The sequence below is a fragment of the Sinomicrobium weinanense genome (assembly GCF_018863395.1).
GTDB classification, from domain to species: Bacteria; Bacteroidota; Bacteroidia; order Flavobacteriales; family Flavobacteriaceae; genus Sinomicrobium; species Sinomicrobium weinanense.
In genome coordinates, this window is record NZ_JAHKRR010000001.1 from 1,268,775 (window position 1) to 1,317,652 (window position 48,878).

General features: G+C 45.3%; 42 protein-coding genes, 1 tRNA gene and 1 other RNA gene (1 of these 44 only partly in view). 20 read left to right on the forward strand and 24 right to left on the reverse strand.

Annotation, left to right across the window (positions count from 1 at the left end; genetic code table 11):
• From KN811_RS05445 to KN811_RS05475, 7 genes are all read right to left on the reverse strand, one after another.
• Positions 1 to 95, reverse strand: the beginning of a protein-coding gene (locus KN811_RS05445) for an acetylxylan esterase (protein ID WP_187964825.1). It extends 1,312 nt beyond the left edge of the window; only the first 95 of its 1,407 coding nucleotides appear in the window; it begins with the start codon at positions 93 to 95; its stop codon lies beyond the left edge, outside the window.
• Between the two features lie 304 nt (positions 96 to 399).
• Complete coding sequence (locus KN811_RS05450; RefSeq protein ID WP_187964826.1) at positions 400 to 942, reverse strand: YceI family protein; 543 nt, start codon at positions 940 to 942, stop codon at positions 400 to 402.
• A gap of 42 nt (positions 943 to 984) precedes the next feature.
• Positions 985 to 1,854 carry a pirin family protein gene (locus KN811_RS05455; RefSeq protein WP_187964846.1) on the reverse strand — a complete coding sequence of 290 codons (870 nt, stop codon included), beginning with the start codon at positions 1,852 to 1,854 and terminating at the stop codon, positions 985 to 987.
• 20 nt (positions 1,855 to 1,874) lie between these two features.
• The gene (locus tag KN811_RS05460; RefSeq protein WP_187964827.1) at positions 1,875 to 2,159 is read right to left on the reverse strand and encodes a GNAT family N-acetyltransferase; all 285 of its coding nucleotides are present in this window, start codon (positions 2,157 to 2,159) and stop codon (positions 1,875 to 1,877) included.
• Positions 2,160 to 2,228: 69 nt separating this feature from the next.
• Entirely contained in the window at positions 2,229 to 2,942 is a 714-nt protein-coding gene (locus tag KN811_RS05465) for a pirin family protein (RefSeq protein ID WP_187964828.1), read from the reverse strand.
• A gap of 193 nt (positions 2,943 to 3,135) precedes the next feature.
• Positions 3,136 to 3,996: an AraC family transcriptional regulator gene (locus KN811_RS05470; protein WP_187964829.1), complete on the reverse strand. Its 861-nt coding sequence runs from the start codon at positions 3,994 to 3,996 to the stop codon at positions 3,136 to 3,138.
• Positions 3,997 to 4,187: 191 nt separating this feature from the next.
• Positions 4,188 to 5,651, reverse strand: coding sequence for an aminoacyl-histidine dipeptidase (locus tag KN811_RS05475; protein ID WP_187964830.1), 1,464 nt, complete (start codon positions 5,649 to 5,651; stop codon positions 4,188 to 4,190).
• Positions 5,652 to 5,866: 215 nt separating this feature from the next.
• Between KN811_RS05475 and KN811_RS05480 the strand changes: the two genes are divergently transcribed.
• From KN811_RS05480 to KN811_RS05565, 18 genes are all read left to right on the forward strand, one after another.
• Positions 5,867 to 6,922, forward strand: a complete 1,056-nt coding sequence (locus KN811_RS05480; RefSeq protein ID WP_247716395.1) for a DUF3810 domain-containing protein — start codon at positions 5,867 to 5,869, stop codon at positions 6,920 to 6,922.
• 252 nt (positions 6,923 to 7,174) lie between these two features.
• Positions 7,175 to 10,159 carry an amidohydrolase family protein gene (locus tag KN811_RS05485; protein ID WP_187964832.1) on the forward strand — a complete coding sequence of 995 codons (2,985 nt, stop codon included), beginning with the start codon at positions 7,175 to 7,177 and terminating at the stop codon, positions 10,157 to 10,159.
• Between the two features lie 28 nt (positions 10,160 to 10,187).
• Positions 10,188 to 11,486, forward strand: coding sequence for an amidohydrolase family protein (locus KN811_RS05490; RefSeq protein WP_187964833.1), 1,299 nt, complete (start codon positions 10,188 to 10,190; stop codon positions 11,484 to 11,486).
• A gap of 107 nt (positions 11,487 to 11,593) precedes the next feature.
• Entirely contained in the window at positions 11,594 to 12,571 is a 978-nt protein-coding gene (locus tag KN811_RS05495) for a hypothetical protein (protein ID WP_216334690.1), read from the forward strand.
• Between the two features lie 59 nt (positions 12,572 to 12,630).
• Positions 12,631 to 13,434 carry a TrmH family RNA methyltransferase gene (locus tag KN811_RS05500; protein ID WP_187964835.1) on the forward strand — a complete coding sequence of 268 codons (804 nt, stop codon included), beginning with the start codon at positions 12,631 to 12,633 and terminating at the stop codon, positions 13,432 to 13,434.
• A 102-nt stretch (positions 13,435 to 13,536) separates the two neighbouring features.
• Positions 13,537 to 14,772, forward strand: a complete 1,236-nt coding sequence (locus tag KN811_RS05505) for a M48 family metallopeptidase (RefSeq protein ID WP_187964836.1) — start codon at positions 13,537 to 13,539, stop codon at positions 14,770 to 14,772.
• A gap of 218 nt (positions 14,773 to 14,990) precedes the next feature.
• Positions 14,991 to 17,204, forward strand: coding sequence for a RelA/SpoT family protein (locus tag KN811_RS05510; RefSeq protein WP_187964837.1), 2,214 nt, complete (start codon positions 14,991 to 14,993; stop codon positions 17,202 to 17,204).
• Positions 17,205 to 17,580: 376 nt separating this feature from the next.
• Positions 17,581 to 18,027 (forward strand): Fur family transcriptional regulator, encoded by a 447-nt coding sequence (locus tag KN811_RS05515; protein ID WP_187964838.1) that lies wholly within the window; start codon positions 17,581 to 17,583, stop codon positions 18,025 to 18,027.
• A 133-nt stretch (positions 18,028 to 18,160) separates the two neighbouring features.
• Positions 18,161 to 19,432: an adenylosuccinate synthase gene (locus KN811_RS05520; RefSeq protein ID WP_187964839.1), complete on the forward strand. Its 1,272-nt coding sequence runs from the start codon at positions 18,161 to 18,163 to the stop codon at positions 19,430 to 19,432.
• Between the two features lie 184 nt (positions 19,433 to 19,616).
• The gene (locus KN811_RS05525; protein WP_345725271.1) at positions 19,617 to 21,533 is read left to right on the forward strand and encodes an OstA-like protein; all 1,917 of its coding nucleotides are present in this window, start codon (positions 19,617 to 19,619) and stop codon (positions 21,531 to 21,533) included.
• A gap of 63 nt (positions 21,534 to 21,596) precedes the next feature.
• The gene (locus tag KN811_RS05530) at positions 21,597 to 22,778 is read left to right on the forward strand and encodes an aspartate aminotransferase family protein (RefSeq protein WP_187964840.1); all 1,182 of its coding nucleotides are present in this window, start codon (positions 21,597 to 21,599) and stop codon (positions 22,776 to 22,778) included.
• A 98-nt stretch (positions 22,779 to 22,876) separates the two neighbouring features.
• A complete protein-coding gene (locus tag KN811_RS05535; RefSeq protein ID WP_187964841.1) occupies positions 22,877 to 24,277 on the forward strand; it encodes a tetratricopeptide repeat protein in 1,401 nt (466 codons plus the stop codon).
• A gap of 33 nt (positions 24,278 to 24,310) precedes the next feature.
• Positions 24,311 to 25,321, forward strand: a complete 1,011-nt coding sequence (locus tag KN811_RS05540) for a DUF368 domain-containing protein (RefSeq protein WP_216334691.1) — start codon at positions 24,311 to 24,313, stop codon at positions 25,319 to 25,321.
• Positions 25,322 to 25,383: 62 nt separating this feature from the next.
• Complete coding sequence (locus KN811_RS05545) at positions 25,384 to 26,400, forward strand: DUF368 domain-containing protein (RefSeq protein WP_187967333.1); 1,017 nt, start codon at positions 25,384 to 25,386, stop codon at positions 26,398 to 26,400.
• Positions 26,401 to 26,474: 74 nt separating this feature from the next.
• Positions 26,475 to 27,221 carry a shikimate dehydrogenase family protein gene (locus KN811_RS05550; protein ID WP_187967334.1) on the forward strand — a complete coding sequence of 249 codons (747 nt, stop codon included), beginning with the start codon at positions 26,475 to 26,477 and terminating at the stop codon, positions 27,219 to 27,221.
• A gap of 205 nt (positions 27,222 to 27,426) precedes the next feature.
• Entirely contained in the window at positions 27,427 to 29,436 is a 2,010-nt protein-coding gene (locus KN811_RS05555) for a DUF349 domain-containing protein (protein WP_187967335.1), read from the forward strand.
• A 184-nt stretch (positions 29,437 to 29,620) separates the two neighbouring features.
• A complete protein-coding gene (locus KN811_RS05560; RefSeq protein WP_187967336.1) occupies positions 29,621 to 30,319 on the forward strand; it encodes a DUF2490 domain-containing protein in 699 nt (232 codons plus the stop codon).
• Between the two features lie 48 nt (positions 30,320 to 30,367).
• Complete coding sequence (locus KN811_RS05565) at positions 30,368 to 32,578, forward strand: TonB-dependent receptor (RefSeq protein ID WP_425596683.1); 2,211 nt, start codon at positions 30,368 to 30,370, stop codon at positions 32,576 to 32,578.
• A gap of 6 nt (positions 32,579 to 32,584) precedes the next feature.
• On the opposite strand, the gene KN811_RS05570 is transcribed toward KN811_RS05565, so the two are convergent.
• The 6 genes from KN811_RS05570 to KN811_RS05595 all read right to left on the reverse strand — a co-directional run bounded on the left by KN811_RS05570 (position 32,585) and on the right by KN811_RS05595 (position 36,997).
• Positions 32,585 to 33,466 (reverse strand): cyclase family protein, encoded by an 882-nt coding sequence (locus KN811_RS05570; protein ID WP_187967337.1) that lies wholly within the window; start codon positions 33,464 to 33,466, stop codon positions 32,585 to 32,587.
• A 110-nt stretch (positions 33,467 to 33,576) separates the two neighbouring features.
• Positions 33,577 to 35,139, reverse strand: a complete 1,563-nt coding sequence (gene rny, locus KN811_RS05575; RefSeq protein ID WP_187967338.1) for a ribonuclease Y — start codon at positions 35,137 to 35,139, stop codon at positions 33,577 to 33,579.
• Between the two features lie 48 nt (positions 35,140 to 35,187).
• A non-coding RNA gene (gene ssrS / locus KN811_RS05580) (6S RNA) lies at positions 35,188 to 35,310 on the reverse strand.
• A 56-nt stretch (positions 35,311 to 35,366) separates the two neighbouring features.
• The gene (locus KN811_RS05585; RefSeq protein ID WP_187967339.1) at positions 35,367 to 35,660 is read right to left on the reverse strand and encodes a cell division protein ZapA; all 294 of its coding nucleotides are present in this window, start codon (positions 35,658 to 35,660) and stop codon (positions 35,367 to 35,369) included.
• Positions 35,661 to 35,673: 13 nt separating this feature from the next.
• Positions 35,674 to 35,964 carry a hypothetical protein gene (locus KN811_RS05590; RefSeq protein WP_187967340.1) on the reverse strand — a complete coding sequence of 97 codons (291 nt, stop codon included), beginning with the start codon at positions 35,962 to 35,964 and terminating at the stop codon, positions 35,674 to 35,676.
• Positions 35,965 to 36,103: 139 nt separating this feature from the next.
• A complete protein-coding gene (locus KN811_RS05595) occupies positions 36,104 to 36,997 on the reverse strand; it encodes a DUF72 domain-containing protein (RefSeq protein ID WP_187967341.1) in 894 nt (297 codons plus the stop codon).
• 191 nt (positions 36,998 to 37,188) lie between these two features.
• On the opposite strand from KN811_RS05595, the gene KN811_RS05600 reads away from it, so the two are divergent.
• Positions 37,189 to 37,262, forward strand: a tRNA-Arg gene (locus KN811_RS05600).
• Here KN811_RS05600 and KN811_RS05605 read toward each other — a convergent pair.
• The 10 genes from KN811_RS05605 to KN811_RS05650 form a co-directional block, all read right to left on the reverse strand.
• Positions 37,228 to 38,778, reverse strand: coding sequence for a recombinase family protein (locus tag KN811_RS05605; protein WP_187967342.1), 1,551 nt, complete (start codon positions 38,776 to 38,778; stop codon positions 37,228 to 37,230). The genes KN811_RS05600 and KN811_RS05605 overlap by 35 nt on opposite strands.
• Entirely contained in the window at positions 38,762 to 38,923 is a 162-nt protein-coding gene (locus KN811_RS05610) for a hypothetical protein (RefSeq protein WP_187967343.1), read from the reverse strand. Before KN811_RS05610 ends, KN811_RS05605 begins: the two co-directional genes overlap by 17 nt.
• Before the next feature lie 379 nt (positions 38,924 to 39,302).
• Positions 39,303 to 40,589 carry a relaxase/mobilization nuclease domain-containing protein gene (locus tag KN811_RS05615; RefSeq protein ID WP_187967344.1) on the reverse strand — a complete coding sequence of 429 codons (1,287 nt, stop codon included), beginning with the start codon at positions 40,587 to 40,589 and terminating at the stop codon, positions 39,303 to 39,305.
• Positions 40,577 to 40,966 carry a plasmid mobilization protein gene (locus tag KN811_RS05620; protein WP_187967345.1) on the reverse strand — a complete coding sequence of 130 codons (390 nt, stop codon included), beginning with the start codon at positions 40,964 to 40,966 and terminating at the stop codon, positions 40,577 to 40,579. The genes KN811_RS05615 and KN811_RS05620 overlap by 13 nt, the downstream gene beginning before the upstream one ends.
• Before the next feature lie 451 nt (positions 40,967 to 41,417).
• Complete coding sequence (locus KN811_RS05625) at positions 41,418 to 41,762, reverse strand: hypothetical protein (protein WP_187967346.1); 345 nt, start codon at positions 41,760 to 41,762, stop codon at positions 41,418 to 41,420.
• A gap of 48 nt (positions 41,763 to 41,810) precedes the next feature.
• Positions 41,811 to 43,514: a hypothetical protein gene (locus KN811_RS05630; protein WP_216334692.1), complete on the reverse strand. Its 1,704-nt coding sequence runs from the start codon at positions 43,512 to 43,514 to the stop codon at positions 41,811 to 41,813.
• Positions 43,515 to 43,531: 17 nt separating this feature from the next.
• Positions 43,532 to 45,244: a HEPN domain-containing protein gene (locus tag KN811_RS05635; protein ID WP_187967719.1), complete on the reverse strand. Its 1,713-nt coding sequence runs from the start codon at positions 45,242 to 45,244 to the stop codon at positions 43,532 to 43,534.
• Positions 45,245 to 45,255: 11 nt separating this feature from the next.
• A complete protein-coding gene (locus KN811_RS05640) occupies positions 45,256 to 45,684 on the reverse strand; it encodes a hypothetical protein (RefSeq protein WP_187967718.1) in 429 nt (142 codons plus the stop codon).
• A 111-nt stretch (positions 45,685 to 45,795) separates the two neighbouring features.
• The gene (locus KN811_RS05645) at positions 45,796 to 46,533 is read right to left on the reverse strand and encodes a hypothetical protein (RefSeq protein ID WP_187967717.1); all 738 of its coding nucleotides are present in this window, start codon (positions 46,531 to 46,533) and stop codon (positions 45,796 to 45,798) included.
• A 99-nt stretch (positions 46,534 to 46,632) separates the two neighbouring features.
• A complete protein-coding gene (locus KN811_RS05650; RefSeq protein WP_187967716.1) occupies positions 46,633 to 47,754 on the reverse strand; it encodes a hypothetical protein in 1,122 nt (373 codons plus the stop codon).
• A 297-nt stretch (positions 47,755 to 48,051) separates the two neighbouring features.
• Here KN811_RS05650 and KN811_RS05655 point away from each other — a divergent pair, with 297 nt between their 5' ends.
• On the forward strand, positions 48,052 to 48,321 hold the full coding sequence (locus KN811_RS05655) for a hypothetical protein (protein ID WP_425596687.1): 270 nt from the start codon (positions 48,052 to 48,054) through the stop codon (positions 48,319 to 48,321).
• Positions 48,322 to 48,660: 339 nt separating this feature from the next.
• On the opposite strand, the gene KN811_RS05660 is transcribed toward KN811_RS05655, so the two are convergent.
• On the reverse strand, positions 48,661 to 48,878 hold a 218-nt coding region (locus KN811_RS05660), incomplete at its 5' end, for a transposase (RefSeq protein WP_247716396.1).

Genomic DNA, 48,878 nt, shown 5'->3' on the forward strand with positions numbered 1-48,878 from the left:
GTGCCTTTTTGCAGGCGCAGGTTCTGAGCGTGACCGAAAAAAGACAGTAAAAAAAATAAACAGATAAAACTGTTCTTTAATTGAAGGTTAAGCATATTTCTATCTTGAATAAGTAAGTACAAGATAGCTCAAAAAAGAGGATAAAAAAAATAAGAAGTTGTATTATACTTTCAATTTCTGAATAACTCCCTTCAACTTCCTTATTCCGTATAAATGTATGGAAAAAGGGTGTCTAAAAAACCCTATAACCCGTCATGCTGAACTGTCACCCTGAGCACAGTCGAAGAGTTGTTTCAGCATCCCTTCATGCCGATCGGACCATTGGTATGAGAACCTGAAACGAATTCAGGTTGACGTTAAGATACTTATCAGACACCCTCTATGGTATTTAACCCTAATTTAATTTCTGGCAAACTGCAGGTTTAGCAGCAGTTTCACTTCATCACCTACTACAATGCCCCCGGCTTCCGTAACACCGTTCCATTCCAGGCCGAACTCCTTGCGGTTGAGTTTTCCGGTGATCTCAAACCCGGCCTTGGTATTGCCATAAGGGTCTACCATTGTGCCGCCGTGTTCTGCTTTCAGCACTATGGGTTTAGTGTTTCCCCTGATGGTGATGTCTCCTGTAACTTCATAAGTGTCATCTCCCGTTTTTTTAAAGCCCGTAGAGACAAAAATGAGTTTGGGATGATTTTCGGCATCAAAAAAATCTGCAGATTTCAGGTGATTGTCCCGGTCGTTGTTATTGGTGGAGATACTGTCTATATCCACTTCAAAAACGGCTTTGGCATTGTCAAAACCTTCGCCGTTGGTTTCCAGCCCTCCCGAAAAGGAGGTGAACTGACCGGTTACGGTAGAGATCACCAGGTGTTTTACTTTAAACTGTACTTCGGAATGGGCAGGGTCTATGCTCCATGTTACTTTGTTCGCTGTTGTTTCCATTTTTTAAATTTTTGTTATTTCAATAATTATATTGTTTTTTTATCAGGGTAACGGCACATAGGTGTCGTCTTCCTGAACTTTCGGGAACCGCTTTTCCCGCCAGTTCTCTTTTGCCTTTTCGATCTTTTCCTTGTCAGACGACACGAAGTTCCAGTAGATATACCGTTCTTCTTCAAACGGCGCACCGCCGAACAGTAACAGGTGTGTTCCTTTTTCTACCTGCAGGGCACACTGGTTATCGAGTTTGGAGACCAGCATATTCCCGCCCCCCACTTCCTGACCGCAGGCATTGACCTTGCCCTCCACAATACAGATACCTATCTCCCCTTTGAGGTTTCCGGCAATATCCAGGTTAAAGGATTCTCCTGCTTCTACCGATACCATGAACAGGTCGGAATGGGTGGGTACGGGAGATACTTTACCAAAACCTTTTCCGGCCACCAGGGTAAATTCGGCTCCGTCTTCGGTCCAGGAAGGCAGGTCTTTCCTCGAAATATGATAAAATTCAGGGGCCATATCTTCCAGTTCCTTCGGAAGGGCTATCCATATCTGATAGCCGTGCACGGTAAATTCATGTCCGTTCCTGAGGTCTGCCGGGGTCCTTTCGGTATGTGTCACCCCTTTGCCGGCCACCATGAGATTCACCGAACCGGGATTGATACGCTGTTCGGTGCCTATGCTGTCCTTGTGCATGATCTCCCCTTCCAGGAGATAGGTAAGCGTGGCCAGTCCGATGTGAGGGTGCTGGTCCACATCCATATATTTATCCGGTCCCAGTTTTTCGGGGCCCATATGGTCTATGAATATGAACGGGCCTACCATTCGTTTTTTACGGAAAGGGATCAACCTCCCTACCAGGAAATCACCTATATCCCGGCTTCTTTCTGCTATGATAAGATCTGTATTGGACATCAGTATTTGTTTTAAGGTTTTCAGGCCAGGACATCCTGCCATTCGGTTACTTTTTTAAAGGTGGCATTGGCAAAGGGGCATAAAGGCACCACTTTGATGCCCTTTTCCCTGACATAGCCCACCAGTGTTTCCAGTAGTTTTTTCCCTATACCCTGCCCTTTCAGGGATTCGTCCACCCCGGTGTGCTCTATGATCATTTTTTTCTCCCCGGCCATGACGTAGGTCATTTCCGCCAGGCGCTTTTTATCCACACGCCAGGTAAAAGCGCCTTTTTTATCGTTGTGAATATGCTTTATTTCTCCCATAATATTTTTGTAAGATGATGACATATAAATATAGTAAACTTAGCCCTCTTTTTCAACGTAAATACCTTGTTAAATGGCCATCGGCACATCCATAAGGAGAAACCGGGCATCATTTTCGGCTGTTATGGATATCTTATCGGTATCCCATACGCCATAAGCATCCCGTTTGTCCAGGGTCTGCCCGTTTACACTCACGCTTCCTTCCATAACGAAGAGATATACGCCATTACCTTCCTTTTTCAGGTGGTATTCGCGGGCAGTCCCCTTGTCAAAATCCCCGAGGTTGAACCAGGCATCCTGATGTATCCATGTTCCCTGGCCGTTTACATCGGGCGATACGACCTGGTACAGTTCGTTCTTCTTCCTGTAATCTTCAATGGATATCTGGTCGTAGCGGGGCTCTACATTCCTTTCGTTGGGAAACAGCCATATTTGCAGGAGATTGGTTTCCTGGTCCTTGTTGGGGTTATACTCACTGTGAAAAATCCCCGTACCGGCACTCATCACTTGTATTTCCCCGTTTTTTATACGGCCTGTGTTTCCCATACTGTCTTTGTGTTCCAGGTCGCCCCGGAGCGGTATGGTAATGATCTCCATATTGTCATGGGGATGCATACCGAATCCCATCCCCCCGCTTACGATATCGTCGTTAAGTACCCTAAGGGCACCGAAGTTCATCCTTTCGGGGTTGTAATAATTGGCAAAACTGAAACTGTGATGGGCATTGAGCCACCCATGATCGGCATGTCCCCTTGTATCTGCCCTGTGCAATGTTGTTTTCATAATCGTACTCCTTTTATTTGTTCTGTACAAAGATCCGAACATTAAAGACGCCGGGGAATACAAGAATACGGGAAAGCCTTATAAAAATACGATCCCTCGGCTCCGCTCGGGAACCGGAAGAGATGGAACAAGGAGATTGAGAAAACGGACACCGATCACTGTTTACCGATTACCGAATACCAAAACCCCGGAGTTACTTCCTGAAATCAGACGGGGACATCCCGGTACATTTCTTGAAAAAACTACTGAAGTGGGCCGGTTCCGAAAACCCGAGGGTATAGGCGATCTCTTTCTGGGGCTGACCGGAAAAATAGAGCATTCTCCTGGCTGCAATGGTAATACGGGATTGCAGGTATTCTTTGGCGGTCTTTCCGATAAGGGACTTTACCACCCTGTTGAGATGATCGGGAGTAACGTGCAGGGCATCGGCATATTGCGAAACGAGGTGCCACTCCGTAAAGTGATCTTCCACCAGCTTTTTGTAGTCCTTAAAAAGTGTGCCTCCCGCCTGAAGTTGCTGGGGGTTTTCTCCATGTATGCTGCACAGGTTATTGCAGGAAATGAGGAAAAGCCGTAGTAATGAACCGATACCCTGGGACCGGAACTTCATATGGGTGCGGCTCCATTCCATCATTTGTTCGCAATAGGCCGCTAAGCGTTCTTCCTGTTCTTCATCGAGAGGAAGCGGCGGGGTATCTCCGTAGTCCCGGAAAAGGTTGATGTCTTCGATAAAGCAGGAATCGATCTGGTTCTCCAGCATAAACCGGGAGGAAAACGTAATGACATAACCATACGATTTTTCCTTTTCCACGATCTGGTGCACCTGTCCGGGGCTGATAAAGTAGACCTGTTTCCCGGAAAATTCATATTCGTTAAAGTCTATACTGTGTGTTCCCCTGGCTTTTTTTACGAGCAGCACAATATAATAATCATGCCGGTGCGGTTCGTCCGGTGTCCCTCCCCTTTTTTCATAAATATCTTCCATAGTACGGATACAGAAGGTCATCCGGCTATCGGCAGGGTTTACGTCGTTGTATGTTTTAATGAAATTCACCAGTTTTTAGTAGCTGTTTGTAAAGATAGGGCTTTTGGTGAATATCAGGAGAAAACGGGTATGCATGTAAAATCTAATCAAAACCTTACTTAAAACTAAAAAACAAGGCTCCTCACTTTTGATAAAGGAAGGAGCCTGAAGAACTTCATATAATAATTACTATCCGATACAACTTCCCGGGGGAGGAAAGCCTATTTTTTCTCCGGAATATCTTTTAAGATCTCGCGGAGGAATTTCCAGAATTTCTGTGTGGAGGTGATGCCGGCCCTTTCATCGGGAGAGTGTGCTCCGCGGATGGTGGGGCCAAAACTTATCATGTCCATTTCCGGGTAGTTTTGCCCGAGTATGCCGCATTCCAGTCCGGCGTGGCAGGCAGCTACATCCGGTTTTTCATTGAACAGGGTTTCGTATTTCTCCCGGAGGACTTTAAGTATAGGTGAATTTACATTGGGTTGCCAGCCGGGATAACTTCCGGAGAGCTTCACCTCACAGCCGGCCAGTTCAAATGTGGCACGCAGCGTGTTGGCCAGGTCGGTTTTGGAACTGTCTACGGATGAACGGGTAAGGCAGGATATTTTGATCTCACCATCCTTTATGATCACTCTTGCAATATTATTGGAGGTTTCGGTAAGCCCTTCCATATCGGCACTCATCCTGTACACTCCGTTATGAGCGGCATAGAGCGCTTTGGTTATTCCTTCCTGTACACCCAGTTCCATAACGGCGCCGGGAGTTTCCGCAGGTTCTGCAGCGATGGTCAGTGAAGGTTCCATTGTTTTTAATTCGTTTTTAATGGTTCGGGCAAGTTCATCAAATTCAAATTCAAAGGCCTCCTTACTTACCTTATCTACCACAACCAGGGCAGAACTTTCCCTGGGGATGGCATTGCGCAATCCTCCCCCATCGATCCCGGCGATACACAGGCCGTAATTTTCAAAACCGTCGAACAACACCCGGTTCATGATCTTGTTGGCATTGCCCAGACCTTTATGAATGTCCATACCGCTGTGTCCGCCCTGCAAGCCTTTTACGGTGATCCTGAAAGCCCCGGCACCTTCCGGCACAGGCTCTTCCTTGTAGGTTCTGGTGGCGGTTATATCCACACCTCCGGCACAGCCTATACCTATTTCATTGTCTTCTTCCGTGTCCAGGTTAAGGAGTATCTCTCCTTTCAACACTCCCTTTTCAAGCCCCTGTGCCCCGGTCATTCCGGTCTCTTCATCAATAGTAAACAAGGCTTCCAGGGCTGGATGAGGTATTTCATTGCTTTCCAGTATGGCCATGATCGCAGCTACTCCGAGGCCGTTATCAGCGCCGAGGGTAGTTCCTTTGGCCTTTACCCAGTCGGCAGCGACGTACATTTCTATGCCCTGTGTAGCAAAGTCGAAATCAGTATCGGCATTTTTCTGGTGCACCATGTCCAGGTGCGATTGCAGTACCACGGCTTTCCTGTTCTCCATACCGGGAGTTGCAGGTTTGCGGATAATGACATTCCCGGTATTGTCTTTAAAGGTTTCCAACCCCAGTTTTTTACCGAAATCCAGCATGAAGGCTATGACCTGCTCCTCTTTTTTCGAGGCCCGTGGTACGGCATTGAGGTCGGCAAACCTGTTCCACACTTCTTTGGGTTCTAACGATCGTATCTCTGAATTCATATTCCTGTTTTTTGTTTGTTACAAAACTAAGGGAAACTTTCTTTACAATCAGGGCAAACACATCATAATTGAGTAATTCACCGCTTCAGCACTTCGACCGGAGTCAGAGTAAAAGGTTGCAAGTTGCAATACTCTCACTTTCTCACCTTCTCACCTTCTCACTTTCTCACATCTCTTACAATATATTTTCCTATTTTTAGGCCATGTCAGAAAAGATGAAAAACCTCCTTGCGCTTTCCATTATCCCGCAAGTGATCGGCATAAAGTTGCTGGCCCTGGCCCCGGGCTTTATCGAAAAATATTACAGTAACGGTGTTTATCCGCTGATATCCAAAGGGTCCCGGTATGCTTTCGGATGGGTCCCTTTTTCCGTGGGCGACGTATTTTACGGTATTGCGGGAATCCTTATTCTCCGGTTCCTTTTCCTGAACCTGAGATCTGTGCTTCGAAAGCCCTGGTATTTTTTCCGGGAGGTCCTGATCGTCATATCTTTTGCCTATTTCGCATTTCATGTGTTCTGGGGCATGAACTATTACCGCCCCCCCCTGCACCGGTCTTTGGATATGGACAGCACTTACACCACAGAAGAACTGGTAGATTTTACCAAAAGCCTTATTGCCCGTACCAATGCCATACAACTGGAGATCACAGGAAATGATACCGTTATGGTAGAAATCCCGTATTCCAGAAAAGAAATATACCGTATGTCGGTCTCCGGATATACAGAAACCGCAAAGGAGATGCCCGGGTTTTCCTATGCCCCGAGAAGTGTGAAAAATTCCCTCTTTTCGCTTCCCCTTACCTATATGGGATATAGCGGATACCTGAACCCGTTTACCAATGAAGCCCAGGTAAACGGCCTGAGAGTGGATTACCGCTACCCTATGGTCAGTTGCCATGAAGAGGCACACCAGATCGGGTATTCTGCAGAAAACGAGGCCAATTTTATCGGTTTTCTTGCGGCTACCCGTAATAAGGATATTTATTTCAGGTATTCCGGATATGCTTATATGCTACGGTATTGCCTGAATGAGGCCTACCGCAGGGATCCGGAAACCTTTGAAAAGCTCAAGGAGCAAATGCACAAAGGTATCCTGAAAAACTATACTGATGTGACCTTGTTCTGGCGCAAATACGAGAATCCGGTGGAACCTTTTTTTAAAAACACCTTTAATGCCTATTTAAAGGCCAACAGCCAGGCGGGGGGAATAAAAACGTATAGCTATGTGGTGGCGTTGCTGGTCAATTACCACAAAGAAAATCCGTTATAGATGGCCAATGACCCTATTGGCTTGATCCAATATTCCTAGTCCTCTTAAAGACGCACGGCCGTGCGTCTCAACGTGAGGAAGCTGTGCTCCTCTACGTGATGGGCCATCCGTTCCGGATTTTGTTTAAAATAAAAATTCACCATAATTTATTCAGATACTAGCAGTCAAAAGTTAAAGTTTCCTTAACTAACTCCCGGTTTTTAACAGTTATATTAACTTTAAGCCAACTAAACTCTAATTCAAATTTACGTTATGAGAAAAAGGCTACCCGTATTATTACTGGTATTCCTGTGTTCGATTACCCTGCACGCACAGGAGTATTTTCCAAAGAACGACGGTGTTAAAACCACAGACAACAACTACACGGCATTTACCAATGCCAGGATCTACGTAACTCCCACACAGGTAATAGACAACGGCACCCTTCTTATACAAAAGGGAAAGGTGGTTGCTGCCGGGAACGGGGTCTCTGTCCCGGACAACAGCCAGGTCATTGATCTGAAGGGAAAGCACATTTATCCTTCTTTCATAGACATGTACAGTGAATTCGGTGTACAAAAACCGGCAAAAAAAGGCCGAGGGCGGCGTTCGCCCCAATACGACGCTTCCCGCAAGGGATTTTACTGGAACGACCATATTATGCCGGAAAAAAATGCGGTAGATAAATTCCTTTTCGATACCAAAAAAGCCAGGGAATTACTCCAGGCCGGGTTCGGTACGGTAAACACCCATGTTGCAGATGGCATTGTAAGGGGCACAAGTGTGCTGGTGGCCCTTGATTCTACCGACAACAGTGATATGCGTATCATAGGCCAGAAGGCGGCACAGCATTTCTCCTTTGCCAAGAGTGTAGCTTCTGCACAAAACTATCCAACCTCACTTATGGGGGCTATGGCACTGCTCCGCCAGATGTACCGGGATGCCAAATGGTATGCTGCCGGGCATGCGGAAAACAAGGACATGTCGCTCGAAGCGCTTAATGCCAACAAGGACCTGCCACAAATCTTCGATGCGGACGGTTATCAGAACGACCTCCGTGCCTCCAGGATCGCCAAGGAATTCGGGCTGCAATACATCCTGAAAGGCGGCGGGGACGAATACCAGCGTATCCGGGAAATAAAAGCCACCGGAGCCAGCTTTATCCTTCCCCTGGATTTCCCTGAGGCCTATGATGTTTCCGATCCCAATCAGGCGGGAAAAGTGGCTCTGTCCGATATGCGCCTGTGGAACCAGGCTCCCGGAAATCCTGCAGCACTGGCCAAAAACGATATTCCGTTTGCCTTTACCCTTGCCGGCCTGAAAAAAACAGCCGATTTTAAAGCCAATCTCATGAAGGCCATAGATTACGGCCTGGACAAAACTAAAGCACTGGAAGCCCTTACCACGATTCCCGCGGGACTTTTAGGCAAATCGGAGGTGATCGGTTCTCTGAAAAACGGAAGCTACGCAAACTTCCTCATCACCTCGGGTGATATTTTTGACAAGAAAACCACACTGTACGAGAACTGGGTACAGGGAGACAAACACACCATCAATGATATGAGCCTCATTGACGTCCGGGGCGAATACGATCTTGCCATTGGAGGAAACACCTACAAACTGAAAATCACAGGTGAACCTGCCAAACCCAAGGCCGAATTAAAATCGGATACAACAACATTAAAAACCAAGCTCACTTATAGCAAGGGCTGGTTTAATCTTGCTTTTTCCCCTAAAAAAGAGGGAGACACGGGTTTTGTCCGGCTAAACTCCCTGGTGACCGCCCCCGGTTCCCTGAGCGGAAAAGCCATACTGGCCAATGGAACGGAAAGTACATGGAGAGCCACCAAAAAATCTGACTACGAAAAAAAGGACAAGGACGATAAAAAGGACGAAAAAACTATCCCGGAGATGGTTCCCCTCACCTTTCCTAACAATGGATATGGCTTTGCACAACTCCCCAAACAGGAAAACATACTTTTTAAGAATGCCACGGTATGGACCAGTGAGGATGAAGGTATTCTGGAGAACACGGATGTCCTGGTCAAAAACGGAAAAATAGCCCGTGTTGGCAAAAACCTGTCCGCCGGAGGGGCCAAAGTGATCGATGCAACAGGAAAACACCTCACCGCAGGGATTATAGACGAACACTCACATATAGCAGCGACTTCCATCAATGAATCGGGGCATAATTCTTCAGCCGAGGTGAGCATAGAAGACGTCGTGGATGGCGATGATATTAATATATACAGAAACCTGTCCGGAGGGGTCACTTCCATCCAGATATTGCACGGTTCGGCCAATCCCATCGGAGGGCGTTCGGCTATCATCAAACTAAAATGGGGACTACCTGCGGATCAACTCATTTATGAAAACTCTCCCAAGTTCATCAAGTTTGCCCTGGGCGAAAATGTAAAACAATCCAACTGGGGAGACTTGCAAACCATTCGTTTCCCGCAGTCGAGAATGGGCGTGGAGCAGGTGTATATGGATTATTTCCAGCGTGCCAAAGAATACGATGCCAAAAAGAAAAGTGGCAAACCCTACCGTTTCGACTACGAAATGGAAACCCTGGCCGAGATCATTAATAAAGAACGCTTTATTACCTGTCACTCTTACGTACAGAGTGAAATAAACATGCTGATGAAAGTGGTTGAAAGGTTCGACTTCAACATCAATACCTTTACCCATATCCTCGAAGGATATAAAGTAGCCGACAAAATGAAAGAACACGGCGTCGTGGGCGCTTCCACTTTCTCCGACTGGTGGGCCTACAAATACGAGGTAAACGATGCTATTCCTTATAATGCAGCCATCATGCAAAGCCAGGGACTCAATGTGGCCATCAATTCCGACGATGCCGAAATGTCCAGGAGACTTAACCAGGAAGCCGGAAAAACGGTGAAATACGGAGGTGTTTCGGAAGAGGAAGCCTGGAAAATGGTCACTATCAACCCCGCTAAAATGCTGCACCTGGACCAGAGGGTGGGCAGTATCAAGGCCGGAAAAGATGCCGACCTGGTGTTGTGGAGCGATCACCCGCTGTCTATCTATGCCATTGCCGAAAAGACATTTATCGAAGGGGTTCCTTACTACGATTATGAAAACATGAAACAACGGCAGCAAAGTATTGCACAGGAGCGGAACAGACTCATTAACCAGATGTTAGAGGCCAAGAACAAAGGCGAAAAAACACAGGCTCCGAAAAAGAAAGAGGATAAACATTTCCACTGTGATACTGAAGTATATGGAATTTAATCTTCACAAAATAAAGTTTATGTCTACAATGAAAAACACATTATACATATTAGCCCTGTTTGTAAGTGCTCTCACCTTTGCCCAACAAACCCCGGCGCCAGAACAGACCGAATCCATCCTCATCACCGGGGCTACGGCACACGTGGGCAACGGTAGCGTTATAGAAAACAGTGCCATTGGGTTCAAGGCAGGAAAGATCACCTATGCAGGCCCGCAATCGGGGGCATCGGCCTCTGAATACGACAAGGTCATAGACGCTTCCGGAAAACACGTATATCCCGGGTTTATCGCAGCCAACTCCACCCTGGGGCTGGTAGAAGTCGATGCGGTAAGAGCCAGCAACGACCAGGCTGATACAGGAGAGCTCATTCCTCATGTGAGAAGCCTTATCGCCTATAATGCCGAATCCAAAGTAACAGAAAGCTGCAGGCCCAACGGTATACTCATGGCCCAGGTAGCTCCCCGGGGCGGACTGATCTCCGGGACATCCTCCGTGGTTCAGCTCGATGCGTGGAACTGGGAAGATGCTTCGATAAAGACAGACGACGGTATTCATGTACACTGGCCCAATGCTTTTCAGTCGGCCGGATGGAGCTTTAGCGGCCCCACTGAATTTAAGCCAAACAAGGACTACGACAAGGACGTGGAAAAGTTGAAAAATTTCCTCTCAGGGGCCAAAGCCTACCTCAAGGGAAAACGCTCTCCGAAAAACCTGCCATTCGAGGCTGTCGAAGGTCTTTTTGACGGTTCACAAAAGCTGTTTATCAATGCCGACGGAGCGAAGGAGATCACCGATGCTGTAAACTTCGCCAAGGCCAACGGGATTCAAAAAGTGGTTATCATTGGAGGGAATGAAGCCGATAAAGTGGCCGATCTCCTGGTAAAGCATAATATCCCCGTACTGATCAGCAGGCCACACAGGCTTCCTTCAGGGGAAGACACCGATGTAAAACGACCTTATATGCTGGCCAAAATACTGAACGACAAAGGCATACTGACCGGACTGGAAATGAGCGGTGCCATGGAACGCATGAACAGCCGTAACCTACCTTTCTATGCAGGCACCTGTGCAGCTTACGGACTGGACCGGGAAAAAGCAGTGCAGCTTATCACAGAAAACAATGCCAAAATACTCGGTATAGACGATCTTGCCGGAACACTGGAAACCGGGAAAGACGCCACTTTGTTCATATCGGAGGGCGATGCACTCGATATGCGTACCAATACCCTCTCCCACGCCTTTATCCAGGGCCGGGAAATAAGCCTGGAATCGCACCAGACCGTGTTGTGGAAGCGTTATATGGGTAAATACGAAGCAAAACGTTAACATATGATTCACTATCAAAAGCAGTCGGGGGGGCTATGAAGTAGCTCCTTTCGACTGCTTTCAATTTAACAGCTATAATGACGGAGATAAACGAACAAAAGAATAATTTGGATTTTGAAACCCGGTTAAACAACCTAAGGGCAAATAGCGAATATAGCGAGCTCCTCGATATAGATATTGCCATGTGGCCGGAGGATGCAGTATTCCATGACGACCTTAGTAATAATAAAAAATACAACGATATATTTATCGAGGTATCGGATGATGAATCGGTGAGGGGGGATTACATATTATACATTGTGTTCTTTTTTCATAATTTCGGCCTGATCTTGTTCTTCTATCATCTGATCGCCAATGGTAATTTCTCCTGGGGCTTTTTGTTTCTTCCGGCAATGGCCTGGGGCTTTTTCTTTATATTTTTCTTTGGCATCGGGCAAGGAGGGGTACGTTTTAATCGGCGTGCACAACTACTCCATATAGGAAGGGGAAAGAACAAGGCAGCAACGGTAGCATGGCGGGATGTAAAACCATTTCTTAGCTCCAGCATTGCCGGGCATAACCTGGAATTATTTTTTCCCATTCCAGAAGTGGAAAGAGAAGAGTTTAATGATGACCAATTGAAAAAAATCCATCGTGGCAAACCTTATCTTGTTCAAGGCCATATGGACTGGCGCGACCCGGGAATGTATGGCAGTTTGGGACGTTTGGAATTTTATCGCCGTTATATGGAGCAAGGCTTGGACGCAGTACAACCAGACCCGGACAAGGTTCCTCAGGATGCTATTCGCCCACCCAGCCCCGCGGCACAACGACACCGGGATCAAGGTTTCTTCCTCTATTGGATATTAGACCCGATCAGCAATGTAGGGAAATGGCTGGCAGGTGGCCCGCTCCTCGACAGGGCCTTACGCAAACAGGCAAAAAAGTTTAAATGGCCGGAGGAAGTCGAACATTTGTGTTCGCCGGATGCCGATCTCTCTGACCTGGACACGAGGCCGGTCAAACCACGTAAGGATATATTTTACCGCCCTGGTGGTATCAATGGCATCCACCTGGTCAATGCTAAAGGCCAGCAACTGGTTTAAATGCAATTACTCCCACAACTGCCATAAGATTTCGTATTTTTGCCGGAAAACCTCCGGTATTGAAAACGATCAGCAGTGTCCAAAACCCATTAATAAAACAGGTTGTCCAGCTCAAGGAAAAATCAAGGGCCAGAAAGACTTCCGGGCTGTTTGTCCTGGAGGGTAAAAGAGAACTGTCCCTTGCCCTAAAAGGTAATTATTCCCTTACTTCCGTATTTATCTATCCGGATATCTGTCCTGTTAATGAAATTGAAAGCCTTCTCGACACCACTTCCCCCCGTCCCGAAATCATCAGTATTTCCAAAGAGGTATACCAGAAAATCGCATACCGGGAAACCACAGAAGGTGTCCTGGCCATCGCACGGAGCAGGGGGCATTCCCTCGATACGATCTCTTTTAAAAGGAAGGAGCCGCTTATCCTCGTAGCCGAAGCCCCGGAAAAACCCGGAAATATCGGAGCATTGCTCCGCACGGCCGATGCAGCCGATGTGGATGCCGTGATCATTGCCAATCCCAAAACAGACCTCTATAACCCCAACATTATTCGCTCCAGTGTAGGCTGTGTATTTACCCGAACGATCGCTGTGGGTAACACGGCAGAGGTTATAGGCTTCCTGAAAGAAAAAGGAATAAATATTAATTGTGCGGCGCTCACTGCATCCGTTGACTATCATACCACAGATTTTACGGTTCCGACTGCCATCGTGGTCGGTACGGAAGCCACCGGACTGAGTGACGAATGGTTGCAACATTCCGACCGCAATATCATTATCCCCATGCAGGGCGAGATCGACTCCATGAACGTTTCTGTTAGCGCCGCTATCCTTATTTTCGAAGCGAAACGGCAACGGGGGTTTAAATAAGCATTGTTCCATTCTATCCCTCCCCAGGGATTATTATTTATAGTCTTTGATTATCTGATATACTTTCACGAAGTTTGCCCATCATACCAATCTAAAAAAACGATGACACCGACAACTTTGTTTTACATTATCATCGGCATACTGGTGCTGGAATTTATTATCGACCAGGCACTCGATTATCTCAATGCAAAGCATTATGACGATCCCGTTCCCCCGGAACTGGACGACGTATATGACGAAGAGAAATACGCCAAATCCCAGGCCTACAAAAAGACCAATTATAAATTTTCGGTGGTTTCATCCGTATTTTCGCTAGTGCTTACCCTCGCTTTTTTCTTTCTGGACGGGTTTGAATACGTCGACCACATCGCCCGGGGGATCTCGGACCATCCGATCGTTATTGCCCTGGTTTTCTTCGGTATTATTATGTTTGCCAGTGATATTATTACTACTCCTTTTTCGTACTACCACACTTTTGTCATCGAAGAAAAATTCGGCTTTAACAAAACCACGCGGAAAACTTTTTTCCTCGACAAACTGAAAGGCTGGGCCATGACAGCCGTACTCGGCGGGGGCGTTCTGGCACTTATCATCTGGTTTTACCAGGTAGCCGGAAAACATTTCTGGCTGTACGCCTGGGGCGCCATTGCCATCTTTACCATATTTATGAACATGTTTTACAGCAGGCTTATCGTACCTCTTTTCAACAAACAAACACCCCTGGAAGAAGGCGAGCTCAAAACTGCTATCGAAAAGTACGCTTCCCAAGTGGGTTTTACCCTCGAAAAAATATTCGTTATCGACGGCTCCAAAAGGTCTACCAAGGCCAACGCTTATTTTTCCGGTTTTGGCAACCAGAAGCGGATCACCCTCTACGACACGCTTATAAAGGACCTGGACACCGACGAGATCGTGGCCGTCCTGGCACATGAAGTAGGCCATTACCGGAAGAAACACATCCTTTTCAACATGCTGGCTTCGATATTGCTCACCGGTTTTACACTTTATATATTATCGCTTTGCATCAATATCCCCGAATTGTCTTATGCCCTGGGCGTGCCGCAGCAGAGTTTTCATATCGGCCTGATCGCATTTGGCATCCTGTACAGCCCGGTTTCGGAACTCACCGGGCTTATCATGAATTACATATCACGGAAGTTCGAGTACCAGGCAGACAACTATGCCAGGGAAACTTTTGCCGGTGAACCGCTAATCACCTCCCTGAAAAAACTCTCCCGGAACAGCCTGAGCAATCTCACCCCACATCAGGCCTACGTAAAAATGCATTACTCTCACCCCACCCTTTTACAACGGGTTCAGAACTTAGTTCGGAGTTAAGGAGAGAGAACATCCCCCTGCCCCCCTCAAGGGGGAATTGTTCCTCTTTTTAAAAGAAATAAGGCTCCCCCCTTGAGGGGGGCAGGGGGGGTGTAAAAGGCATGGATTTTGCTATTTAATTATAAAAGTTTTACTAACTTTATATAAGGGCATGGAGCCGGACCGAGAATAACCGGAATGTACGCAAGCCCTGTAACCGATAAAACAACAGCCCAATTATGGCAGTAGTGATTGATACGGAAAAAGAGAACAAGGAAATTGCCAAGCAATATAAAGAACTGCTTCGCATCAGTTATCAAACGCTTACCGATGAAGACAAAAAATTGATCCGGAAAGCGTTTGACACGGCTGTTGATGCCCATAAAAACCAGCGGCGCAAGAGCGGGGAAGCCTATATCTTCCATCCCATAGCCGTGGCCAAGATCGTGGCTTCGGAAATCGGGCTGGATGCCACTTCCATTGCCGCTGCCCTGCTGCACGATGTGGTAGAGGACACCGAATATTCGCTGAAAGACATTGAGGACATGTTTGGTAAGACCGTGGCTATTATTGTTGACGGGCTAACCAAGATCTCCCACCTCAGTAAAGAAAAGGATATTTCCCTCCAGGCCGAGAACTTCCGGAAAATGCTGCTCACGCTGAACGACGATGTAAGGGTAATCATTATTAAGATCGCGGACCGCCTGCACAATATGCAGACCATGGAGGCCATGCCCGAGCACAAACAGGTAAAGATTGCTTCAGAAACCCTCTATATCTACGCTCCCCTGGCCCATCGTATCGGCCTGTACAATATCAAGACCGAACTTGAGGACCTCGGGCTGAAATATACCGAGCCGGAAGTCTATAACGATATCCTCAGCAAGGTAGAAGAAAGCAAGGAAGACCAGAAAGCCTACATCGCCTCCTTTACCGATGTTATTAAAGAAAGCCTCGACAAGGAGGGGCTGAACTACCAAATCAAAGGGCGGCCGAAATCCGTATTTTCAATACGGAGAAAAATGAAGGCCCAAAATGTGAGCTATGATGAGGTCTACGACAAGTTTGCCATCCGGATCATCTACAAATCCGATTCGGCCAACGAAAAGTTCCTCGCCTGGAAAATATATTCCATTGTCACCGATCACTTCCGCCCCAACCCTGTGAGGCTTCGCGACTGGATATCCTCACCCAAATCTACCGGCTATGAGGCCCTGCATATCACGGTAATGGGACCGAAAGGGCGCTGGGTGGAAGTACAGATACGCAGTGAACGCATGCACGAGATCGCGGAAAAGGGTTATGCCGCACATTTCAAATATAAACATGGCGAACAGAAAGAACAAGGCATCGAAGTATGGCTAAACCGCTTACAGGAAGCCCTGGAAAACCCCAATTCGAACGCAGTGGACTTTGTGGAAGAATTTAAATTAAACCTCTATTCCAAAGAAATATTTGTATTTACGCCCAAGGGAGAGCTAAAATCCCTTCCCAAAGGAGCAACGGCACTCGATTTCGCTTTTAACATACATACCGAGATCGGCATGCGCACCCGCGGAGTCAGGGTCAACGGAAAACTGGTACCCCTCAGCTATGAGCTGAAAAGCGGTGACCAGGTAGAGATCATAACGTCCAAACAATCCAAACCCAATGCCAACTGGCTCGATTATGCCACAACCGCCAGGGCCAGGTCCAAGATAAAGACCTCCCTGAAGGAAGACAAGAAGCAGATCGGTGAAGAAGGTAAAGAATTGCTACGCCGTAAACTGAGGCACCTGAAGATCACGCTCAATGAAAAAGTGGTCAACGAACTGGTCAACTATTTTAAACTCAAGACCAGCCTGGACCTCTTTTTCCGTGTAGGTATCGGTACGATTGACAACCAGATGCTTAAAAACTTTGCGGCTTCGCGTACCAATACATTTATCAATTTCTTCAAGAACCGTATCCGTAAAGCTCCTCCAGCCGTCCAGGAAGACCTGAACAAGGAAGAAGTCATTGCAAAGTACGACCTGCTCGTCTTCGGCAGGGAAGAGGAAAAACTCAGCTACAAGCTCTCTAATTGCTGCAACCCCATTCCGGGAGACGATGTCTTTGGTTTTATCACTGTAAACGAAGGCATTAAAGTGCACAAAAAAGACTGTCCGAATGCCATTGCCATGCAGTCTAACTATGCTTACAGGATTATCCCCGCAAAATGGATAGATTCCACACAACAGGAATTCATCGTGATGCTCAACCTCTCGGGAATAGACAATATGGGCCTGGTGAACAATGTTACCAAAGTGATCTCCAACAATATGCACGTCAATATGAAAAATATTAATTTCGACACCAATGACGGGGTGTTTTCGGGCAAGATCACGGTAGTAGTGAAAAATAACACCATTCTCAAAAAACTTATTGATAACCTTAAAAAGGTAAACGGGATCGACAAGGTGTCCAGGATGTAGTCGGTGCTTCGGCCCTGCTCAGCAACCGGGTTGATCGGGATTGATTGTGACTGGTATAAATTTCCGTTAACCTGTTGATGGGAGAGGGAAATACGACTGTCGATCACAATAAAACTAAAGCCAGGGAAACCAAAATCTTTGCGTATCTTTGTACGGCCAATATTCCGGTATGCTTCCCCCCCGGGGAGGGCCCGGATATGAAAATACGGTTTCCGGCCGTACATTTTCATCTAAAAACGTTAAAAATCGGTAGCATCATATGAGTTACCGATTCAATATTAATCCTTTACATATTTTCCGGTTTTGACAAACTGTGCAGAAACGAAAAAAAAATATGTAAGTTTGTGTGTTAATTCTTTTTGATATGCCTTCTGTTATGACCAATAAAAAGAACCAAGAGATAGTGAAAAATGTCTTCACCCGCTTCCTTGAAGACAACGGCCACAGGAAGACTCCTGAGCGCTACGCTATACTCCAGGAAATATATGAAAGTGACGATCATTTCGACATAGAGTCGCTTTATATAAAAATGAAGAACAAGAACTACCGGGTAAGCAGGGCCACCCTGTACAACACCATAGAACTGCTTCTGGAATGCGGCCTGGCCAGGAAACACCAGTTTGGCCAGAACCAGGCCCATTACGAAAAATCGTATTTTGACAGGCAGCACGACCATGTGATCCTTACCGATACCGGTGAGGTTATGGAGTTTTGCGACCCTCGCATCCAGTCCATAAAACAAACCATAGAGGAAGTGTTCAACATTAAGATACACAACCACTCCCTGTATTTTTACGCTACCAAAGAAGAAGAAAAACCATAAAAACGACAGAAATAGTTACAACACAGGTCATCCGTCGGGATGCGCGGTCCTGCCGCGCCGGGGAGCTAACCTTACCTGATGGAGGCCAACATATTGCATTAATTCAAAAGACAAGACTAACACGAACAAGACAATGGCAGTAGATTTACTACTCGGGCTCCAGTGGGGAGACGAGGGAAAAGGCAAGATCGTAGACGTTCTCACTAAAAATTACGACATCATCGCCCGGTTTCAGGGCGGTCCCAATGCAGGGCACACCCTGGAATTTGATGGCATTAAACACGTATTAAGAACCATTCCTTCCGGGATTTTTCACGAAAATTCCATCAACCTCATAGGAAACGGAGTGGTTATTGATCCCGTGGTATTTGTAAAAGAACTGGAAGGGCTTAAAAAGTTTGATCTCGATTACAGGAAAAAACTCATCATATCGAGAAAAGCCCATATCATTTTGCCTACGCACCGCCTGTTGGACGCAGCCTCCGAAGCCTCCAAGGGAAAAGCAAAGATAGGCTCTACCTTAAAGGGAATAGGTCCTACATACATGGACAAAACCGGACGTAACGGTTTGCGTATAGGCGACCTGGAAATGGCCGATTGGCAGGAAAGATACAGAAATCTGGCAGACAAACACGAATCCATCATTTCTCATTATGATGTGGACATCCAATACAACCTGGATGAACTTGAAAAAGAATTTTTCGAAGCCGTAGAAGAACTGAAAACCCTGACCTTTATAGATTCTGAAGAATTTCTTCATCAGGCACAAAAGGACCATAAGACCATTCTTGCCGAAGGTGCACAGGGGTCGTTGCTCGATATAGATTTCGGTACTTATCCGTTCGTCACTTCCAGCAACACTACGGCCGCCGGAGCTTGTACAGGCCTGGGCATCCCCCCCAACCAGATCGGTGAGGTATACGGTATATTCAAAGCCTATACTACCCGTGTGGGAAGTGGCCCTTTCCCTACGGAACTGTTTGACGAAACAGGAAAGGCCATGGCAAAAAACGGAAACGAATTCGGAGCTGTCACCGGCCGGCCGCGGCGATGTGGCTGGTTAGATCTCGTAGCCCTGAAATATGCCGTACAGGTAAATGGAGTAACCCAACTGATGATGATGAAGGGAGATGTATTAAGCGGCTTCGACACCCTGAAGGTCTGCACGGCTTATAAATATAAGGGGAAAGAAATCTCTCACCTGCCTTTTAATATCGAGGAAGAAAATCTTTCTCCCATATACAAAACGATGAAAGGCTGGAAAGAAGACCTGACCCGAATGACAGATGAATCTCAATTTCCACAGGCCTTTAAAGACTATATCAGCTTTATTGAAGAAGAGCTGGAGGTCCCGGTTAAAATTGTTTCCGTAGGCCCGGACAGGACACAGACTATTAACCGGTAGATTAAATAATTACAGGTTACAGGTTACAAGTTGCAGGTTTTGATAAAGGGAAAATCATCATCTCTTATTAAAACCTGTAACCTGTAACTTTCAATTCAACCTTCAACCACTATTAATTTCCTCTTAAATCCGCAATTTCCTGTTCAAAAAAGCCTATTTTTGGAACAAATTTCAAGGCGTGCCGATTTATCTGAAAAAAATATCCCTTGCCCTTCTCATCCTCTTTTCCATAATATCTAATGCACAGGAAAAGAAGAAGAAGATCAATATTGTATATAGCGGGGAATACAACCAGAATGAAGAGAAATACCCCGGGGCTTCTATTTTCAGCAGGGACGACAGGCAGGTTCAGTTCGAACACGAAGGTATCGATCTCTGGTGCGACCTGGCTGTTTTCTATCAGAAAGAAAACCTGCTCAAGGCCTTTGGAAATGTGTTCCTTCAACAAGGCGACACCATACAGATGAACAGCGGCTACATCGAGTATGACGGCAACACCAAGCTGGCCCTGGCCAAAGAAGATGTGGTATTGCAAAACCCGGACATGACGCTCACTACCGACACCCTGTATTTTGACAGAAAGAAACAGGAAGCCTACTACAATTCTTTCGGTACCATAAAAGACACTACCAATGTCCTCACCAGCAAGAAAGGGCGCTATTTCCTGACCCTGAAAAAATACCAGTTCCGCAACGATGTTACGCTCAACAATCCGGAAGCCCAGCTCCATTCCCTGAGACTGGATTATTACCCTACGACCAAACATGCCTACATGTTCGGCCCTTCTACCATCATCGGAAAGGATTATACCATCTATTGCGAAAGAGGGTTTTACAAAACCGAGCAGGAAGAGGGTTACTTCGTGAAAAACTCCCGGGTAGATTACAACAACCGGATCATTAACGGTGACAGCCTGTATTTTCACAAGGCGAAGAATTTTGCCTCGGCAACCAATAATATAAAAATAACAGATACGATCAACAAGGGCATTGTAAAAGGGCACTATGCAGAGGTATTCAAGGAAAAGGATTCCGTGTTTATCACCAAAAGGGCCGTAGCCGTAAACCTGGTGGAAAAAGACTCCATATACATTCACGGAGACACGCTCATGGTCACGGGAAAACCGGAACACCGTATTATCCGGGCCTTCCGCGAAGCCCGCTTTTACAAATCGGACCTGAGCGGTAAGTGCGATTCTATCCATTCCGACCAGAAAACCGGGATCACACAACTCATTACAAGGCCCATATTGTGGTCCGGAAAAACACAGATGACGGGCGACAGCATAAACCTGCTCTCCAATCCCGAAACCGAAAAGCTCGATTCACTCCACGTATGGGACAATTCCTTTGTCGTACAAAAGGATACATTGACCGCCTCGGGCTACAACCAGATCAAGGGCAAGGAGCTCCTGGGTTATTTTGAGGACAACGAACTACGCGTCGTGGACATCATCAAAAATGCCGAATCCATCTATTACACCCGTAACGACAAGAACGAGCTCATAGGCATTGACAAACACGTGAGCGGTAACCTCCAGTTTACCCTGGAAAATAATGAAATACAGGACATTTCCTATTTTATCAACCCGGATGCCGTGCTTTACCCCGAAAGCGACCTGCCGGAAAATGCCCGTAAACTACGCGGATTTGTCTGGTATGGTGATGAAATGATCCGCTCTAAAGACGATATCTTTGACGAAAAGGACAATAATATAGAACTCGTAAAAATACGTGGGATAGACAACCCCATAGACATCCAGGCCGAAGAAGAAGAATACCGCCGTGCTATGGATTCCGTCCACCAGAGCCTGCCGCCGCGAAATCCCGTTCCTCCACCGGCAAAAGTTACGGACAGTATATCTGCAGAAGATAAGGATACCACGAATACGGCCCAAAAGGAAAGAGATACGATCCCAGGAAAAGAAAACAGGGATTCCCTGGACACCCGGAAGCCCGTACGGCAAGCCATGGACAGTATTTCAACAGGGATCTCCCGGGACAGTATTACGCCTCTCCAAAAAACCGATTCCATTTCACCACGGCCTAAAGAAGAAAATACGTCCGGAAATTCGAAGTCCGAAGTTAAAAGTCAGCAGTAGATTTAACCAAAACCTCGAACTTCCGACTTCCGACATCGGGCTTGGGACTCCAAAAACAGACAAATGAAACAGGATTTCTTACATTACCAGGCACAGACCTCGCCCCATCCCCTGGCCCTGGAGATATCGCACGCCACGGGCAGTTATATTTATGACACTTCAGGCAAGGCCCATCTCGATTTCATTGCGGGCGTGTCTGCCAATACCCTGGGGCACAGTCACCCCAAAGTGGTCAATGCCGTAAAAGAGCAGGCCGAAAGCTATATGCATGTCATGGTTTACGGGGAGTTTATCCAGCAACCGGCTGTTGAACTCACCAAACTGCTGGCATCGCACCTCCCCGATCCGCTGGAGACCACTTACCTGGTCAATTCTGGGACTGAAGCCATCGAAGGCGCTCTGAAACTGGCCAAAAGGGTTACCGGCCGCAGCGAGATCATTGCAGCCCGGGACGCCTATCACGGCAATACACAGGGCTCTATGAGCGTTATGGGAAGGGAAGAAAGGAGACAGGCCTTCCGGCCACTCATCCCCGGTAGCAGGTTTATCACCTTCAACAGGGAAAAAGACCTCGAAAAAATAACGGAAAAGACCGCAGCTGTCCTCCTGGAAACCATACAGGGAGGTGCCGGGTTTATCCTGCCGGAGAACGATTATCTCCTCAAAGTGAGAGAACGATGCAACAAGACCGGAACACTGCTGATACTCGACGAAATACAACCCGGTTTCGGGCGTACCGGAAAACTGTTCGGGTTCGAACATTTCGGTATGGTCCCCGATATCCTGGTCATGGGAAAAGGTATGGGTGGCGGAATGCCCGTAGGCGCTTTCAGCGCGTCAACATCCATGATGGAAACCCTGAAAGACAAGCCCAAACTGGGACATGTCACCACCTTTGGCGGAAATCCTGTCATAGCGTCAGCATGCCTGGCCACCCTGAAAGAAGTGACGCAAACCACACTCATGGAAGATACCCTGAAGAAAGAAAAACTGTTCCGGGAACTGCTCGTTCACCCGCGCATCACGGAGGTAAGAGGAAAGGGCCTGATGCTTGCCATAATGACAGAAAGCGCCGAACTGGCCAGCCATATCATTCTCCGCTCGCTGGAGAAAGGATTGCTGCTGTTCTGGCTGCTTTTCGAGACCAAAGCTGTAAGGATCACCCCTCCCCTCACGATCTCGGAAGAAGAAATACGGAAAGGGTGTGCCACAATCCTGGAAGTCCTGGACCAATGGCACGATTAATGTTAACTACTTTGTTGATAACAAAAACGCCCAACTAATAGAAATAAAGGCTTCAAGCCCTAAATTTATTAACGTGGAATTCTAAAAAAGCATTGCCTATGCCATTTAGTTCTGACGGAAACCGAAATTTCCCCATTTCGAAATTCGAATCCATGCTCAAGACCAACGATGTGTATTTTTTTGATGCGGATGATTTTGAAGATATCATACACCACTATCTCGATCTGGGTAAAGTGGCCCTGGCAAAAAAAGCAATAAAAATAGGGCTCGAACAGCATACCTCCTCTACCAATCTGAAATTGCTCCTCATAGAGGTCCTCATTTTTGAAAACAGGTTTGACACGGCCGAGCGTATGCTCGACGAACTGGCAGCCCTGGAAACTTCGAATGAAGAGGTATACATTCAGCGTGCCAACATATATTCCAAGAAAGACAACCACGCTATGGCCATAGAGCTGCTCAAGGAAGCCCTGGTTTATGCAGAAGACCATGCGGATATCTATTCCCTCATCGGTATGGAACACCTTTTCCTGGACAATTATTCCGAGGCTAAAGACTGTTTTATCAAATGCCTGGAAGAAGACCCGCAAGACTATTCTGCGCTCTACAACATTATCTATTGTTTCGATTTCCTGGAAGACCACGATGGCGCCATTACCTACCTGAACACTTATCTCGAACTGAATCCGTATAGCGAAATAGGCTGGCACCAGATGGGGAAACAGTTCTTTCACAAGAAAATGCTCAAGGAAGCCCTGGCTGCCTTTGACTTTGCCATTATTTCCGACGATACTTTCGTAGGCGCTTACCTCGAAAAAGGAAAAGTGCTGGAAAAACTGGGCCGGTATAACGAGGCCATAGAGAACTATGAACTCACACTCGGGCTGGACGATCCCACTTCATTTGCCTACCTCAGGATTGGAAAGTGCCACGAAAAACTGGGAAATGACAACATCGCCAAACAATACTACTACAAAACAGTCCACGAAGACCCCCTGCTGGACAAGGGATGGATAGCCATTACCGATTTTTACCTGAAACAGTACAACTACCAGAAGGCCAAATACTACATCAATAAAGCGCTGAATATCGACAGCGAAAACATCGCCTACTGGAAACGGTGTGCTGAGATCAACAAAGAACTCCACCTGTATGAAGAAGCCGATATTTCCTACCAGAAAACCATAGAACTCGGTAATTACGAACTGAGTACCTGGACCTCCTGGTGCGACATTCTCATAAAAATAGGTGAGTTTGACAGTGCCGTGCACATTATGTTACAGGCCCTGGAATTCTATCCGAACGAAGCCCTGCTCGAATACCGTATTGCCGGATTGTATTACACCCTTTCAGACGGCATAAAAGGCCGCTTTCACCTTAAAAATGCGCTGGCCGACAATTACGGGAAACACAGCATTCTCAAGGAGTTATTCCCCTCCGTCTTCGGTCGCCAGACTGTTAAGAATATTATAACAGATTTTAAAAAGGCTTCTATTTAAATTTGCCTATTTTTGTTCGGAAAAGAACAGTATATGCAAAGAAGGCTATCGGATTATTTGATCGTCACCCTGAAAGGAATGGCTATGGGAGCCGCCGACGTCGTTCCCGGGGTTTCGGGTGGTACTATCGCATTTATATCCGGGATCTACGAAGAACTCATCCGTTCCATTCACCAGGTTAACCTCTCCGCCTTAAAAAAATGGAAAAAAGAAGGCTTCAGGAGTATGTGGAGTGCCGTTAACGGCAATTTCCTGCTGGCCCTTGCCCTGGGTATAGCTATAAGTATCCTGTCCCTGGCCAGGTTTATCAGCTGGCTGCTTAAAAACCATCCTATTGTGGTATGGGCCTTTTTCTTTGGCCTGGTTATCGCCAGTATCCTTTTTATCGGAAAACAGATATCGCGCTGGTCAGCAAAGGTCATCGCGGCCGTGGTGCTCGGTATCGTGGTTTCTTACTATATTACCATTGCAGAGCCAGTGAGCTCTCCCGATAGTTACCTCTACCTGTTCTTTTCGGGTTTTATAGCCATCATAGCCATGATCCTCCCTGGTGTTTCAGGAGCTTTTATCCTGTTGCTTATGGGATCGTACGAAATCGTAATAAACACAATAAACCAGCTTCGCGAGGGCCTGTTCACGGCTAATACCCAACTATTGGGGCAGGCATTTCTTAAACTGGGTGTTTTTGGTATCGGTGCCATTTTGGGACTGAAACTGTTCTCCGGGGTACTCAACTGGATGTTCAGCAATCATAAAAATACGACACTGGCCCTGCTCACCGGATTTATGATAGGTTCGCTCAATAAAATATGGCCCTGGAAAGAGACGATCACCTGGAGGACCAACTCCCATAACGAACAGGTTCCCGTACTGCAAAACAGTATTTCTCCCTTTCAATTCGAAGGAGACAACCAACTGCTCCTGGCCTGCCTCATTGGCGTAGCCGGTTTCTTAACCATTTATTTTCTCGAAAAAATAGCTGTAAAAGCCTATAATAAGCCAGAAATCAGAGGTCAAAAGTCAGAAGTTGGAGATCAGAAATAAAGTTATATATAAAACTCCGGATTTTGGACATCTGACTTCGGACCTAAAAACATCAATAATTAATGAATAGTGCCAGAACACTCCGGGACAGGGTCTTTTTAGTGATAAAAGGACTGGCTATGGGAGCCGCTAATAAGGTTCCCGGGGTCTCCGGTGGCATTGTGGCCTTTGTGGCCGGCTTTTATGAGGAATTTATCTACTCGCTTCAGAAAATAAACCTCAAAGCCTTTAAACTCTTTATCAACGGCAGGTTCAATTCCTTTTACCGCTATATTAACGGCAGGTTCCTGGGACTGCTTATCTTCGGTATGCTGGTCAGCTATTTCAGCGTGTCCAAAATACTCGACTATTTTATCGCCAAAAAGGAGCTCTTTGTATGGGCATCTTTCTTTGGCATGATCATGGGATCCATATACTACATTTCAAGAGGGTTTTGCTGGAACAGGAAAACCGTAATTTCCGCTGTTATCGGGCTGGTCGTCGGTATTTCCATCAGTTTCCTGAGCCCTGCCAGGGAAAATACCAACCTGGTCTTTATCTTCCTGTGCGGTATCATCAGTGTATCCGGAATGACGCTTCCGGGCCTTTCCGGCTCTTTTATCCTCATTCTTCTGGGCAATTATGTGCTCCTTCTCGTAGACTCCGTAAATGCCCTGTACGACACTTTTGCCGAAGTGCTTCGGGGCGATTTCTCTTTCGTTCAAAACGAAGAACGCATAGATATCCTGATCATCCTCGGGGTGTTCACCCTGGGTTCTGCCACCGGGCTGGTAACTATTTCTCACCTGCTGAACTACGTACTCAAACACTACAAAAATATTACCACAGCTATTCTTATCGGCTTCATAACCGGTTCCCTGGGTGTGGTATGGCCCTGGAAAGAAACCATATACCGGACAAATGAAGCCGGGCAATTAATTCTCGACAGCGAAGGCCATGGGATCGTACAGAATTATCGCCGTTATATCCCCGATTTTTCAATTTCCGAAACCTGGATAGCCATAGCTTTTATTATCTTTGGAGTTCTCATTGTCCTGGCCCTCGACTGGTACGGAAGACGGACCAGGAGGATCAGGTAGTTGCAAGTTGCAGGTTTGACTTTATTTACCTTCAACTTGCAACTTTGAACGTTGAACTTTAAACTTTGAACATCATGCCCTTATTCGGACTCGTCGGAAAAAACATATCATATTCTTTCTCCCAGGTTTACTTCCGGGAGAAGTTTGAAAAACTGCAGCTGGCTGACCATTCCTATGTAAACTTTGACATCCCGAAGATCGAAGATTTCCCTTCCCTAATCCGTGAGCGTTCGGACATCCGGGGATTTAACGTCACCATTCCCTACAAAGAAGCCGTGATCCCTTATCTTTCCGGCCTAAGCAATAAAGCCGAGCAGATCGGGGCTGTAAATGTCATTAAGGTAGGCAGAAACGATCTTACCGGATATAATACCGACTATTACGGCTTTCAGGCTTCCCTGCAACCCCTGTTGCACGAAGAACACCGGAAAGCACTCATCCTGGGTACAGGAGGCGCTTCAAAGGCCGTGGCATTCAGCTTTGAAGAACTGGGCATAGACCATACATTCGTATCCCGGAGCCCGGCAGAAGGACAACTCTCATACAAAGACCTGAACGAAGACATACTCGGGGAATACCTGGTTATCGTAAACTGTACACCACTGGGTACTTTTCCGAATACCGAGAACAAACCCGATATTCCCTATCAGCATATCACCCCAAAGCATTTGTTGTACGACCTGATCTACAATCCTGCCGAAACCTTATTCCTGAAGGAAGGAAAACAAAGAGGCGCAACGATCAGTAACGGCCTTAAAATGCTGCAATTGCAGGCGGAAAAAGCCTGGGAAATATGGAACTCTCCCGCTGACGGGGCATAATACCCTTCGCAGCATCACATACCTCCGGCCGGCATTTTTGTACGAAAGTAAAATAAGCCTTGTATTTCGTTCCTCACTTCTTTCCCGGAATACAAAATATATTTCATGGCAGGGTCCTTCTAAAACTCTTAAAAGTTTTGCTATTTTAACAGTTGTTAGTATCTTTCACGTTCTAAAGTAATGATGAACCATAAACATTTTTAAGATGTTAGACCAAAACGAAAACGACCTGCACCAGGCAGAAGGAAATTCAGCTCCTGGTCGGACGGAAGGGGAAGACAAAGACATTATTGTCGATAACGCTTCCCGTGAAGAGCCCCAGACCGACGGGTACGAAAGACCTGAAAACCAGGATGAAGAAGAAGGGCAGGAAGAAAAAAATGCAGACCAGGCCGCCCCAGCCGCTGCTATTGAAGTTAACGATGCAGAGGTCATAAATGAGATAGACGAATCCAATGCCGAAGACGCTGAAGACGAGGACAATGCCAAAAGGCATGTCATCCCGATGCTGGACTACCATGCCATGGACATGGAAAAACTGGTAACGGAACTGGAAAAGCTCCTCAAAAATGAAAAAGTCCAGGCCATTAAGGAGCACGTTGACAATATCAAATATGAGTTTGACCTGAAATTCCAGGAGTTGCTGGAAGAAAAGAAAGAAGAGTTCCTCAATGACGGCGGCAATGAAATAGACTTCCGTTACAACTCTTCCGTAAAAATGCATTTCAACAAGGCCTACGGCGAGTACAAGGACAAAAAGAACCAGTATTACAAAAGCCTGGAACAAAACCTTAAAAGCAACCTCTCCAAACGCCTGGAAATCATTGAAGAGCTCAAAGGCCTTATCAACGTTGAAGAGAATATCAACACCACCTATAAGCACTTCAAGGAGCTGCAAGGGCGTTGGAAAGTGGCCGGGCCTGTACCCAGGATCAGCTACAACGATGTCTGGCGTACCTACCACCACCACGTGGAGCGCTTCTACGATTTCCTGGACCTGAACCGTGACCTGCGGGACCTGGACTTTAAACACAACCTGGAAGAAAAAGAAAAACTCATAGCCAGGGCAGAGGAACTCGCCGGTATTCCCGATGTCAACACAGCCTTCCGGGAATTACAGTCCCTGCACAAGATATGGAAAGAAGATATCGGCCCCGTAGACCGCGAGCACAGGGAAGACATCTGGAACCGCTTCAGTGCCGCCACCAAGGTGATCCACGAAAAGCGGCAGGACTACTTTAAGAACATGGACCAGATCCATGAACAGAACCTGGTCAGGAAACAGGAGATCATAGCGCAGATCAATGCCGTTGCCGAAAACAAGGCTTCTTCGCACAACCAGTGGCAAAAGCAGATCCGGGAAATAGAAGCGCTCAGGGAAGCCTTTTTCAATGCCGGAAGAGTGCCGCGTAAGGTCAACGAAGAAATATGGACAGCCTTTAAAACTGCCGTACGTACCTTTAACAGGAATAAAAACGAATTCTATAAAAACCTCAAAAAAGATCAGCACGAAAACCTGACCAAAAAGCAGGAGCTCATAAAGATCGCACAGGAAAACAAAGACAGCGAGGACTGGGAAGCCGTAACACCAATGATGAAAAAGATCCAGGCCGACTGGAAAAAAATAGGTCACGTTCCCCGCAAATACTCTGACAAGATATGGGCCGAGTTCAAAGCTGCCTGTAACCATTATTTCGACAGGCTTCATCAACACAAGGATGAAGGCAATAAAGAAGAAATGGAGGCTCTTAAGCAGAAAGAAGCCCTGCTCGACAAACTGAAGGAGTTTGAACTTAGCGGAGCGCACGAAAACGACGTCGAAACCGTCAAAGAGTTCATTTCCGAATGGCGGTCCTATGGCCGGGTACCGTATTACAAGCGAAATATTGAGAATAAGTTCAACAAGATCATCGATGCCCTTTTTAAAAAGCTCGATGTCGCCAGGCAGGACATAGAACTCATAAAATACGGCAACAAGCTGGAACAACTGGCCAATTCGGACAAAGACGACCTTATTGACCATGAAAGAGTGTTTATACGCCGCAAAATAGATGAAGTAAAAGGTGAGATCCGGCAGTTAGAGAACAACCTGCAGTTCATCAATGCCGATGACACCAACCCCATAGTCAAAGAAGTAAACAAGAATATCGACAAACACAAGGAAGCCCTTGCGTTGTGGAAGGCAAAACTCCAACAACTCCGGGAAATGGATTAGGGCCTGCCCCCGTTTCCCCGGGTTTTCCGGAAGCATTTCCATGAATCATTTAAAAACAAGTAAAACTGACCGTGCCGGCTTTTGCCCGGGGCGGGTATAAAGATTTGTTCTCACCACACGATCTTTATCCGCAATCTCCCAGACAAAAAGCGAAGGCACCCTAATCTTAAATGCCATCGAACGGATGAAAAAAATCGTTTTCTGCCTCATTTTAACGGCTTATTTCCTTTTGCCCAACACTACATCCGCACAAATTAATGAAAACCAGACAGGAGCCTGGTATATGTATTTCTGGAACACTACACTAAAAGAGAGCAGGTTTGGATTTCAGGGCGATATCCAGTACCGGAACTGGGACATTATGGGCGACCTCGAACAACTGCTCCTCCGGGGCGGAATTACCTATAAACCCGAAAAAGCCAATATTAAATTCACTCTTGGTTATGGCTATGTCCTTTCCGGCGAGTTTGGCGACAGTAACGATACCAGTGATGAAAGCCGTATTTACCAGGAAGCTCTTCTCCCCCATAAACTGGCCGACAGGTTCTATCTCACCCACCGTTTTCGTTTTGAACAACGCTGGGTGGAAAATCAGGATTTCCGGACGCGTTTCCGGTACAACCTCTTCCTGAACATTCCGGTAAACCAGGTCACACTCAATAAAGGAGCAATATACCTGGCCCTGTATAACGAATTGTTCATTAACGGGCAGAAAGATATCGGCAACGGGGACACCGTGGAGATCTTTGACCGAAACCGCCTGTATACCGCCGTAGGATACAGCATTACAGACAATTTAAAGGTTCAGGCAGGCTATATGCGGCAATCTACCAATGCCATCGACAAAGGCCAGCTTCAGTTAAGTTTGCATCATACACTCTAAAAAATGCGTCTTTTTCGGTATTTTCCCGTCTTATTAAATAAAAAACTTATGACAGAATACCAGCCTTCTTGTATCCGGATGCAAGTACAAAGACTGCTTTTTGTTTTTGCCCTAAGCCTTTATGCCATATCCGCAGAAGCACAAAATACACTTTCTGCCATTATCAGGGACTCAGAAAACCAGGAAGTACTCCCCGGTGCAAATGCCTATCTCAAAGGAACTTCCACGGGGGCCGTTGCTGACGAAAACGGACGGGTTACCCTCCGGAACATCCCCGATGGAAAACAGGTCATTATTTTTAGTTATATCGGTTTCGAAGAACACGAAGAAACCCTGTCCTTTCCCCTGCAATCTTCCGCTCCCCTGAACATATTCCTCGCGCAGGAAGGGGAACACATGGAAGAGGTGGTGATCACCGCCACGCGGTCCAGCCGTACCATTGCTGACCTTCCTACACGTGTAGAGGCCATATCGGGCGAAGAGCTGGCCGAAAAAGGAAACATGAAACCAGGGGATATCCGGATGCTGCTCAATGAAAGTACGGGAATACAAACGCAGCAGACCTCTGCCACCTCCTATAATTCCAGTATACGGATACAGGGACTGGACGGTAAATATACCCAGATACTGAAAGATGGCTTTCCGCTCTATTCCGGCTTTTCCGGCGGGCTCAGCCTTTTGCAGATCCCCCCGCTCGACCTGAAACAGGTTGAGGTCATTAAAGGTTCTTCCTCTACCCTTTACGGGGGAGGTGCCATTGCCGGGCTGGTCAACCTCGTATCAAGAACACCGGGAGAAGAAGAACGACTGGACCTTCTTCTGAACGGAACCTCCGCACTCGGGCTGGATGCCAGCGCATTCTACTCCCGCAGATCCGGAAAAACCGGGCTTACCGTTTTTGCCGCTTATAATATGGGTTCTCCGTATGACCCTTCGGACGAAGGGTTTACCGCCATCCCGGAGTTTGACCGCTATACCCTTAACCCGAACTTCTTCCTGTATTTTAACGATCGGACCACGCTGCGCATCGGGCTCAACGCCACCATAGAAGACCGGACAGGAGGGGACGAAAAGTACATCAAGGGCAAAGGCAACGAGGAACACTCCTTTTTTGAAAAGAACGAAACGAACAGGATCAGTTCGCAACTGGAATTACAACATACGATCGACACGCTCTCCGGAATAGCCGTAAAGAACAGTTTCAGCTACTACGACCGCAGCCTCAAGATCCCTTCGTTCTCCTTTTCGGGAACACAATTTTCATCTTTTAACGAAGCCACCTATCACCGCAACGGAAAAAAGGCTGACTGGATCATAGGCCTCAACCTGTGGACCGACCGGTTTGACCAGGATAAAGCAGATACTACCACCGCAGTGGACTACACGCATGTAACCTTCGGCGGATTTGTACAGAACACCTGGAACCTGTCAGAAAAAGTGATCCTGGAAACCGGGCTTCGGGGCGATTACCAGAATAAATACGGCTTCTTTTTGCTACCCAGGACCTCCCTGCTCTTCAAAATAAACCCCAAGCTCACTTCGCGACTGGGCGGCGGACTGGGATACAAAACACCAACGGTCTTTACCGAAGATGCCGAACGTATTTATTTCAGGGGCGTGCTCCCCATAGATGAAGAAAACACCGAAGCCGAAAGATCGGCGGGAATAAATTTTGATGTGAATTACAGGACTCCCCTGTCCGACCGTATGTCCTTTAACATCAATACGCTCTTTTTCTATACAAAAGTGAACGATCCCCTTATATTATCGCCTGTTTCCGACGGTCTCTACGCTTTTGAGCAGCCCGACGGTTATGTGGATACCAGGGGTATAGAAATTAACACCAAGCTCGCGTATGACGATTTTAAACTCTTTATAGGATATACTTTTGCAGACGTCAGGGAACACTATGACGGAAACATCACCGATTTTCCGCTGGTGGCCAAACACCGCCTCAACAATGTTCTGATGTATGAAGTGGAAGATAATATAAAAATAGGCCTGGAAGCATATTATTACAGTCCGCAAACACTCAACGACGGTACCAGGGGGCGGGACTACTGGATATGTGGTATTATGACCGAAAAGATCTGGGACAGGTTTTCCATTTTTCTCAACTTTGAAAATCTCCTGGACACCCGGCAGACCAAATTCGGAAGCATCTACACAGGCCCCGTTTCCGACCCTGTTTTCAAGGATATCTATGCCCCGCTGGACGGCTTTGTGATCAATGGCGGAATAAAACTGAAGCTCCTTTAAAATGTATTATATGTTCAATTTGGCGAAAGCCCTTACGGGAAATGTCCCTACCCCCTTGAACTTCGGGGGAGCGGCAGTAAAGGTATAATCGCTTTCCGGTAGCTTGTCCAGGTTACACATATGCTCAACAATAAGAATATCGGCTCCTAAAAGAATTGAATGTACCGGACGGTCGCCCTTTTGGGTATTGTCTATATTATGACTGTCTATACCTACCAGTTTTACTTCACAATTTTTCAGGTATTCCGCAACTTCCCCGGTAAGGTAGGGATGGCCCTCAAAATATTTTTCAGTATTCCAGTGTTTTGCCCAGCCGGTATGGACCAATACCGCCCGGTTCCTGACTTCTTTTCCTCTAAAGAATTCTACTCCTACCTCTGTTACTCCTTCAGCGTCTATGGTAATACCATCAAGGTCTACAAAGGCTTCAAGCCCGGTTTCCGAAAGGTCTTTACCGTGTTCATAGCGATGAAAAGGACAATCTATATAGGTTCCGGTATTGGATACCATTTCTATTTTTCCTATTTGAAATTCGGTGCCCTCTCCGTAAAATTTCCGTGAATTCTCCCTGCTCAGGTAATCACATATCACCGGGGCAGGTAATCCTTTGTAGGTGACAAGCCCGTCAAAAACGGTATGGCTCAGATCCATCAACACTTCTTTACGGGCATTGACGGGAGTTGTTCTCTTGTGTTTTTCTTCGATATAGTGCTTATTCAGGATATTCACCTTCTTCACCATAAGTAATTGCATATCCTCAACAATATAATCGGCAAGCTCCTTGTCGGATATTCCGTCCCTGTCGATATCAAGACGAAAATCCTGTCCTTGTATCCCACCACCGTTGGTGAATTCTATTTCAAAATCAAAGACAACTCTTTTTTCCATATCAGATCTGAAATATTTAAATAGTTTCTTAGTTAAAAAAATGGGCTATAAACAAAAAAGACAGCTTCCCGTATGTGAAGCTATCTTTTATATTTATTTTCAGAGCGTTTTTATTTGGCGATGTTCACCGACCTTGTTTCCCTGATCACGGTTACCTTTACCTGTCCGGGATAGGTCATGTCTGTCTGTATTTTCTGGGATATTTCAAAAGACAGTTCGGCTGCCTTGTCGTCATTGACCCTTTCGCTCTCCACAATAACCCGGAGTTCCCTTCCGGCCTGGATGGCATAGGCCTTTTTAACACCGTTAAAACCAAAGGCTATATCTTCCAGGTCCTTGAGTCGCTGGATATAAGAATCCAACACCTGCCGCCTGGCTCCCGGCCTGGCTCCGCTTATGGCATCGCAAACCTGTACAATAGGGGCTATGAGTGATTTCATCTCTACCTCGTCGTGGTGAGCTCCGATAGCATTGCAGACATCGGGTTTTTCCCCGTATTTTTCAGCCCACTCCATCCCGAGAATAGCGTGGGGCATTTCGGTTTCAGATTCCGGCACTTTTCCTATATCGTGGAGCAATCCGGCGCGTTTGGCCAGTTTCGGGTTCAACCCTAGTTCTGCCGCCATTACTCCGCATAACTTGGCTACCTCACGGGAGTGCTGCAACAGGTTCTGTCCGTAGGAAGAACGATATTTCATTCTCCCTACCATTTTTATCAGTTCGGGATGCAGGCCGTGAATACCGAGGTCTATGATCGTCCTCTTCCCTACTTCTATGATCTCTTCTTCTATTTGTTTTGTGGTTTTTTGTACCACTTCTTCAATACGAGCCGGGTGTATCCTTCCGTCGGTTACCAGCTTATGCAGGGACAGGCGGGCAATTTCCCTTCTCACTGCATCGAAACACGATAAAATAATGGCTTCGGGAGTGTCATCTACAATGATCTCTACCCCGGTGGCAGATTCCAGTGCCCGGATATTCCTTCCTTCCCGTCCGATGATCCTTCCTTTGATATCATCAGACTCGAGATTGAACACAGAGACACAGTTTTCTACGGCCTCTTCCGTTCCTATACGTTGTATGGTGTTTATAATAACTTTCTTCGCTTCCTGCTGGGCGGTAAGTTTTGCCTCTTCGAGCGTATTCTGTACATAGCTCATGGCATCACTTTTGGCATCGGCCCTGAGAGATTCGATCAGTTGGCTTTTAGCTTCTTCAGCAGGCAGTCCGGAGATGATTTCCAGTTGTTTTACCTGGCTTTTATGCAGTTTTTCTACCTCGGCCTGCTTCTTTTCGAGGATCTCCATGCGGTATTCATAGTCCCTGGCCTTTGTTTCCAGCTCTTCGGTAAGTTTCTTGTTTTTGGAGAGTTCACTGTTTGCCTGGGCTTCCTTATCCTTGGTCCGTTTTTCTATTTCGGCAATCTTTTTGTCTTTGGCCACAATGACCTTTTCGTGTTCTGCTTTTAATTCCAGGAATTTTTCCTTGGCCTGGAATATTTTGTCTTTTTTGATACTTTCTCCTTCAGCTTTGGCCTCCTTGACAACAGATGCTGCTTCTCTTTTGGCATTTGCCAATATCTTAGACGCGTTTTTCTTTTCCATTAGCTTGGCGATCACAAGCCCCAGGGCTACGCCAATTATACCTGCAACAATAATCATAGTTGTATCCATCTTTGTTTTTATTTAAAAAAAAAGCCTACATCGGCATGGGTTCTGTATAAACTCCAAAAGACAAGTTTAGGGCTAACCAACTGCTCAAGGATCCGTTATCTCCGGCCAAAGGCCGGGAACGGCATGCTTTTACAATCGAGACTCACCCTTTTTAATTGAATAGCGTTGAGTTTATCAAACAATAATACCAATGTAGGCAGTACCTCTATCTTATTTAAAGAACTTGTTTATGAACTAAGTTTGGCCTGTAAAAGGTCATTGAGCGCTTCCAAACGTTCCTTAACTTCTTCGCCGGACCTTTCCTTATCTATACTTTTCTGCTCTACCTGCGAAGCAAATTGCAAGGCACACATGGCCAGAACGTCCTGTTTATCCCTTACGGCATAATTTTGTTCGAACTGCTTTACAAGCTCTTCTATTTTTTTTGCAGCCTTGCGCAACCCTTCTTCCTGCGTGGGATCTATAGTTAAAGGATACACGCGGTCTGCAATAGATAATTTTATCCTGAGCTTGTTGTCCATAAATTGTAGAACATTATTCCGAGAGTTGTGCTATACAGCTGTCTATCTCTCGTATTAAAGTATTTATTTTCAGCTTAGTTTCTGTTTTATTTTCACTACTGCCCAACATTGTGTTTGCCAGTTTGAGCGCGTTATACTTTTCTTCCCAGTCGGTTATCACAGATTCTTTTTCCTGTATCGCCTTCTCGGAATCTGCTAATTTCTGTGTTAATTTCTGGTTTGCCTGCTTTAAAATCTCCATTTTGTGAAGCAGCCGGCTCACCCTATTTTCAAGAGAATCAACAATTTCTGTAATATCGCTCATACGTGCAAATAACAATACATCTGTCTACAAAGTTAACATACCTGGCGATACTTCGCAATAGTTTATCTTATTTTTATCTCATTTCTTTCGGTTGCCAGTTGGTAACCGATGAATTGAAAACTGGTAACCGGCAACCGGTCTAAAACAATTTCTGCTGTATGTCGGCCAGTGTGTGCGGAAGAGGCAGATCACATCCGATCTCCTTATTGAGCTTTTCAATAAGGTAAGCCGACAGCAATGGCGATGCTTTTTCCAGGTTTTGGTGCACAAAAAAATGAATGTGTCCCAGTCCCTGGTCCACCCATAACCTCAGGCGGTCAACCCAATCGTCCAGGCGGTCATAATCGCTGGGATGGTTAGCTCCTACATACCTTACAAAAGCCTCGTTATTAGTGAGCCGCATATGCATTAAGTCTCTCCTGCCCGCCGTGTCTACCAGAATATTGGCTACATTGTTTTCTTCCAGCAGATGATAGAGCTCCTGGGCTACCCTGGTGTCATTGAACCAATCGGTATGCCGGAACTCCACAGCCAGGGGGACTTCTTTAGGCCAGAATTCTATAAAACTCACCACCCTCTCAAAATTTTTCGGGGCAAAATTGTTATGCATCTGAAGGAATACCGTGCCCAGCTTTTCCTTCAGGTTTACAACACCATCGAGGTATTCCTCCACCGGGCCTTTATAATCGAGTAATCGTTTCATGTGGCTTACCATCTGGTTTACCTTGGGAAAAAAGCGAAACCCCGCAGGTACTTTTTCATACCAGGTACTAAATTGTTCCGGGGGAAAATTCCTGTAAAAGGTAGCATTGAGCTCAATGGCATTGAATTGTGTGGCATAGTAAGCCAGCTCGTCCTTGGTTCCCCTGGGATAAAAGTTTTTCAGGTCCTGGCGGTTCCATTTGGCACATCCCACATATATTTTGGGAGCTTGTTTGTCTTTATTTTCAGACAGGACCACCGCTGTGTCCGGGTGGTCCTCCGGAAAGGTAAAGTCCACAGTTTCCGGGTGATCTACTTTTCCAAATTTCATATGTTCCGGGTTTTGTTGATTTTTTTCACAAATTACGTATAATTCCATAAATTTGTACCATCACTTTGAGTTCTCTTTCTTTTGCACGGGGGTTATTCCGGGAACATTTCACTGTTCCGGAACGAAGAGATAATTTTCATTGATTTTCTTTGCCCGGAAGCCAAAAAAGAATATATTTGCACCCGCAAAAAGGCCTCGTAGCTTAACTGAATAGAGCACTTGATTACGGCTCAAGAGGTTGCAGGTTTGAATCCTGCCGAGGTCACTTCACGGGACAAAGAGGAAAAATCCTTTTTTGTCCCGTTTTTGTTTGGAGGTAACATGCTGTTAATGTGATAGATAATCTCTACTACATCGTTAACCCTTGCGGTTCGAAATGAAAATCCGTCAAATGTCAGATTTTCAGGGTAAATCGAACCGATCAGGCTCCGGGATTCTTCCCAGCCCCCGTGTTTAAAGCAATTATTGAGTTTTAACAGCTCGTCAATGCCTTCGTTAAGCAATCCTTCCACATCTTCGGTTTCGTTGCTTATTCTGGCCAAATTGCCTTCGAGTCTGCTGATCTCCTCCCCGTAATCCGACTTCATATCCCGGTAATCCAAAGGATCGATTTGCCGGGTCGACAATAAATCCCTGGCATAGGATAAACGTCCCTCATAATCCTTGATCTGTTTAAGGATTTGTTTTCTTTTGCCATAAATGTTCTCCGTTTGTCTCTGGTATTCCTCTACGATCAGGGCCGTATATAGCTTTTTGATCTCTTCCTTCGGGATATAGCCTTTTAAGTAATTCTCAAAGGCTTTATTGACTTGTGTGGCATTGACCCTATGCCTGCACCCGTTCCGGCAATGGTAGTAGGTATAATACTTGCTACGTCCTTTGGATTTGCTTCCCGTAAGGAGCTTACCACACCTGGGGCAAATCAAAAAGCCACGTAAAGGCAGGTCTTCCGTGGTAACCACTTTGGGACGGTATGTCCTGCCACGTCCTTCAAGCACGTCCTGTACCCGGTAAAACAGTTCTTCGGAAACCAGGGCTTCATGCAGGCCATCTACCAGGCGACTTTCTTCTTCCTGGTATTTGGGAATAAATATTTTTCCGAAATACACGGGATTGCGCAGGATACACCAAAGACGGCTCCGGCTATGTTTAAATCCTTTTTCTTTGGCCATGTTCCAGACCTGTGCTGTATTAAAGACGCCTCGTCCAACTTCTTCAAAGCACCAACGGATCAGGGAGGCTTCCGGTTCTTTGGGGGCTATGTACTTGGTGCCGTTTTCCCTGGTCTTGTTTTCATACCCTACGGGAGCTGTTCCCATATAGCGGCCTTCTTTCTTAGCCCTACGCATCCCGAAGAATACGTTTAAGGACCTGCGGTCGTTCTCTACTTCCGGGGCAGCTAAATAGAATGCCAGCATCATCTTATTTTCGGGAATAGACAAGTCCAAAGGTTGTTCCACAGCCTGGGGTTCTACACCCAGCCTCCGGAGGGTGCTTATCATCTGGTAGGCATCCCCGGCATTCCGGCTAAACCGATCCCACTTTGTAAAAAGGATCAGGTCTACCTTGTTTTTGTGCTTTCGAAGTAGTGAAAGCAGTCTTTTCCAATCCGGCCGGTTAAAGGTCTTGGCCGAATGGTCTTCATAGATCACCTCCCGGATATGGATGTGGTTGATCTCACAATACTTTCTCAAACGTTCTTCCTGGTCCCTTTGGGAATATCCCTTGTCGGCCTGTTCGTCCGTACTCACCCGTACATATAAGTCAGCTATCTTCCCCATGGTTACTTTGGTTTAAATAATTAGATACTACGATATTAGCCATTTTTCGTAAAAATACCAATACTTCTTCCGCTTGTTCTAAACTAATGTCCAATCCTTCTTTTTTTAACATGCTGTGCGCTTGTTCGGGGGAAATCTTCTTCATATTCTCTCGCTTCATTTTTCCCGTTTACCTAAAATCCTCAACAATCCTCTATATCATACATCCATTCTCATTTTTTGGTTTTAGACAGGTCGCGTGCCCTTCGGCTTATCCTTTCGGCAACGCCATCAAACAGCAGATGTGCCCAGGTCGCTGGCCCTGCGAGGATACCCCGCAGCAGGGGCATGCTTAAATAATTTTCCTATAAATAGCGACAGCGGTTTATGCGGAAAATTATTTGACCTGGGTGCACCGAAGGCCAACCGCTTCCGTTGTCCCGGGAGCGTGTTGGTCTGCTGTTTATAGCACAAGACTTGGCTAAAATCAAAAACAAACGTGGTCACAAACTTTGTTTTTTAACATCCTCTTTATCTCATAATCATCATCCTTTTTTACTTTTCTTTTTCTTTTTTGTCCTGTTCTTTTTTAAATGATAAGGCAGGTAATCCACAACCTGTTCGGGTTGTAGCAACAGGTCTAAAACTGTTTCCGTTTCTTTTTCGGAAATAACAGGAGTTTCGTCCTTGATGGTGTCCTTGGTTTCTGCCGCAGTGTGCTGCGGCTGTAACCCAATCCCCGGTTTCCGAGCGGAATGCATATTCGGCTCGGGAACCTCCCTTAACCCCAATCTTTCCTGCATGGCTTTGGCACTGTATTGTTTTCCCAACTCACTGCCGTTAAAGACGCTTTGTGTCCGGTGATCTACATAGGTGATACCGTATATCCTTCCTTCTTCGTTTTGTCTTAAAACCGTATGGATACCCTGTTTATTCAGGACTTTTATAAATCCTTCTAAAGATTTGTTTTCCTGCCGGAATAGAACCTTGTCAATGGTGTTTTTTAACCGGAGCTTATGCCTGACTTTTCTTTGTTTGTTCTGAGAAAACTTTTGTTCCAAAGATTTTAAAGTAGGTTTATTGTAGAATAAACTGGCTTTAATGGGAACGCCAACGGGCTTTCCTTGTGTGTCCAATACTTTATAAACCAATCCACCATTACGGTACATCCGGGAAGTTTCTTTCCCCCGGTCTGCATGGATATTGTATTGGTTTAAAATGGCATTAAGCTCCGGGAGGCTACTGTATTTATACTTATCCAGCACATTTATAAGTACATTTTGGATAGCTCTTTTGGTCGTGGATTTGCCATATTGTACCCGCTGTGCATGTACAGGTTGTAGTTGATAAGCCGCTTGTTTTTGTGCCTTGGCTTTGACCAGTCCAAATGCTTTTTCGATGGCTTTACGAGCTTGTTCGGACTGGTTTTTCCCGATATTGTTCATATCAATCCGGCTGCCATCGGCACGTATTTTTATGGAAACAATATGGAGGTGGCTGTGCCCCGCATCTTCATGGCGATAGACCAAATAGGGCTGTTCTCCAAAACCGATCTTTTCCATATAGGTATCGGCGATGGCTTTCATTTTTTCGTCGGAAGGACTTTCGGAAGGAGCAAAATTCAGAGAGATATGGACGCTGTTCCGCTTTACATTTTGGTTTAATTCTACCTGTCGGAGCAAACGGTTAAGTTTCATGGTTAAACTCATGTGGTTTACCTCTACCGGGTAATTGCCCTGCCCGATACAGCGGGCCACACCTTCTTTGACCTTGTTCTCGTTGTAGTTAAATGCCCGGTGTATGGAGTTCCCTGTCTTGATTACCGCAACCATACCTCCGCCATTTTTTTCAGGTGATGTTCAATCGCATCGATCTTAACAAACAGGATGATCTTGTCCCTTTCGTTCATGGTGATCCATTTCCTGAACTCTTCGATACGCCAGAGGGTATGCAGTTTTTTTACGGCCTGGTTGTAATTGTTGCCGATATGGTTGAGTTCTTTTTTAAGGGCGCTCATTTCGATCATAAAATCATCCAAGGAGGTGTTGCGATAGGTGGTAGTCACCGGTTTGTCAAAAAGGCAATGCCGGAGGTATTCGCTAAACTTCCGGCAGGTGGTCTTTTGAAATCGTTGTTGCAGCTTTTGGTATTCGTCATGGGTCAGACGAACATGTACCATCCGGGTACGGTTTACTTTTTCCTTCATCATCACTTTCATTTATCATTTATAAACCTAAAACCATAATGCCAACAGGGCGGTCAAGTTTCGAGACTATAAAGCCCAAAAAATCGGTTGTAATACAACCGGACATCTTGCAAACCTCAATAATGCACAGAGGTTTGTAACCTTCTTTTACAGAAGCTATTTCAAAGACTTTGGAAAATAAAAAACTTCCAAAGATTGTGTTGTCGAATGAAAAAGGAGTCGGGATTAGCTGCGGAATGATAAAGCATAAAATTACGAAAAATTCCCGGATTTTCCTATCTTGTATACATCCTGAACAGGATAAGTCAGGGGTTTAACAATCTTTTATACGTTTTTTTAGAAATGTTAATCAGCATTTTCTTCGCCATCAACACAACTATATGCTTTGCTGATGTTTTCAGTTGTTTCAGCGATTTGTTATTTTTTGTCTTCATTATGCTGTGATTTAAAATAGCTATTCCAGTCCTTCTCTTAGCTTTTCATCCTTGTAATAGTGGTTTAGGTGATCCATTAAGGATTCTTCCCCTACGGGCATTAAGCGGTTGGCGATGTCAAGGGCCTGCCGGATATACCTTTTTTTATCATCGTAGGGAGTGCCCTTAAAACATTCCGGATTATTGATTTTTTGGCATAAGTATATCAAAGCACGGACAGTCAATAGCAAGTCAGCATGACCCTCAACATAGAAATAGCAGACTTGGTATTTATCCTTAAATATAGGATGTGGCTTTAAGGTAGGGCGATAATCTTTAGCATGATGTTTCAGGCTGTCGATCAGCTTTTTTTCATTGACATTCATAAGATCATTTTTTTCAGGTTTCTTGTGTTTTATCGGAAAAGACTTTTTTCAAACAATAGCTTCTATACAATGCAACCGCTTTAAGCGTTGCAGTTCTGCTTCAGCCATCTTCCGGGCCTCTACCATAAAATCATTACAAAGGTCAAAGGCTTTTTCAGCTTCCTTATTCGTGATACCGGATTTGGACCTGAACCGCATCTCGTGGTGGGCATTGGACAAAAGGTGGTATATATGGTGTCTGGTGTGCGAAGCCCCGGAAAAGATTTCATCGGGAAGGTCGGTAAAATGACTACACAGGTGGAACAGGAAAGACAGCGTATTATGGGCAGGTTTAAATTCCCAGAATACGTACAGCAATCCTAAACAAATCTGTTCCAACGCATAGTGCATAATCCCCATCTTTACCGCGGGGTCCTCGTCCATTTCCTGGTACGCATCCACCAGCATGGTAAGTAGATAGGTTGCCCGCTTAGACCGGGCTTTCCAGACTTTGCGTATCCGCTTCCAGTTTTTTCCGTGATAATCAGGCGTACGGTTTAAAGAAGTCAGGCGAGTGTCTTCAGCAAACAGCAATACGGCTTCCGTTAAAAAACGGTCCAGGAAATTACTGCCCCGATCTACTTTATAGCGTACCTCTCCAAGCGTATAGTCAATAATATATACCCGGCATGGCAGTTGATTATAAATATCATCGGTGAGTTTAAACAGCGGTATTGGCAGAGGGTCGTGGGTCACCATAAGCAAGGTATAAGCTATGGATTGTTTATATCCCTCACCTGTGGGAGTTACATAGGTTTCCCGGGATGAAATCTTGTTCTGTCTGCCGATAAGATATACCGAGTGCAGGTCCACTTTTGATTTCAACAGATCAATAATCTGTTCTAACAGATGATCTTTTTCAGTTGCTACCGCGGCCTCCTTGGTATCATTTTGTGGATTGTCTTGTTTATTTACAATAGCAGATGGCTCCAGGAACTTAAACCCAAAAGCATGGTATTGGCGGTTGATAACGCCCCGTACGGTATGACCTGTCCATTCGGACTTGCTCTTAATTACACCAATTTGATCCTGGTTGATATGGTAATCATTACTGTCACGTACAGCAATAAAAACCTCATCCAGCAGGTCTAATACCTTTTGTTCATTTTCAATCTCCGCATGAAAAACACTTCCGAGTTCCTCTACAAAATCCCCAACATAGCTTTGGTGTTCCCGGATACTATGGCTTTCCTTCTCTTGGCCCATGATAAAAAGTTCGACGGTACGAAACAGGTGTTCCATGTGTTGATGGAACATCAGGGCTGCTTGCCGAAGGTCTTCGTCTTCAAGACAAAAGATAGCACCTTCCCAAAAGTGATCGGTTTTGGTGAACTCCTCTTTTAATCGATCTTTGACCCGACTGTAAAGGGCCTCATTTATTGTTTTCCCGGGGAAAGGATCACCCGGTATTTCAGGTTTACGGTAGATCAATTTTTTTTCTCTAAGGCCGTTAATAAAAAATAGATTTTCTTCTTTTAATTGTTCTGCTGTGTATTCCAAGGAGAATACCCGGTACAGGGAATCAGTTTCCTCCCGGAATATTTTATCGACTGTAGTTAAGAGCTCCGGGGACAACGCAGTACGTTCGCTGTCCAATAAAATAATGAACACCGGTTTAGAATAAAATCCCCGGTGAACCTCGGAGCGGTAGATCATCCTGATTTCCATAAGGGAAATCAACTTATTGACGATTTGTTGTGCGGATAATTTCATAGGAATAGGATTTTAGGTTAATCAATCACAGGGTCCTGCAAAGACTGGTTATCCTTCAGAAAAGTTTCCCGGACGAGCTTACTGCTTTCCTCAAGAAACCGTTCACATCGCGCTTCATACCGGAAAGCTTCATCCCAATCGATATAGGACAATCCTTTGTAAAGAACATCTTTTGGTACATGGACAAATTCATTAAAAAGCCTTTTGTCCTCTTCGGTGAACCTGGGAAAGATATCATTAGGGAAATACCAGAAGCTACAGCACAGGTTACACAAATGACTCAGGTTTAGCTGGTACGGGGTGTAACCGTAAAAAAACTCAAGCAACCCCAGAGATGCCTGCTCCATAGCCCGGTTGTATAAAAGCACTTTAACGGCTACTTCCTCTGAAGCTTCAATAGCCTTCCCACCATTAAAAAATCCACTGGCGTTAGTTTCCCGTTTATACCACTTCATCATGTCCTTTTTTAACTCTTCTTCTGTACGAAACCCATTGTTCTCATGGAAACACCAATCGTTGATTTCCAATCCCGCATATAGTAAAGTACCTCGCTCTTGCAGTACACGATGAAAGTAGGGATTGTTCTTGTCGAGCTGCTTTTGTATATCGTCTTTTGTAAAGGATAACAGCAATAAAGAAATCCCTAAACGTTTATTGAGTACACCATGCAAGCACATGATCTGTGCCCTTACATCCGTTTCACTAACCACGAGTAAATCGAAATGGTCATCACGGATGCCGGTGGTTTCAGTGTCATTGATACCTTCTATAAAAAATGACCGTGCACGACGTCCGAACAGGTAAATCGCAACAGGTGTTTTTATACTATCCTTTAACTGCTCGACGGCCTCCTTCAAATATTTGTTATCGTCCAGTTTCATACTTTTTGTTTTGTCGGGTAAATCGTCATTTTGATCGTTTGGGACCGGTGCCACTGCATGCTGTTGCTCGAATGAAGAAATTAGATGCTCAAAAACCTGCGCTGCTTTTGCATGTAATGTTTCCATCTTTGATTCCAACTGTTTTAACGTACTGGTATCAATCCGGAAATCATTTTCATAGCGCGTTGACCGATAAATGTTATCCAGAACCTGGAGCAAACGGATATCATTGTCGTCTTCTTCATCAAAAACGCCTGTATACGCAGCACTGATTCTCCTCAGGTACAGATGGTGGCCGCGGATAGAGTGGGTCAGGCGTTCTTTGGCAACAAGCTGAAGTTCCAGGTACCGATAGGTAAGTTCTACCGACTGGTGCAGCATAAATGAAGCCAGGCCATAGTTCTCTTTCTCTTTAAAAAAGTAATACCCTTCTTTAAATTCATCTATCTTCTGTTGTTCCCGGTCACGTAGACTAATAGCCAATTCCCTGCATTTTGTGTGATCTATTTCCTTGGGGATCGGCTCAAATTCAGAGTCCTCTTTTTTGTAAATGAGTTTCTGCGGCTGGCAGGATGCAAACAAGAACAGGTTTCCTTCCCTGATTTTATCCTTGGCCTGAAAGGCTACGTAACACATCACCTTATACTGCGGGTAGTCCCTGATGGTATAAATGATCCTTGGAACCAGATCGTCCAACGTTTTGAGGTATTTACTCGATACCAGGATGACCAGCTCGAAAGGTGAAGTTTCCTGATCGTAGGTATTAAGGTAAATCTGCTCGATGTTGAATTTGGTCGTCAAAGCATCAATAACCACTTTGACATCCGGGTTGTTCTTCATGCTGTCCATAATAAAACTATTTATGATGACGTTTCGTCGTTTACACTTGTGTCCTCGACCTTTCGTGCTGCCGCATCTTCAGGACTCGGGGGATAACATATACCGTCAGGCTTGGTTCGCTGTTCTCGTAAATCCAGAACAATTAAGGTTAGTATATCCAGCGTTTTCAGGAGTCGGTTACGGGTTTTTAAATCGTATTCATCCATTTCCACCTCCGGCGAATCTGTACAATAGTGATGGATGACCCTGCTTTCCACAGTGTGTATTTCTTCCCGCACGTCTATAAGGTAATACAACCTGGATAAGGTCTTCCGGAGATTTTTTCGTTCCTTGAAATCTAAACTTTCTGGCATCCAGTGGTATTCCAATTCCACTTCCGGAACCGGGCAATGCAAAGCGTGTATGCTGTCCGGGTCCAGCCAGTCTTCCGGGAAATAGTCCGTTTGCAAAAACAACCATCCTGTTTCCAGTAGCCACCTTAGCGTAAGCCGGAGATCGTTTGCCTCTATCTTGAGCTGTTTCTTTTTACAGGGGCATAAGGGATACAGATCCAGGATGTCCTAGCGGATATCGACGTAATTTTTCTCATGAAAAACACTTCCGGCCATGTCGAAAGGACTGGCACTGTCATAGCCATCTACATATTCTGATGACAGGTAATCCACAATCAAATGGTGATTGGGCGGCGGATAATTAATCTCAGCCCAATGATAGCTGATTATACAGGCCTCATACAGCGTCCTTAGTTTTTCATAAGTCTTCAAAGGAGCATAATCCATAAGCTCAAATAGGCTTTCACCATGCTGCAAATAGGATTTCCAATCGTCCAGCAGATCAAGCCATGAACACAAGTCCATTTCAGCAAAAAAATTCTTAAAAGCTACTGTGAAATTCTGAGCTTCTTCCCGGGAAAGCATCGAAAACGGCTCCTGGAAATGTGCCAAATGATGATTCAGTTTTTGGTCTTCCCTTGAACGGTATTTTTTTAAGCACCGATATGGATTTTTACACCATTTGATGTCGATCCAGTCTTCTTTGAATTTTAAGCGTTTTTTATGGTGCAGAAAGTAATGGCATCCCTTTACCATCAATACGACGCTATCTAATGTCCTTACCAGTTGTTGTTTTTCCTCGGCGCTTCTATCCCTATTTGAAGTCAGCGCCACCACCAATTGCCAGAGTTTATCATTAAATGATTCAAAAGTATCGTACCGGAAAGATTCGAAAATCCCCCCATCCAATAAAAACCATTGGGTATCCCATTTATCCTCCGGATTTTTTAAATAAGCGTTTTCCATAATTTCAGATTTAATTGGTTAATCTTTTTAATGATATAGGTAGTTTTTAGCATTTAATATTGATCTCTCGAAAAGCATGTGCATTGGTTAAAGAATAACTTATTCACCAACCGTGTTTTTAGGGTCATATTCCAATAGGCTGGCAAATTCCGCTAAAGAAAACAGGAGTTTTCTTAGCTCATCATACTTGGAAGGATTGAACCGAATGCCGCCCAAAGCATCCAACTTCCATGATTCAAGTTGGTGACGCCAAATATGCAGCGGTTTGCTTTTGATTTCTTTATCTAAGTAAGAAATGGGAGATTTCAATTGATCCGTGGGCAAATACCTGATATTCGCAATAGTTTGTTCAGGGATTTTCCATTCAGCCTTTCTCGCTTTGGGTTTGATTTTCCTGGAATAGTCCCAAAAGGCTTCCAATAAGAATAGCAGTTCATCGAAATAGTAAACCACATTTCCCGGATTGCCGTTTCTGTTCCAATAGGAAGTGCAGGAAGAGATCTTTCCCAAATAGTTTAAAGCATGATATAAATCAGAAGCTGTGTAATCCTCATAGACCCCAACGAAGGGGTAATGATATAGGAACTGGGGACGATCCGAATCGAGTGCTTCATCCGCACTCTTCCTTAATATTTTTTTATCTGATTTGGTGAGCTTTAGGTTTCGCCCAGATTGATAGATCGTAAATAAGGACAGGATTAAGCTGCTAAAATTCCTGTAAGCATCGTAAACAGCTTCGCTCAAGAGATCGGTATATTTATAAACTGTCGGTTCCAGTCCGTGATATAAAAGGTTCATCAAATCAAACCGGATGGAACCCGCTCGTATCTTATCAATAAGCAACAATAATTCCGTATAGGCTCCCTCTAATGAAGTAACAGCCTTTGGGAATGATAAACTCCCCGGTTTAACTTCGAAGTGCCTGTTTTCTATAACAGCATGATGTTTTACCATATAGGACGGGCGTATTTTTGCGATCAGGAAAGCCGCTTCATAAAGGCGTACCATTTTCAGGTATTTCAGGTAAATGACTTTCGGCGATTGATACCTCATCCAATAATTTTTCCGGAAAGCCACCGTAACCAATTCCCAAAACTCATCTTGTACGGGCTCGCATGACGCGTATTTCTTAAATGTTTCTTTCAGTACAATAAATGGATTCAATATTTCCTTCTTCTTTAAAAAGGAAAGTTTAGCGTTCCTGAATTGTATTCTGTCCATTTCGTTACGTTTTGCGGTTAACGTATATAAAGGAAAGGAGCCTTTCTTGCGTACCGTACCCAAGCACGTTGTATTATACCAACAAGCTGTTGTATTTTACTCACGAAAATGGGTACGGTACACATAAAAATTTGGGAAAGATTTGTTATCTTTGGAAGTATGAACACAGCAGAAAAAAATCATATTGGCAGAAAAATCGGCCGTATCCGTGAGTTAAAAGGCATCAAGCAATTAGATTTGGCTGAACGACTTGGTATTAGCCAGTAAACCTTATCTCGTATAGAACAAAGCGAAACCGTGGAAAACAAAAAACTAAAAGAAGTAGCCCAGGCATTGGGAGTGACTAAAGAGGCTATTGAAAATTTTTCAGAAGATAAGGCTTTAAATATAATAGGAAATACATATCATGTTGATAATTCTTCGGCAGTAAATTATGGTTGCACTTTTAATCCATTAGACAAGCTCATGGAAGTGGTTGAAGAAAATAAAAGACTTTACAAGGAGTTGCTTAAAGCTGAAAAAGACAAGGTAAAATACCTGGAACAGTTGATAAAGGAGAAAATATAAATTCATTCTTCTTTATCCGTATAACGATTTCACATAAAACAGGGGTGGCAAGCGGATGAGAGTTCTAGCCCTTTCCTAAATATTTTCTACACATTCTACGTATTAAGATTTAGTCTTTGGGGGAAGTGACTGACTTCTGTTTTTTCTTACATAAATTTTTCCTTATATTTACAATCCCCTTTCCTATGAAATTGATATTTTTACCCCAAAATATCAGGTTGTCAATTTTTTATACTTAAAAAGCAATGAGTAGTTTTTTAGCCAAAATGCAAATTGACGGGCAGACCTACAATGTTTTGGAGTTTAATATCCATACGGATCATTCCTAAAAGTTGGGGACTACGCAAAAATTCTGGATAGTCTAAATAGGAAAAATTCAGTATTCTTCACACCTCTAAATTGTGCTCTAAAGGCTTTTATTTTGGCATTGAAGGACTCTGCTGAGGCATTTGTACTTCTGTTTACAAAGTAGTTTAGAATTGATCGATAGTTCAAGCGAATACTATTTGCTACTGTTTGGAAGCTTTTAAACCCGGATTCTTCCACCTCTTTATACC

Excerpts from the sequence above, each read along its gene's own strand:
- KN811_RS05450 (WP_187964826.1), bottom strand. The coding sequence starts at position 942 with ATGGAAACAACAGCGAACAAAGTAACATGGAGCATAGACCCTGCCCAT.
- KN811_RS05455 (WP_187964846.1), bottom strand. The coding sequence starts at position 1,854 with ATGTCCAATACAGATCTTATCATAGCAGAAAGAAGCCGGGATATAGGT.
- KN811_RS05460 (WP_187964827.1), bottom strand. The coding sequence starts at position 2,159 with ATGGGAGAAATAAAGCATATTCACAACGATAAAAAAGGCGCTTTTACC.
- KN811_RS05465 (WP_187964828.1), bottom strand. The coding sequence starts at position 2,942 with ATGAAAACAACATTGCACAGGGCAGATACAAGGGGACATGCCGATCAT.
- KN811_RS05475 (WP_187964830.1), bottom strand. The coding sequence starts at position 5,651 with ATGAATTCAGAGATACGATCGTTAGAACCCAAAGAAGTGTGGAACAGG.
- KN811_RS05480 (WP_247716395.1), top strand. The coding sequence starts at position 5,867 with ATGAAAAACCTCCTTGCGCTTTCCATTATCCCGCAAGTGATCGGCATA.
- KN811_RS05485 (WP_187964832.1), top strand. The coding sequence starts at position 7,175 with ATGAGAAAAAGGCTACCCGTATTATTACTGGTATTCCTGTGTTCGATT.
- KN811_RS05490 (WP_187964833.1), top strand. The coding sequence starts at position 10,188 with ATGAAAAACACATTATACATATTAGCCCTGTTTGTAAGTGCTCTCACC.
- KN811_RS05505 (WP_187964836.1), top strand. The coding sequence starts at position 13,537 with ATGACACCGACAACTTTGTTTTACATTATCATCGGCATACTGGTGCTG.
- KN811_RS05510 (WP_187964837.1), top strand. The coding sequence starts at position 14,991 with ATGGCAGTAGTGATTGATACGGAAAAAGAGAACAAGGAAATTGCCAAG.
- KN811_RS05515 (WP_187964838.1), top strand. The coding sequence starts at position 17,581 with ATGACCAATAAAAAGAACCAAGAGATAGTGAAAAATGTCTTCACCCGC.
- KN811_RS05520 (WP_187964839.1), top strand. The coding sequence starts at position 18,161 with ATGGCAGTAGATTTACTACTCGGGCTCCAGTGGGGAGACGAGGGAAAA.
- KN811_RS05530 (WP_187964840.1), top strand. The coding sequence starts at position 21,597 with ATGAAACAGGATTTCTTACATTACCAGGCACAGACCTCGCCCCATCCC.
- KN811_RS05535 (WP_187964841.1), top strand. The coding sequence starts at position 22,877 with ATGCCATTTAGTTCTGACGGAAACCGAAATTTCCCCATTTCGAAATTC.
- KN811_RS05540 (WP_216334691.1), top strand. The coding sequence starts at position 24,311 with ATGCAAAGAAGGCTATCGGATTATTTGATCGTCACCCTGAAAGGAATG.
- KN811_RS05545 (WP_187967333.1), top strand. The coding sequence starts at position 25,384 with ATGAATAGTGCCAGAACACTCCGGGACAGGGTCTTTTTAGTGATAAAA.
- KN811_RS05550 (WP_187967334.1), top strand. The coding sequence starts at position 26,475 with ATGCCCTTATTCGGACTCGTCGGAAAAAACATATCATATTCTTTCTCC.
- KN811_RS05555 (WP_187967335.1), top strand. The coding sequence starts at position 27,427 with ATGTTAGACCAAAACGAAAACGACCTGCACCAGGCAGAAGGAAATTCA.
- KN811_RS05560 (WP_187967336.1), top strand. The coding sequence starts at position 29,621 with ATGAAAAAAATCGTTTTCTGCCTCATTTTAACGGCTTATTTCCTTTTG.
- KN811_RS05565 (WP_425596683.1), top strand. The coding sequence starts at position 30,368 with ATGACAGAATACCAGCCTTCTTGTATCCGGATGCAAGTACAAAGACTG.
- KN811_RS05570 (WP_187967337.1), bottom strand. The coding sequence starts at position 33,466 with ATGGAAAAAAGAGTTGTCTTTGATTTTGAAATAGAATTCACCAACGGT.
- rny (WP_187967338.1), bottom strand. The coding sequence starts at position 35,139 with ATGGATACAACTATGATTATTGTTGCAGGTATAATTGGCGTAGCCCTG.
- KN811_RS05585 (WP_187967339.1), bottom strand. The coding sequence starts at position 35,660 with ATGGACAACAAGCTCAGGATAAAATTATCTATTGCAGACCGCGTGTAT.
- KN811_RS05590 (WP_187967340.1), bottom strand. The coding sequence starts at position 35,964 with ATGAGCGATATTACAGAAATTGTTGATTCTCTTGAAAATAGGGTGAGC.
- KN811_RS05595 (WP_187967341.1), bottom strand. The coding sequence starts at position 36,997 with ATGAAATTTGGAAAAGTAGATCACCCGGAAACTGTGGACTTTACCTTT.
- KN811_RS05605 (WP_187967342.1), bottom strand. The coding sequence starts at position 38,778 with ATGGGGAAGATAGCTGACTTATATGTACGGGTGAGTACGGACGAACAG.
- KN811_RS05610 (WP_187967343.1), bottom strand. The coding sequence starts at position 38,923 with ATGAAGAAGATTTCCCCCGAACAAGCGCACAGCATGTTAAAAAAAGAA.
- KN811_RS05615 (WP_187967344.1), bottom strand. The coding sequence starts at position 40,589 with ATGGTTGCGGTAATCAAGACAGGGAACTCCATACACCGGGCATTTAAC.
- KN811_RS05620 (WP_187967345.1), bottom strand. The coding sequence starts at position 40,966 with ATGATGAAGGAAAAAGTAAACCGTACCCGGATGGTACATGTTCGTCTG.
- KN811_RS05625 (WP_187967346.1), bottom strand. The coding sequence starts at position 41,762 with ATGAATGTCAATGAAAAAAAGCTGATCGACAGCCTGAAACATCATGCT.
- KN811_RS05630 (WP_216334692.1), bottom strand. The coding sequence starts at position 43,514 with ATGAAATTATCCGCACAACAAATCGTCAATAAGTTGATTTCCCTTATG.
- KN811_RS05635 (WP_187967719.1), bottom strand. The coding sequence starts at position 45,244 with ATGGACAGCATGAAGAACAACCCGGATGTCAAAGTGGTTATTGATGCT.
- KN811_RS05645 (WP_187967717.1), bottom strand. The coding sequence starts at position 46,533 with ATGGAAAACGCTTATTTAAAAAATCCGGAGGATAAATGGGATACCCAA.
- KN811_RS05650 (WP_187967716.1), bottom strand. The coding sequence starts at position 47,754 with ATGGACAGAATACAATTCAGGAACGCTAAACTTTCCTTTTTAAAGAAG.